Origin of the sequence: Micromonospora sp. NPDC092111 (genome assembly GCF_044755745.1) — a bacterium.
Taxonomy (GTDB): Bacteria; Actinomycetota; Actinomycetes; order Mycobacteriales; family Micromonosporaceae; genus Micromonospora.
In genome coordinates this window covers 230,687-288,357 of sequence record NZ_JBIVRQ010000008.1, presented here as the reverse complement: position 1 = coordinate 288,357, position 57,671 = coordinate 230,687, and the positions used below count along the sequence as shown (strand labels likewise).

The window sequence follows — 57,671 nt, the reverse complement described above, 5'->3', positions numbered from 1 at the left end:
GTGTTCTGACCCGTAACCCTGGGCCCCGGCGCGTACGCGCCGGGGCCCTCGATGTGGAGGTGACATGGGGCAAAACCCCGATGACATGTTTGGCGACGAGAACACACCGGCCTACACCATCGGTCAGGCCGCGGAGATGCTCGACACCACACAGGACTTCCTGCGTCGCCTGGACGAGGCGAAATTGATCAACCCGCACCGCTCTGCCGGCGGGCACCGCCGCTACTCCCGCTACCAGTTGCGTCTGGCCGCCCGGGCCCGCGAGATGGTGGATCAGGGCACCGCCCTGGAGGCCGCCTGCCGGATCATCATCTTGGAAGACCAGCTTGAGGAAGCCCTGCAGCAAAACGAGAAGCAGTAGCGTGGGCCGCGGCAGCAGACTGGCCGGCCCGCTCTCGGGTGAGATCGTCGGGCGATGATTGTACGCCACGGCTCGGACAGCGTCGGAGCTGGAAGACCTGACCCTGACCCTCGGTGAGGGGCCGGACGTCGACGCGATCACCGGCGGCCCTGTCCGGTGGCCGATGTGGCGGCAGCGGAGTGCCGGAACCGCTTGCCGGTGTTCACGCCGGCCTCGGTGCTCGCCGGGGTCCGGGCGGTGTTCGCGCTGCCGCTGCGGGTGGGCGGGATCCGGCTGGGTGTCCTGGACCTGTATCGGGGGCGCGCCGGTGACCTCGGGGCGGAGGAACAAGCCGGTGACCTCGGGGCGGAGGAACAAGAAGGTGATGCGCGGGCGGCGCGTCGCGGACCACCCCGTCGGGCGCGACCGGCGGAACCCCTGATGACGAGGTGACTGAGATGGCCGAGACCCAGCTAGCCGACGTATTCGTGGAGATGGCCGACACGCTCGTCGACGACTTCGACGTGATCGAGTTCCTGCACGTGCTCACCGAGAGGTGTGTCGAGCTGCTGGGTGTGTCGGCGGCCGGGCTGCTCCTGACCGACGAGCGGGACACGTTGCAGGTGGTCGCCGCATCGTCCGAACGCACCCGGCTGCTGGAGTTGTTCCAGCTTCAGACCGACCAGGGCCCTTGCGTGGACTGGGCCCGGATCCCGCTGGTGCGCCGCACCGGCTGGCTGAAGTAGGACCTACGACCGCCAGTTGCCAGACAGCTACGAGGAGGTCGACATGACGGACCAGACCGAGGAGCGTGAACGGCGCATCGTCGTCGGGGTCGACGGATCGCCGGGCTCACTGATCGCGCTGCGGTGGGCGGTGACCCAGGCGGAACTGAGCAACGCACGGGTCGACGTCGTGGCCGCGTGGCACGACCCGGCGGAGTACGCCTTCGCGTACGGGTGGTCAGCCGCGGTGTTCGAGGATGTGAGCATCGCGGCGATCACCGGAAAGATGCTCACCGAGGCGGTCGCGGACGTGGCCAGGGGCGGTGTGCCCGTCCAGTTCACCACTCACGTGGTGCGGGGGCATCCGGCTCAGGCGCTGCTGGATGCTGCGGACCGGGCGCAGTTGCTGGTGGTGGGCAGCCGGGGACACGGTGCCTTCGCCGGGATGCTGCTCGGCTCGGTCAGCCAGCACTGTGTACAGCACGCCCCGTGCCCGGTCGTGGTCGTCCCGTGGGCGGAGCGGACGTTCGACGAGGCTTGGAGCGACCCGGGGGAGTCCTGACCTCACGAGCGCCGTCGAGCCTGCCGCTTCGAGGCTCTCGTCGCAGCCGGGCCCGCGCCGTGCACCAGTGCGGCGCGGCATCCCGGCAACGCTGGCCGTCGAGCCGAGCCGCCGCGAGCGAAAGGGCGGCGATCACAGCCTGGCGGCGCCGTAGTCGATCCGGGCGGCCCGTCCGGGCGGCACCCCCATCTATGTGATATTGGACAAACTGTCCGCGAACAAGGCCCCCGCCATTCGTGCCTGAGCCAGGAGGAACAAGGTGGAGCTGTGCTTCACCCCGACCCAGACGTCCTGGGCCAACCCGATCGAGGCCCAGTTCGGGCCGCTGCGCACCTTCGTGATGACCAACTCCAACCACCCAACGACACCATGCAGACCCGCGAACTCCACGCCTACCTGCGCTGGCGCAACGCCAACGCCAGCCAGGCCGATGTCCTAGCCGCACAACGCCGCGCGCGCCCGCATCCGCAGCGAACGCCAGCAACGCAGGGGACGCCCACGACCCCAAGCTGCCTGATCACACCCGCGCGAACGTTCAGGGACAATGCTGTAGCCGTTGGAGGGTGCGCCTACTTTCGCACGCCGAAGCGGAGCATGGTGACGACGCCCGACTGGGTATTGCTGAGCGGTTCCAGGTCGATCCTGCCGAAGCCCGGAGGCGAGAAACGGACACCGTCGCCGAGCAGCAGCGGTAGGACATACACCAGGATCTCGTCGACGAGCCCGCTCTGCAGACACTGGGCGGCCACATCGGCACCGAGGATCTCCAGGTTCTTGCCGCCCGCGGCGCTGCGTGCCGTGGCAACGGCTTCCTCAAGTCCACAGGTGAGGAATGTGACGGCAGGGTCCGGCTCGGCGGGAGGAATGTGGGTGAGGACGAACTGTGCTCCCCCGTCGTAGGTGGAGTCCTGGTCGGCCATACGCTTGCCGACCTCGTAAGTACCCCGGCCGATGAGCATGGCGCCCGTGGCCGCCATGACATCCGGGACCGTATCCGCAGTCATGTACTCGAAGACCCAGTCCATCGCGTGACCAGGACCAGCGATGAAGCCGTCCAGCGACATCACCCTGTTCACGACCACCTTGCCAGTGATGGTGCCGATATCACTCATACGTTTCTCCCAGGATCTTGAAACTGAGGTCGGACCCTAGTTCGGCCCGGCGGGAAGGACAAGGACGAGAGTTGCATGCGCATCGCGGTGGCGCAACGCGAACAAACCGATACCCGGATGTGCTGGCCTGCAGTATCGCAAACCTGCTCGGGTACGGCGTGAACGACACCGCTGGTGAGGTCGCCCTCGGTCGCAAACTGAGTGACCAAACCCGGTGATCGTTTGCGGTCAGCGCACTACTGTAACTGGCGGGCACCTACGCGGAGCACCGGATCGACGGGTCCGCCGAACCGGCCGCCGAACTCGGGCTCCTGCCGCTGGCGTTGACACAGACCGCCGCTCTGGCGGGTCGGACCTGGACGATGGTCCTTGGGCTGGCCCAGGCGCTAACGTGCCGTATGCCAGTTATTGATCTGGACACGCCGCCGCGCAGCTCGCCGCCCCTGCGACGCCCGCACCCACGGTTTGTCATCGCCGCCGGCGTGATGCTGGGCCTTGGCTTTCTCACCGGCGAGCCGGCGGAACGACCCTTGCGGATTGATACGACGTCGCTTTGCGGTCCTCCTACGGTTGAAGCAGGCAACACGGCGACCCCAACGATCCGATGGCCGAGGGTCGAGCTCACCATCGATTCTCAGACCGGCCGTATCGTTTCAGTGCAATGCCACTCTCAATAGCTCGCTGCGACACTGAGCCTCATTGCGCACGAAGCCTTGGAGGAGACCGCCACGGCAGATTCCGGTCGACAGACCGTGAAACGTGGAGGGATCGAACGACCTGGGCCCTTCCACGTTCCGCTCGTCAGATGGAGTTCACCGTCGAGCGATATAGGTGATCGTCTCCGGGGGCGGGGGATTCACGGCGGCGCCGTGTTCACCGTCGTCATCGCCCTGTGGCTGTGCAGCTCACTGTGGTGCCTCACCCACGTTGCCTTCCCCGGCTGGTAGCCCGTCTAATGGCCTGAACGGGCTGCGGCAAGCCTGTCGATCAGCAGGTCGGCACCAGTTCCTGGAGCTCGGCCAACGTCATGGCACGCCCACGGGCCAGGGCGGAGGCCAGCTCCGAGGCGCTGAGCCCCGTCCGGACCGCCTCGGCGTGCGCGGGCGCGTCCACGGGATCCATCCGCGCGGGGAAGTATCCGACCGGCTCGCCCCACGCTTCGACGAACCCCAGCAGCACCGCGCCCGTGTCGGCGCGGCCGGCGTGCGCCAGCGCCCCGGCCAGCGTGTGCAGCGAGACCAGGATGCTGGTCAGCTCGTAGCGCGGGTCGGCGAGCATGACGATCTCGCGCAGCGCGTCGATCGCCACCTCCGGCTCGTCGAGGTCCATGCTGACCTTGCTGCCCAGCCAACCCGCGGAGATCGCCGCCCAGGAGTGGCCGGACTGGCGGGCGAGGCGATAGGCCTTGGCGAGTTCGGCCCGGGCCCGTGGCAGGTCGCCGCAGACCCGGCTGATGTGCCCGCGCACCATCAGCGACTCGGCCTGGGCATACGGTGTGCCCAACGCCTCGGCGAGGCGTACCCCCTCGTCGGCCGGCGCGATCGCCGCCGCGCTGTGGCCGCTCAGCGCGAGCAGGTACGCCATGTAGATGACGCTGTCGCTCAGCGCGTCATAGGAGCCGATCTCACGGGCGACCCGCACCGCCTCGGTCATCGGACCGGTCGCCTGTTCCAACTGCCCCTTGAGGTAGTACAGGCTCCCGACGGTGATCAGCGTGCGTACTCGGGCCAGTTGCACCTCGGGTTCGGGCAGGTCGAGCGGGCTCACGGCGGCCAGGGTCCGGCGCGACCAGCGCAGCCCTTCGTCGATCTGCCCGGTGCGGAACCAGAACCAGCCCAACGCGCCGCAGACGCGCAGCGCGGTGCCCGGCTCGCCGGCATCGAAGGCGGAACTCAGCGCGGCGCGGATGTTGTCGCGTTCCGCGGTGAAACGCCGTAACCAGGCGCCGCCGTCCGCGGTGGACAGCCGCCCGGCGCCGAGCTCAACCAGGTTGAGCAGCCAGGCGCGGTGCAACCGCACCGCGCTGTCGCGCTCCTCGCCGGCCAGCATGCGGGACGCGTATTCGCGGATGGTCTCCAGCAGGCGAAAACGGCGTGGGGTGACCGTGGTGTCGACGGCCACCAGCGACTTGCGCACCAGGCCGATCAGCGCGACGGTGGAATCGGCATCTGCGTCGATCACGCGGGCCGCGTCCAGGTCGAATCCGCCGTCGAAGACGCTCAGCCGGTGGAACAGGCGCCGCTCACCGGTCGACAGCAGCTCGTAGCTCCAGCCGATCGCGCTGTCCAGCGAGCGGTGTCGGCCGCTGGACGCATGCGGTCCGGCGTCCAGCAGCCGGAACCGGTCGTCCAGTTGGAATGCCACCTCCGACAGGGACAGCGCCCGGCACTGCGCGGCGGCCAGCTCGATGGCCAGCGGAATGCCGTCCAGCTCCCGGCAGATCCGCTCGGCCGCCACGCCGTCCTGTTCGCTCATCGGGCCGAGCGCTGCTGCGCGTTCCTTGAGCAGCGCCACCGCGTCCGCCACCGGCAGCGGCGGCACAGCCACCACATGCTCGCCCGATAGGTTCAGCGACTCCCGGCTGGTCACCATCACCTGCAACCGCGGGCAGCCGCTCAACAGCGCGGTCACCGTGTCCACGACGCCGCCCAGGACGTGCTCGGCGTTGTCGACGACCACCAGCATCCGGCGGCCGGCCAGGACGGCGGTGAGTTCGGCGACCGTGGCCGCGGGCATCCCGACGGCGTCGGCCACCGCGCCCGCGACCAGAGCCGGATCGCGCAGGCCGACCAGCTCGACCAGCCACGGGCCGTCCTGGTCGGCCCGCCGCCGGGCCACTTCCAGGGCCAGCCGGGTCTTGCCGATGCCGCCGGGGCCGGTGATGGTGACCAGCCGGTTGCCCGCCAGCGCCGCGTCGACCGCGCCGAGCTCGGCAGCGCGGCCGAGGAACGAGGAGAAGGCTGCGGGGAGGTTCGTCGTCCGGGGCGGTCTCGGGGTGAGCCGCGTCGCCGCTTGGGCGTCGCGGCGCACCGGCGGCTCCAGCGCGTCGTCATGGTCGAGGATCGCCGTTTCCAGACCGATCAGCCCGGGTCCGGGATCGAGGCCGATCTCGTCGGCGAGCGTGGCGCGGGCCCGCCGGATCGTGGCGAGCGCATCGGCCTGTCGTCCACAGCGATACAGCGCGATCGCCAGCAGTTCCCAGCCACGCTCGCGCAGCGGGTGCTCCAGCACCAGCGCCTCCAGATCTCCCAGGATGGCGGCGTGGCGGCCGAGGTCCAGCAGCGCGGTCAGGCGCAACTCCGTGGCCGACGAGCGCATCCCGTCCAGCCGGGCGATCTCCGGGAGGACGAAGGGCATCTGCGCCAGATCGGCGTACGCGGGTCCCCGCCACAGTGCGAGGCCACGTTCCAGCAGCGGTAACGCGTGGCCGGGGCGATGCTGGCGCATCAGCTCACCGCCCTGCGCGACCAGCAGCGAGAACTGCTCGGCGTCGAGTTGCTCCGGTGGCAGCCGGACGGCGTACCCGGGCCCTTCGCGCACCAGCACGCCGTTTGCCGCGCGGGGGACCCGACCTGGTTCCAGTGCCCGCCTCAGTTCGGCGATGTAGCCGTGCAGCGTGGCGCGGCTGGCCGGCCGCTCGCCATCCCAGACCAACCTCTGTAGGCGGTCGGTAGGCAGGACCCGGCCCCGGGCCGCGAGCAGTGCGGCCAGCACCATCCGCTGCCGCCGGCCGCCCAGCGCCGCTGTGTGCTCGCGGTGCTGGGCGGTGAGCGGCCCGAGCACCGATAACTGGACCTCGGCCACCATGAACCCCCGATTCGCCGTGCCTGACAGGCGCTGAGCCACCCGGCTGGGCCCGTGACCGTCCAGCCTATGGATAACGTCGGCGGGAATGCACCCACCGGCACAGACGCGAATCAGTCACACGATTCGCGGTGGCACTGTTCCCTGGTCGGTCGGTGACCGCAGGCGATAGGCCAGGATCGCCGGTTTCCGACAGCTCCGCATGACAACCGCCGGGCGGGGCGGGTGAGTGTGCATGTCCACATCGCGCCTGGCCGATCGTCTCCTTCCGGCACGTCGGAATTGATGGGCCTGGCGAACGTCATGGTCGTGGGTTCGAATGGAGTCGGACCATGATGCTGCGTGCCAATGGGAAACGTGAGACCCTCTGCCGCATGTCGGACAGCTTTCTTGTCGCCGCTCGCCTGCCGATCAGCCGTGAAGGGTTCGAGCGATGGCTCGACACCCCGACCGATCTCTCGGCCATCTCCAACCCCGACGCGATGTTCAACGGCTGGTACTGGGATGGGAAGGAGGTCACCGACGAGTGGAGGCACATCCCGAAGGAGACGACACCGCGGACGTATTTCGCCTCGCGGGTGGCGCAGGACGCTGCCCCGGGGCAGCTGACCGTGGCCGTGCATCGCAACGGAGCACTGGAGGTCTACCTTCTGCACTTCGGCTACCAGCGCTGGGATGTACACACAGCGCTGATGCTGCTGGCCGGCGCCGCTGAGTTCAAAGCGCCGGGGGAGGACCTCGTGTTGTTCTGGGCGGAGACCGGCGGCAACCTGTTCCAGCCCGAAGATGACGGCTGGCTCGCCGTGATGTCAGTCGGAGGTCAGGGAGGCCGGTTCGTTGCGCAAGCCGACCTGACCTCGGCCGTCGCCGGGCTGCGGCCGACCGAGCAGTTGTTCTTCGAGCTGGCGGAGCGGCTCAGCGAGGAAGAAGAGTCGCAGGACGGGGAGGCGGACAGCCCACTCCCAGCGGACGCCACCCGTGATCCATCGTTCGTCGACCAGGCATTCCTATGAGGTAAGCATCCGCGAAAGCAGAGCTACCGGTAGCAGCCGGACACGTTCTCCACCGCACCGTGGATTCTCGCCGAGGGCTGGAACATGCCACACCAGCTCCGGCCAACGGCCGTCTCAGCGGGCTCGGCCAGCGCGGACCGGGCTGCGATCGACGCCACGCGGCCGGCGCGCGGAGGGTGTCCGCTCGCCGGCCGCTGTCACCGGTTGCCCGGTCAGTGCTTGGCGGCAGCCTCCCCTACCCGGATGCTCAGCAGCGTCTGCTCGACGGCGGGGATGCCCTCGACGAACTTCAGCGGCGGAGCGGGGCGGGGTTCGGACAGTTGCTCCCAGTCGCCGTAGGCGGCGATGTTGACGCTGGCGGCCTCAAGCCGTTCGCGCAGCTTGCCCGACCGGTAGTCGATGTGATAATTGAGGCACCGTTCGATGATGTCGGCCCGGGGTTCGGCCCAGTCGCAGGGCATCAGGGCCGGATCCTGTCCGGTCTGCGGTCGCAGCACGCCCTCGGGATGCAGCACGCACTTGCCGGAGCTCTGCACCGACTGGCAGTAGTTGTTGCGTGCCTGTAGGAACGGCATCGTCACCTGGTAGGCGCCGACGTCGGACGGGATGCGGTCCTGGCCGGACAGGTGCAGGCCGATCAGGACGTCCTGCTGCATCGACCGCGCGAAACCGAGCCTGGTGTAGGCCTGTAGCAGCTTGAACCGGACGTTGAGCTGCTCGGTCAGGTCGTGCAGCGGCTTGCCCGGCGTGGTGATCTCGTCGATCACGCTGGCGTAGTACTGGCCCGCCTTGCCGTACAGCCAGTCGCGGACCTTCTGCTTCAGGAACGCCTCCTCCGGCTGGGAGTACACCGCCGACTGCTCGAACTGGGACTTGTAGGTCGACGTCCACTTGGCGGCCATCGCGGCGTCCGACTTGACGGTCCACGTCCGGGACGGGTCGTTCGGCGTGTACTGCTCGATCTTGCCGTAGGAGAACGTCTTGGCCCACTGCCTGGGCAGCACGGCGTGGCCGTCCCACTGTTGCAGCACCTCGAAGACGATCTCCAGATCGGCGTTGCGGGAGTAGGGCCGCTCACCGTCGGGATCGCTGGGACCGGTGACGTTGACCCACTGGGTCCAGTAACACATGACCACCGGCGCGTCCGCCCGCCCGGCCTGTGCCACCCACGCCTCCTGTAGGTCCAGGCTACGCACGTTGGATGGCCGGGTCCGGGTGACGGTGCCGCCGCACTGCGCCACCGCCGCCGGCTCGGTCGCCGGCTTGGCCACGGCCTGGTTCGGCGCGCCGAACATCGAATAACCGGTCCGGCCCGCGTACTGGGCCTCGCTTAGCTGGTGCAGGCGGTCCACGATCTGGAACCCGGTCTGGCGGTAGTTGTCGATCAGCTTGCCGAACATCGGGTTGAGCCGCTGCGCGCTGCCCTTGGGCTGCGGGCGGCTGAACGTCCGCACCGCGTTCTGGATCGTCTCCCCGGAGGTGAGCACCTTGTCGGTCACGCCGTTGATGGAACGGGCGTGCTCGGGGTTCTGTGCCAGCAGCAGTTGGTAGCCCTGCCCGGCCTGCATCCAGTACTCGATCGCCGGCACCCCGGTGACCGCACCGCTCAGCCCGAGATTGCGGCGCGCGTAGTCGTTGAGGTACGCGACCGACCCGTGATGGCCGTACAGATTCAACACCGTCATCGGATCCGTGGTGTCGACCGGTGCGGCCAGCGGCACCCGCGTGCTGCGGTCCGTCGCCGCGAACTGTAGGTTCAACGCCTGGTCCCGATACTCCTGCCAGGTCATCTCCCGGCCCATGGCAGTGCGGTAGCCGACCCAGTCGTTGATCGTCTCAGCGACGGCGAGCTGCTCACCCTCCTGCTCGCGCACGTACAGGGCCTGGCCCCAGAAGTCGACCTTCCGGGTCAATGCGGCCAGGTCCCGGGTCACCTGCGCCAGTTGGGCCTGGGTCGCCTGCACCAGGTCGATCACCACGCCGAACTGCTCGTTCATCTGGACGAACATCTCCGACATGGCCAGCTCGATCCGGTCGAACCGGTCGTGCATCTGCTCGGTCAGGTCACTGACCTGCTGGCGCAGCGCCCTGACCTCGTCCATGATCTGCTGATCCATCGTCGGCTGCCCGACGCCGAACAGCGGCAGCAGCGTCTGGACGGCGCCCAGGACGTTGGCGGCCAGCCCGATGCCGCTCATCGACGTCAGCGCCGCGGTGAGGCCCTTGCTGGCCAGCGCCGGCAGGAACTCGTTGATGGCGGTGGCGATCTGCACGGCCGCCCGGCCTGTCCGCTCCACGACCATGCCGGCCTTCGGGTCGGCGAACGACACCAGGGTCGACAGCAGTTGCACGGCTGCGGCAGCCCCGTCGATCCACTGCTGGCGCTGGGCGGCCTCGGCCTTGCGCGCGGCCAACTCCACGTCGGTGGCGTTGGCGCCGTGCACCGGGAAGAGCAGTTGCAGCGCAGCGACCGACGCGTTCGCCTGCCCGGCCCGCTCGTTGACCGCCGCCAGCAGCGTCTTGAGCATCTCCCGGGCCTGGGCCAGATACAGGTCACTGTTCTGGGCCCGGTCCAGCAGCGCCTGGGTGTTGACGAACGTCGCCAGCAGCGGGTCGGCCAGCAACTGGTCCTGGCTCGCCGTGGCGCTCACGTTGTACTGCGTGCCGAAGTGCGCGTTCCACGCCTGGGCGAAGGTCGCGTCGATGACGCCCCGGCCGGCCACCTCACCCCACACCCGGTCCTGCACCGCGTAGACCTGGCTGAAGAATGAGTTCTGGAACTGCGCGGCCGTCACCTCGTCGACCATCTGGCCGTAGGCGCTTAACTGCTTGCCCACCGTCTGTTCCATCAGCTCCCGCACGATGGGCGCGGCGATCTGCCCGCCGGGAGCCAGCGCGCTCATCTCCAGCAGCTTGACCATGAACTCGTACAACGGCCGCTCCAGATCCTGGGCGCCCATGTTGGTGTTGTAGTAGCTGCGCATCAACACGACATGGTCGACGAGCTGCTTCTGGGTCGCGCCGGGGTTCCGCTGCCGGTAGCCGACCATCTCCGCGGACAGCCACATGTCGCGCAGGCCCTGCTTGCCGTGCGCCCGCGAGCGCATGTACGCCGAGAACAGGCCGCGGCGCATCGTGTCGGAGTCGACCGTGACCACGCCGCCGTCAGCGCGCGCCGGCCGTGACGGCACGGCCAGCAGACCCGCCGCGGTGATCAGCACCGCCAGCACGGCGACGATCGCCCGCCGCCCGCGGCCGGTGTTCCCGCCGCCCGGGGACAGCTTCAGCCCGAGGCTCTGCACCGTGGTCATGACGGGGTCGCCACCGATCCGAGCAGGGTCTCCGACGAGAACTCGTTCTCCCTGGTCGACAGGTAGAACTTGAAGAACGTGTTGCTGGGCAGATTCGTGATGGTGTGGCTGTACCGGCCCGTGCCCGCCTGCGGCGGCAGATACACCGTCCTGGCCTCCGGCACCCACCCGTAGCCGCCCCCGCGGCGTAGCTTGTATTCCATCCAGTCATAGGTCACCACGTGCGCAGTCTCGGCCATCGAGTTGTCGGTGAACGTCACCGTGATCTGCGTCTGGCTGTTGACAATTGCCGCGACGAACACCGGATCGGTCGGCGCGGGCGGCTTGATGAAGTACGTGGTCCGCTTGAGTTCGGTGGCAGCAGGCACCGGCGAGGTGCCGTCCGGCACGTTCACCGCCAGGACCGTGATGGTGTGCTCGCCGTTGCTCGTCGGGGCGGTCGCCGCCAGATCGAAGCCCACGTATGCCTGGCGGTCGGGACGCCAGCCTCGCGACAGCTCGGCGGCGCGAACCACGCCGTCGACCTTGAGCTGCACGAGGACCGGTCCGCCGTTGATGTCGGACGCCCAGCCCGTCACCCTGATGCGGCCGTCTGCGTTCTCCTGGTAGTCCACGATGCCGGTGGCGGGCTGGTCGCTTCCGGCCGGTGGTTCGGGATCGGTGGGGTCCTGTGGAGAGCAAGCCGGCGGAGGGACCGGCACCTCACAGCCGGGCAGGGCGAACGCCTTGCCCGGGAGGACGATTGCCAGCCCGCAGGCCAGCGTCAAACCGGCGAGATTCGCCGTGATACGTCTCATCGGCACAGCCAACGTGAACCCAATGGGATTTCTCTGGGACCGAACGCGTCCGGGTTCGGTCAGACGGACGCAGCAGCACACCTCGGCTGGGGTGGCCTGCCGCCACAGCGTGGTGTGCGGGGTGGACTTCCGCGCGCTGATCGGCGGCCCCGGCTGCTGCTCGTCGACGAGCCGACCGGGAACCCGCACTCGACGACCGGCCCGCAGATCCTCTGCTGCTTGACCATCGGGACCGGCGCGCATGACGATCCTGCTCGCCGCCACGTGCGAGCCGCCGCCCGGTACGACCGGCTGATCCGGCGCATCGACGGGCGGTCGTAGGGGACGTCGACTCACCGCGCCGGCGAGGACCCGGCCGACAACGACGACCGCGGCACCTGGCTGCGGTCGTAGCGCGGCGGCTTCTAGCCGTACCCCGTCGCAGTCGGTCTCATCGCATCACTACGAGCCTTGCAATGCCGACTCCGCCTCGGACAGTTCTGCGGCAGGCCGATAAGTTGGGGATGCTGCCCGGTTTACTTCTCGAAGGGATCACCGCGATGGCAAAGGTCATCTCCACTCTGTTCATCTCGGCCGATGGCGTGGCCGAGATCGACCCCGACTGGCATCTCCCGTACTTCGACGAGCACATGGGCCGCGCCGTCGGTGAGGATTACGACACCGCCGACGTGCTGCTCATCGGCCGGGAGACGTACGACAGCTTCGCCGGAGCATGGCCGGACCGCGAGGCGGCGGGTGGGGACGACGCGCCGTTCGCCAAGCAGCTCGGGGATGTTCGCAAGGTGGTCGTCTCGCGTCAGCCGCTGGAGTTCTCTTGGCGCAATTCGGAGCTGGTCGAGGGTGATCTCCTCGATGCTGTCGCCTCGCTCAAGGCCGATGGCCGAGTCCGAGGCATCCTCATCCCGGGGTCGATCTCCGTGGTGCGGCAGTTGCTTGCCGTGGGGCTGGTCGATGAGCTGCGCCTGCTGGTGCATCCGGTGGCGGCGCGTAAGGGCCGCCGGCTGTTCGACGACGGCGACACGCCGTACCACTTGACGATGATGGCGACGGAGGTGTTCCCGACGGGCGTGATCCGGGTGATCTACGCGCCGACCGCGGCACCCAGCAGGGTCGGCTACGACGAGGCCAAGGAACAGGTACCCGCAGGGAAATAGCAGCCTTCGCGGGAAGGATCGCCCATCGGCGTCACCTCCCTTGGTGAGCGATGATTATGCGTTCAGTTGGTTGACTCTCCGCGCCTATGGGGGTCGAAGCTGGCTGGTTCGGGCTGCCGCAGCGATCACGCTGAGGTTGCCGGCCAGCGTGAGCGCGAGGACGGTGGCCGCCAGTGGTTTGGCGATCTGGTTGGCCAGCGGGTACATGTAGTCGGCGGTGAGCAGTACGTTGGCGCTGCCCGGGTCCGGGATCATGCTCAGCACGTTGTCCAGGGTGTTCACCCCGCAGGCGACGAGGGCGGGCAGGCCGAGCAGCAGGATCAGCCGCCGGACCGGCCGTGGGGTTCGGGCGATCCGGTGACGGAGGGTGCTGGTTAGCCGAGACAGCCCCCGTCAGGAGTCGTACCGGAAGCGTGCCGGCGTACCGCCCTCCGGGCAGACCTGGCGGGGCGTCTGCGCACACTCGACCCAGTGGTCGCCGCCCGGGGGTACCTGGTAGGTCCGGGGTCCGGGCGCCGCAGTCGTGACAAAGCTCCGGCCCCGATTGGTCACCTCGACCCGCTTCCGTTTCCCAGCGACCACCAGGTCGAGTTCGAGAGTCCACTCCACCGTGCCGGCGGTGAACGCGGTCAGATCGAACACCTCGGTCTCGCCCTTGGCGAGGGTGAACCCGAACAGTGGCCGGCGCCCCTCAACCAGGGTGCGGTAGCGGGCGGCCGGCTGGGCGGCGTCCAGGTCCATCTCGACGTCCCGTGGTTCGGCGGCCCCCTGCTGGCCGCCGCAGCGCAGTTGCACACCGGCCGGATCCGGAGTGTGGCTGCGCCGGATCACCCGGGCCCTCAGGTTGTCGATCAGCACCCCCTGGTCGCTGGCGCCCTGCACGACGACGCGCACCCGGCTCAGCTTGTGATCGACCGCGCCGAGGGCGCGCGCCCAGTCGATCAGCGTCGAACAGCCCACCGGCGGATCATCGGAGGGCCGGGCGTCCTTCGGCAGCACCATGGCGAACTCAGCGGTACCCCAACTGTCCACGGTGGCCGGATTCGCCACGACGTACACCGCGACGACCTGCGGGTCCAGATGGTCAGCCCACCTGGGCACATAGATGCTCGCGGTGGCGCCGAGGAGGGCGGCCACCGCCGTACCCAGCACGAACCACCAGGCCCGATGTAACGATCCCAGCATCCGACGCAGCCGCGGCACCGGCTCAACGCCGCCCGGCTTGTCCCGGCCCCCTGCCGGACGCCCGCCCCGGACTCCCCGCCTCCGGTCCGGACCGCTGGTGCCGCGCCGCCGTCTCGGTTTGCCGCCGCTCACGACCCGGACCCCTGCCACGAACCCACCAGCTTGCCGTCCGGGACCGACCACACGTGGCCGTACTCCGGACCAGCCAACAGCCAGCCGCCGTCCTCGGTGAACTCCAACTCGGCGGGGTCCACGGCCGGTTTAGCACCGGGGTCCACGGCCGGCACCTTCCAGTGCCCCACCTCCTGGGGAGGGCCCGGATCCCAGAGCACCACTTCGCCGTCCAGGGTCAGAAACGCCACGTGCCGAGCCTGCCGGTCCACGGCACTGGACAGGGTGTTACCACAGGCGCAGGGCCGCCACTGGAATGTCCGCTCGTCCGGTATCCAGACCAGGAAACCTTCTCGACCGGCGATCACCACCCGCTTTCCGCCGTCGACCACGGTCAGCCCCGAAACGTACCAGATGACACCCGGATCACTCGGGACCTCGATGCTCGGCGGAAGCGGCGAGACGATCTCACGGCGACTGACCAGATCGTAGAGCCAGTAGCGACTGTTGGCCCTTTCATCGAACAATTCGACCGCCAGATGGCCGCTGTCGGCCGAGAAGCGCAACTTGCCGGCGCCCGGCTGGGGTTCGCCCGCCGGTCGCCTCACCTCCTCGGGCAGGATCAGCGCCGTGGGGGCCTTCGTGGTGAAGTCGTAGAGGACCACCGAGTCCGGTAGTCCGACCGCGAGGTATCGCCCGTCAGGAGAGAAGTCCATGCTGATCCGGGCGCCTTCGGCACCGGTGGCGAACCGGTCGAACTCGGCACCGTCGGCGGTAGAGACGACCACCACCCAGTCGCCGGCCAGCCGGGCCTGATACTTACCGTCCCGGGTGAGCGGGGCGCCGGCGAGTCTCCGACGGGCCAGGTCGAACTCAGGACCGGGCCGCGCCGCACTACTGACCGTCGGCTCGACGATCTGATCGTTGCCGTCCAGCCGGGTCGGCTCCGGTTCGGTGGTGCAACCGACGAGCAGCAGACTGACCAGTCCGGCGAACACGGCCCGCGTCGGCCAGGTTCTCGGCGACGCCCGGCAAACCGACGGTGCCGCGCGCGGGCGATGACACCGGCCCGCCGGCCCGCCAGCCCGCTCGGACAGCCGGAACGGCTGGCACACGTCGCACACCGCCGCCGATCGCCACCGCACCAGTGCGCCTCCAGTGATCCACTATGGCCACTCGGTCTGCTCGGGCATTCTATGCCTTGGCGGCGATTCGCCTGGATGACGGAATACCGACAGTTCGCTGATCGATAGTGTTGATAGTCCAATGCGGCGGCCTCGGCTCAGGCGCAGGCATGCCTATGGGCAGAACGATCGCCGGCTGCGGGCCGACTGCCGGATTTCGGTCTCGCGGCGGGACCTGTGGCTCGTCCTCGACGCAGATGCTCGTCCAATGTGAACCGGACGGATGTGCTGCGATGGGTTCAGTTGAGCGGCCGAGCACCACCTCGGCCCGGCCAACTCCCGCACCACCGCACCGACCTGGCCGATCAACCGGGATGTCCGACGCTGGTAACGCTCCAGAACTCCCGGAAGCTGCTCCCGGAACGTCTGACAGCAACCACGCGTCGCGCATGCCAGACGGCGCAGCGCCGTCCCCGACAACCAAGATCCGCAAGACAGAATCTAGGGCGGGGATGGTCTGTCGGCCTCGTTCGCCACCCATGATGGTGGCAGGTTCGGCCGGACGTATCGACCGAGGTCGTCCGGGCGAACCTGGCACCTTCCGTGGTCAGCCCGCTTCCGAGCCTCGATCGGCGACGATGGGCGGCATGGCTCGGCGGATGAAACTGAAGACGTGTAAACACCTGCCCGGGGAGGCAAGGTGACTCAGCGCTCGCAGCACCAGCGGGGCCGGTGTCCCGTCTGCAAACGCCTCGTAGCCCTCACCGCTGACGGAGGAGTTGCGCGGCACAACGGCACCATTCGTGCCTACGCCCCGCCCGAGGAGTGCCCCGGGGGCGGACAGCGAGCGGAAGCCACGGGGCCATGAGCAACGGCGCGGCCCTGCGGTAGATGCCCTGTCAATCCGGACAGGTGCCACGAGCAGGTACTCGAACGCTTGTTTCGGCACGCTCCGGATCAGCCAGGCTGGTGGTGAGTGAGGTGACGGCCCAGAGCGGCAACCGGGCCGGACGATGTGGCTATGCATCGACGAATCTGACTAACCGTCAGCCGGCACCGCCGACCCGCACAGAATTCCTGAAGACACCAGAATTCCCGGGGGCACCCCGCAGTGACCAGGTCCGTAGGCTCACCGGCATGACGAAGACGCAGACGCACACACTCGCCGCACCCGGCGTCGACCTGGTCTACGACGTCCGTGGCCCACTTCCCCCTGCCGGGGGAGCCCCCGCGTTGTTCATGATCGGCCAGCCGATGACGGCAGGGGGTTTCGACTCGCTCGCCGCCCACTTCACGGACCGCACGGTCATCACCTACGACCCGCGCGGTCTGGGCCGCAGCGTCCGTAGGGACGGCCGGTCCGACCATACGCCGCAGCAGCAGGCGGCCGACCTGCACCTGCTGATCGAGGCGCTCGGCGCCGGGCCGGTCGACGTGTTCGCCAGCAGCGGCGGTGCGGTGACCGCGCTCGAACTGGTCGCGGCCCACCCCGGCGACGTCGGCACGCTGGTGGCGCACGAGCCGCCGATCAACGCGGTGCTGCCCGACGCCGCAGCCGCCGAGCGCGCCCGGACCGGCTTCCATGAGGCGTACCAGGCGAAGGGCGCCGGCGCGGGGATGGCCGCATTCATCGCGATGACGTCCTGGCAGGGCGAGTTCACCGAGGACTACTTCGCCCAGCCCGCACCCGACCCGGCGGTGTTCGGCATGTCGAGCGACGACGACGGCACCCGCGACGATCCGCTGCTGTCGAAGAACTCGTGGGCGATCAGCGACTACCGCCCCGACGCGGACGCGCTCACCGCGGCACCGACCCGGATCGTGATCGCGGTCGGCGAGGAGTCCGCGGGCACATACACCGCGCGTACGGCCATCGGCACCGCGGCCCTGCTCGGCCAGGACGCCACGGTGTTCCCGAGCCACCATGGCGGCTTCCTCGGTGGCGAGTTCGGTTACCCGGGCAAACCCGAAGAGTTCGCCGCGAGGCTGCGCGAGGTGCTGGCCGCCGGCTGACCGCCGGGTCCGCGCGGCCGGCGTCCGCACCCCTCCGGCCGCGTCGATCTCGTCGGCCGCCTGTTGGCCGGCCGTCTGCTCTCCTCGTACGCTGATCCGGCCGCGCCGCGCACGTCGCTGCGGCACCGCGCCGAACCTGACGGTCGGCCGGCTCACGGCCCTCGTCGTCTTTGCCCAGACTGTTCCGCCATGGGCGCGGTCACCTGCCGGCGGGTTGCAGACCGTTGACGAACGCGGCGACCTCGGCCCGCTGCTCCTCGGTCATCGGGTCCTTCGGGATCGTGATCGCCTGGATCCTGCCGAACATGACGTACCAGACCTCGGGGGTCTCGATGACCCGGCCGAGGCCGGCCCACCGGAACCGCGACTCGGCGAGCGGGTAGGTCAGGGTGACCCACTCGTCGTCCAGCGTCATGTGGAACCCGTCCCTGATGACGTTGGACTGCATACGCATCGACCAGGCCACCGTGATCGGTGCGATCGCGAACCCGAACAGCAGTCCGAGGACCAGGGCGACATAGGCCAGCGGCGCCGACGGTTTCAGCGCCACCAGGGCGAGGCCGATGACGATCAGCACTCCGCTCAGGATCCGGATGGGTCTCAGCTGCGGACGGAGGACGAACTGGAGGGTGCGGCGGAGCTGTTCCTCGTCGTAGGGGACCCACACGGAGATCTGCATCGCCGTATCCTAGATCCGGCAACCTGCCGGGCACCGCCCCGTGGGCGCACGGGGTGGCGCGGCGTCGCGTCCTACTCGGACGGGTCCCAGGCGATGAGCCGGTCGACGTGACGTCGGTCGCCGTCGAACGTCAGGGAGGCCATCGAAATACGGCCGTAGAAGAGCAGGACCAGCTCACCGGCGGTGCCTTGCAGGGAGGCGTCGGCCTTGTCCGGATCCTCGCCGGCGGCGGCGCCGGCCGGTGCGATGCGGATGTTCCGTGCGCTGGACCTGGTGGGGTGATTCGCAGTCGCCGCAGAACTGCGGTGCCGTCGCCCGGCACCAGGTCAAGCTGCCGCGTCGATGCGGCCAACCAGGCCAGCAGGGCCCCGCGCTCCCGAGGCGCAGCCGGGCCTCTCGACGCGGACCTGGCCGAGGCGGCAGGCCCCGCGGCGACGGTGGCGGCCCAGGAGCGGCATCCCTCGCCCACATGCTGCACCAGGTCCGGACAGTGATTTTCACCGCCGACCCGGCGGGTGCCGCGGCACCGGTCGGGAGTTCCCGGATGACACGGTGTCCTGCCCCGGTCGGGCGAGACTCAGCAGGCAGGAGCACCGATCACGGACGTCGGCATCATCGGACGACCCGGCCGGAGGCCTGCGGGAGTAGTCGCTCACCGAGGGCAGCGGCCAGCGAGGTCGACAGGATCTCGTATGCCGGGTCCCGGCGCAGCCACAGCAGCTTGGCTCGGCTCCCGTCGCTCATGGCGAGTCGGAGCGCATCGCTTGTGCTGCCCCTGACCAGCCGCGCGGTGGCCACCGCGTCGAAGTGAATGACCTTGTTGGTGGGATGCTCGGCCAGCAGCGTGGCGAGATCGAACGAGTCCAAGGCGGACTCCGGCAGTGGTGTGCCGACCGTCGGCCCGAGGCCATGCGCCTTCGACTCGGCCCAGCTCAGCCGACGCCGGATCAAGCCGACCGGCGAGAGCCACAGTTCGCCGTGGACCCAGTCGAGCCAGCCGGTCGTGCAGCTCCTACTCACGCATCGCGCCAAGTCAGCCATGACGGAGATGGTAGGTGGTCCAAGATCCCTCGAGTATCGGAGATCGCGCGGGGTGGCAGTGGTCTTCCGCCGGCTTCAGCCCGCCGGGCACCGGGCGCCGGGGGTGGGCAGCGCCAGGTCGATGAGGTAGCGGTCCACCGTCGCGATCGTGCACTCGTTGCGCAGGTACGTGCCGTGGCCCCAGCCCTCGTACGTGACCAGACGTCCGTGCCGGCCCAGTTGCCGGGCGACGTTGGTGGCCCAGGCGTAGCCGGTGCGGGGGTCGTGTCGGGCATTGAGCAGCAGCAGCGGGGTGCGGGTGTGTACGCGCAGGTGGTGCGGCGGGTTCCGGACCGGGGACCGCCATCCCAGGCAGGACTGCACGGCGAGCAGGCCCGCGCCGTACCGGACGTCCGGCGCGATGGACCCGGCTACCCGGACCAGGCCGGCGTACTCGGTGTGGTCGCGCACCGTCGCGGGCCAGTCCGCGCAGAGGGCCGCGACGGCGAGCGGGAGATTCAGCTCGGGCGGTGCCGCGCCGGCGTCCATGTCCCGCACGGCCACGGCAAACTGCGGCCAGCGCGGACCGGCGAGCATGCCGAGGGCTACGGCGGTAACGTCGAAGGCGGTCCGGGGCGCGTACTCGCCACGGTCCGCGCGGGCCAGCACCCCGGCCCAGACCGACCGCACGTCCCGGTCGCGAAGCACACACTCAGCCGACCTGTCACACCAGGAGACGAACTCGTCGAAAGCGTCCTGCAGCGCGGCGGCCTGGGTCCCCACGAAGGATCGCACGTCGAGGCTGTGGTCGAACACGCCCTCCAGCACGATGGCTCGCACCCGGTCGGGGTACTGCTCGGCGTACTGCTGGCCGAGCAGCGTGCCGTACGAACTGCCGTGGAAGTTCAGCCGCCGTTCTCCCAGCGCGCGCCGCAGCGCCTCCAGGTCGTGCACGGTGCTGAGGGTGTCGGCGTGGTCGAACACGGGGCTGGTCGGGCGGCACCGGGTCCACAACGCCCGGTTGTACGCCACCACAGCGTCGAAGTCGGCCTGGCTGGCCAACGGGATGGGCGGCCTGCGCAGGGCCGGGTCTGGCGTACAGACCGCGGCGGCGGTGCGCGCCACCGTACGCGGGTCGAAGCTGACCAGGTCGAACCGGTCGAGCAACTCGTCGCTGAACCGGTCTCCCCTGCGGATGCGCTCCACCCCTGAGTCCCCGGGGCCGCCCGGCCCGAACACCAGCGTGCCCACCCGCTGGTCCGCCACCCGCGCGGGCCGGCGCGCGACGGCGAGCTCGAACGTTGGACCGGCCGGCCGTGCCCAGTCCACTGGCAGGCGGAGCCGGGCGCACCGCACTCCTGGGTCGAGCGGGACGTTCGGCAGGTCGTCGGGGCACTCGCCCCAGGCGAGACCTGGCCGGGTGGGATCGGCGCGTGCCGACGCGGGTAGCCCGGCAAGGACGGCGAGCACGGCGACGACGACGGCGACGGTACGGCGGGACACGGAACCTCCTGGGTGCTGGCTGCCCCTCCACCCTGGACCCGCACCGCGGCCGAGCCATATGCGGAAGCACCCGGACCTGGCCCCCAGGTCTTCACCCCGATCCACCCTGAGAGGGCGACCCGTCGATCTCTTCGGCGATGAACGGGGTGCAGCATCCTGCCGGAGCTGGGCAGCGTGTCGCAGGGTGGGCACGAGCATGCCCTCCATCAGGGCCCGCCGACCGCAATCGGCTTGTTCGACGAGGGTGCCCGCAGCGACCATGGTCGGCATGGTGGGGGACCGGGAGTGAGATCACCGCTTCAGGGCGGGCTGCCGCTGATGGATGCGGTGGTGGGCGCCGTGGTGGAGGTCGCCTGTGACGAGTCCGGATTCTCGGGGACCAACCTGCTGCGGTCGACCAGCCCGGTGATCACGCACGCGAGTGTCGACCTGGGCGTGGGCGAGGCCATCGGACTGGTCACCACGTTGCGGTCCGGGTTCCGGTTCTCCCCGCGTGAGCTCAAGTCCGGGCAGTTCCTTCGCCGCTCGGGCGCGGGTGAAGCGCTGGCGTGGTTCTTGACGGCGTTGCGGGGTCGCGCGCACGTGCACCTGATCGACAAGGAGTTCTTCCTGGTCACCCGGATCGTCGACCTGCTGTTGACCGAGCCGTCGTACGCGGCCGGCACCCGGCTGACCGGCGACCACCGTCCGGCCGCTCTCGCCCTGTACCGCGCCAGACACTCGGCCGGAGCCGACTGGGGTGCCTTCCTGGCCGCCTTCGTCGATCTCGTCCGACTCAAACGGCGGCATCCGGTCCGCCGGACCGTGGAGCGGTTCTTCGAGGCCCGGGAGGCGCTGCTGCGACACGAACTCGGCGCGCCGGCCGTTGCTGTCCTCGACGGGCTCCACCCGACCCAGGTGTGGGCCGTTCTGACCAGGATCGACAACGACGACCGATCGATCCCTCCACCGCTGGAACCGTTGCTGCCGGCGCTGGCGGAAACGGTCCTGTCCTGGAGTGGCGGTCGACGGCAGGTGCTGGTGACCCACGACGAGCAGAGCGCCCTCACCGCCGACCGGTTGACCCGCCTCCAGCAGGCGCTGGCCAACGACGGCGGACCATCGGCCGCGGACGTTGACCTGGCGGGGGCATTGCCCTACGGCGTATCGCCGCTGGCTGGGCTGGTGATGGTCGATTCCCGGGACGACCCGCGCGTGCAGGTCGCGGACCTCCTCGCGGGGGTGGCCCGGCGGTTGCCGGGGATCGTCGACGACGCACTACTGGGGCCGTTGCTCTCCCCGACCTCGCTGCGCGATCACGATCAGCAAGGGTGAAGACCGGGGTGTCGGCGAGGTCGTGCGACCGCACCCCTGTTGTCAACCTGGTGGCAGCACCGTTCTCCGTTAGGTCCACACACCCCCGCCGCGCGGCGTACGAAAAATGTCGGTGGAACGTGTCGGATGGAGGCAGCGGCGTTCGTAGCAGGGGTGTGAGCCGGCCCGAGGACCACCCGACGACAGGAGACGATCCGATGGCGCAGTACCTGCTCTCCGTGCTCGACGACACGACCGAGTCCGCCACTGCGGCGGAGATGGCCGCGATCAGCGCGTTCAACGAGCAGCTCAGGGCCGGGGGCCACTGGGTCTTCGCCGGTGGCCTCGCGTCGCCCGGTACGGCCACCGTCGTCGACGGCCGGGACGGGGAGGCGATGTTCACCGACGGGCCTTTCGTGGAGTCGAAGGAGTACGTCGGCGGCTTCTGGATCATCGAGGCCCCTCACCTCGACGTGGCGCTCCGGCTCGCCGCCCTGGGGTCGAGGCACTGTAACCGGAGGGTCGAGCTCCGGCCGTTCCTGGGCGCGTGACCGACGTCGGGGAGGTGATCACCCCTGTCCACCGTGCGGAGTGGGCCCGGTTGGTGGCGACCCTGGCCAGGCGCTTCGGCGACCACGACGTCGCCGAGGAGATGGCCGCCGAGGCGTTCGCGACCGCCGTCGAGCGCTGGCCGGTCGACGGGGTTCCTCCGAGTCCCGGCGGGTGGCTCACCACCACCGCCCACCGTAAGGCCATCGACCGGATCCGGCGCGAGGTCAGGCGCGAGGACAAGCACCGGGAGGCGCTGATGCTGTCCGACACCCCGGAGCCGCTCGGCGCCATCGACGACGACCGGCTCCGCCTCGTCTTCACCTGCTGCCACCCCGCTCTCGCCATGGAGGTACGGGTTGCCCTGGCCCTGCGGATGGTCGGCGGGCTCACCGTGCCCGAGATCGCCCGCGCGTGCGCGCCTCGCCTCCGGCCAGGCACCGGGGCGTTACCAGATCCTCGCCGCGATCAACGCCGTCCACACCCACGTCCGCGACGTCCGGGACACCGACTGGTCGCAGGTCGTCGCACTCTACGACCGACTGGTCCGCCTCGACCCCTCGCCGATCGTGCGGCTCAACCGGGCGATCGCGGTCGCCGAGCTCGACGGCCCGCAGGTCGCCCTGACCGAGGTGGACGGTCTGCCGCTGGAGGGCTACCACGCCTTCCACGCCACCCGCGCCGAACTGCTGCGTCGGCTGGGCCGCAGCGGGGAGTCGCGGGCCGCGTACGACCGGGCCATCGGCCTGGCCGGCAACACCGCGCAGACGGCGTACCTCATCCGTCGCCGCGACCGGCTGGTCGGCCCCTGAACCGCACCACCCCGGTCCGCCCAGCCCGCACACCCCGAGCAGCGGCCAGGCGACGACGTCGCCGGCCAGCCACCCCGGCGTACTAGGGTGCGAGGGTGACGAGCACTCCCCGGGAAGCGGAAGCGCGTCTCGGTCCGATCGGCGCGCTGCTCTGTCGACTGACGTTCCTGGCCATCTGCCTGCCCGGCCCGGTCCTGCTCGCCGTCGCCGTGGCGCTGGACCCACCGTGGTCGTCTGCGGACTTCTGGGGCCTGCTCGCCGGTGGCGTACTGGTGACGATCGTCGGTGTCGGTTCCGGCGTCTTCGGCCTGCGGCTGGTCACCCGCTCGCGCGGCGACGCGCGTCGGCTCTCCGTCGCTGGTGTCGCCGCGACCGCGGAGATCCTCGCGGTGGCGAACCACCTGGGCGGGGAGGATCCTGGGCTGGAACTCCGCCTGCGGATCAGCGGACCCGGGTTCGCCACGTTCGAGGCAGACACGATCCGCGCCGACGACCCGGGGCTCGTGCCCGGCGCGTTGCTGGCCGCCGTCGTGGACCCTGTCGATCGTCTCTTCTCGATCACGGCGTAGTTCTCATCCTGACGGAGCCACCGGTTGCCCCGCCCCTTCAGGCGGGTGGCTTGGACGTTGCGACGTTGCGGAACCGCTCGTGCGCCGACTGCCGGCTGATGCCGAGCGCGTTGTCGATCTCGGCCCAGGAGAGTCCGGCCTCCCGCGCTGCCACCACGGCGCGTTCGATGAGCTGCCGTTGCCAGCGTTCCACCTCGGCGAGGACACCGAGTGCCTGCAACGGCCAGGTGGTGGCCAGCGGCGACGTTGTCCCGGAGGGTGTCGGAGCAGCTCAGCAGCCAGCCGGGCGGTGTGGTGGCCAGGAGTGGCCCGATGTGTCCGGCCCACTCGGAGGTGGCCGACCATCGTCCTAATGAACGGACTCCGCGTCACGATGGGCCCGGACCCCCGCACGACCAGCCTGATCGAGGCGGTCCGGGGGTCGGTCGTGTCCCGTCAGCCGGCCTGACCCCCGGCGGCGGTCCGTCGAGGCCACCCTCACCGGCCTGCGGGCGCCGGTCCAGGGCGCCAGGTAAGTCAAGACTTACCTTGCCGACAGAACTCCTGACAATGGGAGGGCATGGGAACTCACGAGCAGGTGGCAGCCGAACAGGTCACGATCACGGCCTGTTATGCCCGACTGGATGCCGAGGCGGCCATGGCCCGGGCGGCGTTCTCCGGCACGCCCACCGCTCTTCTGTGCCGGCGACTTCGTGATCTCGCCGCGGCCGAGGACGGCCTGGTGTTCGGGCGAATCGACCACGCCGACGGGACGGTGCTGCACATCGGGCGGCGCGGCCTGCGGGTGGACGGCGAGCCGCTGCTGATCGACTGGCGGGCACCGGCCGCCGCGCCGTTCTACGCCGCCACCGCAGCCCGGCCGATGGGGCTGCGCCGCAGGCGGCACCTCCGGCTGGCCGGACGGCGGCTGTCCGGGGTGACCGACGAGATCCTGGACGGCTCGCCGCCGACGGACGCGGACGTGCCAGGCGATGGACCCCTCGCGGAGGCGTTGAGCGCGCCGCGCGCCGGGCGGATGCGCGACGCGGTGACCACCCTGCAGGCCGAGCAGGACGCGGTGGTGCGGTCGCCGTACCGTGGGGTCACCGTGGTGCAGGGCGGGCCGGGCACCGGGAAGACGGTGGTGGCGCTGCACCGCGCCGCGTACGTGTTGTTCGCCTTTCCGGTGGCCGGTCGTGGCGTGCTGGTGGTCGGGCCGGACGCCCGGTTCCTGGACTACATCTCGCAGGTGCTGCCGTCGCTCGGCGAGAACGACGTGCGGCTGGTGACCCGGTCGGAGGTCGCCGGACCGGCTCCGGGCTTGCCGGACCCACCCGCCGTGGCGCTCCTCAAGGGCCGGGGCGAGATGGCCGCCGGGTTGGCCGCCTGGGTGGAGCGCCGACGGCCGGTCGCCGGGCCGGTCACGCTGCCGGCCGGCGCGGAGTGGATCAAACTCGGCGGCGCGGCGGTGGCCGAGGCGCTCGCGGCGGCGCGCGGCCTGCCGCACAACCCCGGGCGGCGCGTCTTCCGCGACCACCTGGTGGCCGAGCTGGCCCGGGAGCAGGAGCGGCAGACGGCGTCGCGGCTGGCGCGGTTCGACGCGGAGGTGGCTGCGGCGACCGGCCTCGACCTGGACGAGGCGGTGGCCGCCGACCTGCGGTCGCTGGGGCTGGAGGACGCGCCCCGGGCGGTCGACCCGGAGCCTGCGGATCCGGCCGCGCTGCGGGCCGACCCGCGGCTGCACGCGGCGGTCGACGCGATCTGGCCGCCGCTCACCGCGGCCGAGGTGGTCGCCGGGCTGCTCGCCGACCCCACGGCCCACCTGCCGGCCGATTTCGCCGCGCTGCGCCGCAGCCCCGGCACGCCGTGGCGAACGGCCGACCGGGTCCTGCTCGACGAGGCCGCCGAACTGGTCGACGGACCACCGGCGGAGGCGTACGGGCACGTGGTGGTGGACGAGGCGCAGGAACTCACCGAGATGGACTGGCGGGCGGTGCTCCGCCGGGCGCCGGCCCGCTCGATGACCGTGGTCGGCGACTTCGCGCAGGCCGGTCCGGGGTCGACGGTGACCGGCTGGCGGCAGGCCGTCGGGGACCGCTTCGAGCTGTCCACGCTGACCGTCAACTACCGCACCACCGCGGAGATCCTGGCGTTCAGCCGCGACCTGCTGGCCGAGATCGCGCCGGAGCAGCCGCCGAGCCGGTCGCTGCGGCACGGCGCGCAGCCGCGTACCCGGAACCTGCCCGCCGAGTTCACGGCCGGGCCGGGCACCGTGATCTGCGCGGACGAGGCGGTCGCCGAGCTGGCCGCGACCGGGGCGCACGTGGTGCCGGTGTCGGCGGTCCGTGGCTTGGAGTTCGACGAGGTGCTGGTGGTCGACCCCGACCGGATCGTCGCGGCCCGGCCGAGTGGCCGCCGCGACCTCTACGTGGCGCTCACCCGCGCCACGCACCGGCTCACCGTGCTGGTGGCGGTCGACGCGGGCCGTACCGGCGAGGCCGTCCACACCCGCGACCGGCCCGGGAGACCAGCATGAAGGGTGCCGCCGCCGACCCCGCGCGGTGATCCCTCGCAGCCGGTCAACCGCTGGTCAGGCACCTGTCGACGAGCCGAAGAGCAGGTCGAGGTGGGCATCCAGCGCGGCCAACGCCTGCTCGGTGGTGTACTGCCCACCGAGCAGATAGACGCCGAGCCCTTCCATCAGCGCCAGCAGCCCGGCCGCGGCGGCGGCGGCGTCTCGAACCGGCAGGAGGCCGGCGATGAACCCGGTGAGCTGCACGGTGTCCTCGCGCAGGCTGGGCGCGGCCGCCGGACGCACCGCGATGTAGGCGAGGAACGCCAACGCCACCCGCCCGTCGTCACGGGTCCGCTCGTCGAGCGGCAACAGCGCAGCGATCATCGTACGCAGCAGCAGCCGAGGGGACGGGTTCTCGCCCAGTCGCGCCAGCGCCTCGGTGACCCGGATCTGGTTGCGCTCGCGGACCACGGCCAACGCGAACGCCATCATCTCGTCCTTGGTGCGGAAGTAGTGCTGGACCATCCCGGCGGACACGCCGGCCTCGGCAGCCACGTGACGGAGGCTGACGGCCTCCAGGCCGTGCTCGGCGGCGACCCGCATCAACGCGTCCGCGATGAGGGTACGTCGCTCCTGGTGATCGACCTTCTTGGGCATGACTTCGATCGTTTCACAGTGGGTGGCCTGGACCCGCCGCCAGCGGCCGGCAGCTACCGGCTGACGTCCCCGGTCGCCGGGGTGCCCCGTGCGCTGCGCAGGAGGCCGTCGGGGTCGTCGGCGTACAGCCGCACCTCGTCCATCGGCTCGGACCGCCCCTCGGGCAGGTCGAAGGTCCTCGGCCGGCGCAGCAGGACGTCGACGCTCGTCTGGCTGCCGACCGGGATGCACAGCACGCGGCGGTCCCCCTCCCGCTCGACCTGCACCGATTTGCTGGAGGGCAGCGACCGGTAGCGTTTGCGCAGGGCCTCGACATCCGTCCACGGGATCCGGATGTCGATGCCCGAACCCAGCCGGACCCGCAGAACCGTGTCACCCACGACGTGCGGGTGGATGCGCATGCTCGCGTAGAGGCCGGCCATCCAGAGCAGCCCCCAGATGCCGACGGCGAGCACGATCCAGCGGACGGGCCCCCACGGCACCACGTTGGTGACGATCATGTCGAGGATCGGGATCTCCACGATCGACAGGCCGATGAAGATGCCGAGGATCGGCTTGACCACGCCCAGGTAGCCGAACGGCTCATCGCCCGGCGCCAACGGCAGCGCCTCGCGCCGCGCCCACACGTACAGGCTGCGCCACATCGCGGCCTCCATCGCGGCCACCCGGCCCACCAGCGGGCCCACCCTCGCCCCGGTCGGGGCCTTCCTGTCGGCCATGGTCCTCCTCGGGTTGGCGAGCCAGCGGTCAGTGGACGGTGACGATCCCGGCGCCGCCGTCCACGGTGACGAGCTGACCGGTGGAGATCGTCCGGGTGGCATCGGGCACGCAGATGACGGCGGGGATGCCGTACTCCCGGGCCACGGTGGGGCCGTGCGCCATGATCGCGCCGGTCTCGGTGATCAGCGCCGACGCGGTGAGGAACAGCGGGGTCCAGCCGGGGTCGGTGGTCGCGGCGACCAGAACCTCGCCGGGTTCGAGGTGGGCGGTGCCCGGGTCGTGGACGACCCGGGCGGGGCCGGTCACCCGGCCCGCCGAGGCACCCACGCCGGCGAGCGTGCCGTCGACCGCGGGCGCGGCCGGCAGTACGGTCTCGATGTCGGTGCCGTCGGAGAGCAGCGCCACCGGCACCGCCCTGCGGCGCAGCTCCCTGCGGTGTACCGCCAGGCGGGAGGCGACCGCCGCCCGGTGATCGATGCTCTGGTGCACGGCGGTGTGCGCCTCGTCGAGGGTCAGGAACATGATGTCGTCGGGCTGCTCCAGCAGCCCGGCGGCGTGCAGCTCGGCGCCGATGAGCAGCAGTTGCCGGCGCTTCTCCCGCAGTGGGTACAGCCCGGCGAACTTGCCGGCCTCGCGCAGGCCCGCCAACGACCGGGCCCGGCGCAGCAGGAACCCGGCTATCGTGCCGCGTACCGGCCGCCGACGGCGGGCCCGCCGGACCAGTTCCGCCAGGGCGGTCTCAGCCGCGGCGGCGGCCCGTCGGAAGCGCTGGTCAGGCCCCTGCCGCGGATCGGTGACCCGCAGGTAGTTGGCGATCGCCGCGAAGACCGGTGCCGGATCCTCCGCCCAGCGCGGTACGCCGAGGTCGACCTCGGCGACGCCGCGATGACCGTAGGCGTCCAGGAAGCCGTCCATCCCGACGTCGGGCAGCGTCCCGCGCAGATAGCGCGCGGCCAACTCGTGCGGCGGGGTGTCGAGGAGGAGCTGACGGTGTGCGCCCGTGCCCTGAGCGAGCCGCCAGAGCGCCAGGTCCATCTCGATGGTGACGTTGTGCGGCATCCCGCCCAGCACGGCGTGGATCTCGTCTGGGTTCGCGACGCCCCTGAGCAACGAAGCCGGCAACGCGGCGGCGAGCATCCCGGTGACGATCGGCCACATGATCGCGTCGGCGCCGTCCTCGGCGTCCGCCTGCACGAAGCGGAGCCGGTCGGCGGCGGTCCGCAGGTCGACGGGGGCGGCCGACCCCACTCTCATCTCCTCGATCGCCTGGAACATTCGGATCCGCGCCGCGTCGGGACGGGCCAGCGCGCGCAGGATCCCGATCACCGCGCGGCCGGCCGTCCGCAGCGACGCGGCCCCCGGTGCCGCGCCGCGTCCGGTGCTGGTCTTGGTCGGCGCGAACCGCGGATCCGCCAGGACGTGCCGCATCACCGTCTGTGCCCGCGGGCCGAAGTCGACCGCCATGAGCTTCACCAGCCGCTTGCGGGACGACCTGTTCCGCGCCAGTTCGGTCAGGTCACCGTAGAGGCGACCGCCGATGTCGACGATCTCGACCCGGACGCCGAGCGAGGCGAGCATCGCCGCGACCTGTGCTCGCAGGGTCGCCATGCCCATCGGGGTGACCGGTTGCCGCATCCCCTGGACATGGCCGAACTCGAGGTAGACCCGGGGGAGGGGCTTTCCGGTTTCCGGAGGGAGGGGGAACAGGCTGGTGATCGGCCGCGATTGCAGCAACCAGAGCACGCCGGCTGCGTCGAACGCCCACTCCGCGTCCTGCGGGCAGTCGAAGTGACCCTGCAGCCGTTCACCCGTTGCCCTCAGCTCCGCGAGCTGTGCGGATGTCAGGCATCCCGCGTCGGCTCGGGTCGTACCGTCGAGGACATAGTGGTCCACCGTCGCCGCGCCGTCGACCACCGTGGTGCCGAGACCCGGCGCGGCGTCGACCACCAGCTCGCCGCGGCGGCCGGTCAGCGGGTTCGCGGTGAACAACACCCCCGCCACCACCGGGGCGACCATGCGTTGCACGACGACGGCCATCCGCACCGTCTGGTGGTCGATCTGGCGGGCGTCGCGGTAGGCGGTCGCGCGGACGGTGTGCAGCGAGTCCCAGCATTTCCCGATCGCGGCGATCAGCTCGGCGGTGCCCGTGACGTTCAGGATGGTGTCCTGCTGCCCGGCGAAACTTGCCTCGGGCAGGTCCTCCGCGGTGGCACTGGAGCGCACCGCCACCGGGCCCGCCCCGAGCCGTTCGTACGCGGCGACGATCTCCGCCTGCGGAATGGTGCCGAGCCGGTGAGCCTCGGCGGTGACGCAGAACCCGTCGGGGACCCGCTCACCGCGCCGGATCAGCTCGCCCAGCCCGGCCGCCTTGCCGCCGACCAGGTCGACCAGGTCGGCGGTGGCCTCGGACAACGCGATCACGTACACGGGGGCCTTCTCTCGTTGCAATGCATCTGCATTGCAACTCACGGTACCCGTTTGGCGATGCGACTGCAATGTCACGATCGAGGTGGCCGGCGCCGCTGACGGTCGCCCGACGGGTCGGCCGGTCGATGCCGGTCCGGAGGTTCGGTCGCCGCATCGGCCAGGGCGGCGCCGGCAGTCATCGCCGGAGGTCGATGCCGGCTATCCTGGCTCCGACTCTTCGAAGCGTGTCGCGATGCCGGGGAGGGTGTGGTGTGGGGGAGACCGGTCGGGAGGCGCTGCTCTCGTTCGTCGACGAGCTGAGGCGGCTGCGGCAGCTCGCCGGCGGACCGTCGCTGAACACCCTGGTGGCGGTCGCCGCCCGGCGGGGCCAGCCGCTGGCCCGCTCCACCCTCAGCGACAAGCTCAACGCCAAGTCGCTGCCGGACTGGGACTTCGTCGCCGCGTACCTGGGCGCCTGCGCCGCGTACGCGCAACAGAGCGGTGCCCGGCTGCCCGCCGAGCTGGCCGACCCGGCCCGGTGGGAGACGGCGTACTGGCGGATGCTGCGCGCGGCGGACGTGGCGCTGGCCGGCGACCGGCTCGGCGCCGCCGCCCGCGCCGCGCTGGGCCGGCAGGCCCGAGCGGGGTCCGGGCAGCCGGCCCCGGGGCAGGGCGAGCGGGACCGGGAGCCGCTCGTGCCCCGACAGCTACCGGCGGCGGTACGGCACTTCGCCGGGCGGTCGGCGCAGCTCGCCACCCTGACCGCGCTGCTCGCCGAGCCGGCTGGCCCGCCGGGCACCGTGCCGATCTCGACCATCGGCGGTACGGCGGGGGTGGGCAAGACGGCCCTCGCCGTGCACTGGGCCCACCAGGTGGCCGACCGGTTCCCGGACGGGCAGCTCTACGTCAACCTGCGCGGCTTCGACCCCGAGGCGCCCGCGCTGAGCCCGGCCGAGGCGGTGGCCGGGTTCCTGGAGGCCCTCGCGGTGCCCCCGGAGCGAATCCCGGTGGGACTGGCGGCGCAGGCCGCGCTGTACCGCAGCCTGCTGGTCGGCCGGCGGATCCTCGTGGTCCTGGACAATGCCCGCGACGCCGACCAGGTGCGCCCGCTGCTGCCCAGCTCGCCGGGGTGCCTGGTCCTGGTGACCAGCCGCAACCAGCTACCGGGACTGGCCACCACCGAGGGCGCCCGCCCGCTGTTCCTGGGCCTGTTGTCCCCGGCGGAGGGTCGCGGGCTGCTGTCCCGCCGGCTGGGCGCGGACCGGGTCGCGGCCGAGCCGGACGCGGTGGACCGGATCGTCGCCGCGGCGGCCGGACTGCCGCTCGCCCTGGCCATCGTGGCCGCGCGGGCCGCCACCTACCCGGACTTCGAACTCGCCAGGCTCGCCGACGAGCTGACGGCCACCCGGGGCGCCCTCGACGCGTTCGACGGCGGGGAGGCCAGCACCGACGTACGGGCCGTCCTGTCCTGGTCGTACCGTGGTCTGGACCCGGCGGCCGCCGACCTGTTCCGCCTGCTCGGGACGCACCCCGGCCCCGACGTGTCCGTCCCGGCCGCCGCCAGCCTGGCGGCCGTCGAGCCGGCCGAGGTGCGCCGGCCGCTGGCCGACCTGACCCGGGCCAACCTGCTCGCCGAGCACACCCCCGGCCGGTACGCCCTGCACGACCTGCTCCGCGCGTACGCCGCCGAACAGGCCGTGGCCACCGACTCCGCCCCGCACCGGCGGGACGCGCTGCACCGGCTGCTCGACCACTACCTGCACACCGCCTGCGCCGCGGACCTGCTGCTACACCGGCACCGCGACGACATCGACCTGCCGGCGGCGCACCCCGGGACGACGATTGCCGTGCCGCGCGACCGCGACGCGGCGTGGGCGTGGCTCGCCGCCGAACACCGGGCGCTGCTCGCCGCGATCGCCCTGGCCGCCGACGGCGGGCTGCCGACCCACGCCTGGCAGCTCGCGTGGAGCGTCAACACCTACCTCGACCGGGTGGGGGCCTGGCAGGACCAGTCCCGCGTACAGGAGTTGGCGCTGCGCGCCGCCACGGCGGCCGGCGACCGGGACGGCCAGGCCCGCGCCCACCGCAACCGGGCCGTCGCCTGCCTGCGCCTCGGCGGGTACGACGAGGCCCGTGACCATCTGGAGCGGTCCCTGCGCCTGTACGCCGAACTCGGCGACCGGGTCGGCGGCGGACGCACCGAGCTGAACCTCGGCATCCTGGCGGAGCGTCAGGGCGACCACCGACGGGCCCTCGACCACGCGCAACGGGCGCACCACCTGTTCGAGACGGCCGGTCACGCCCAGGGGCAGGCCAACGCGCTCAACAACATCGGCTGGTACCACATCCAACTCGGCGACTACCCGCGCGCGCTCGACTACTGCGGCCGGGCCCTGGCGCGGCAACAGCGGACCGGGAATCGGTACTGGGAGGCCCACGCGTGGGACAGCCTCGGCTACGCGCACCACCACCTCGGCCGGCACCGCGACGCCATCGACTGCTACACCCACGCCCTCGCGCTGTGGCGGGAGGCCGGCGAGCGCTACTACGAGGCGACCACGCTGACCCACCTCGGCGACAGCCACGACGTCACGGGCGAGCCCCGGCCCGCCCGTGACGCCTGGCGGCGGGCCCTCGACGTGCTCGACCGGCTCGGCCACCCGGACGCCGCCCAGGTCCGGACCCGGCTCGGCGGCTCGCCATCCGCCCCACAATAGTGCCCCGAATTCCACTGTCCGGACGATTCCGGGACAGCCGGAACGGACGCGGAAGCAATTGCCACAGGTGGCGGACGCTGCGCCTCCGGTCACGTCCGGAATGCGTCCGGAATGGGGGGGTCGAAAATGCCTGTCGTCTCGGCGTCTGCGCAGGTGAAATGCCGTTATGGCTGCACTGTCTGGGCCTCCGCGTCAACAGCCTCGATCGCACTTCACGAATGGTTCGCAAATTCGTCGGAACCATTGTCGGGCCGGGCGTCGGTTGGTGAACCTGGTGTCCCGCGGTTCTCAGTCGACCGAAAGGACACCCGTGATCCCCACCAGAATTGGACGCCTCCGCGCGGCGGCGGCGGCCAGCGCGGCGCTGGCGCTGGCCGTCACGTCGGTCGGGGCGCCGCCCGCGCAGGCCGCGCAGGCCGCGGCGTCGCAGGTCGTAGGCTTCACCGTCGGCCAGGACGGCCGCTTCTACCTGGCGTCGTCCGGCGGCCTCAGTCCGTTCGGCAGCACGGTGGTCGCCCCGCCCGGGGCCGACGTCAGCGCCGTCCGACAGGCCGACGGGAACGCGGCCGTGTTCACCGTCGGCACGCAGGGCGGCCTCGTCTCCGCCGTCACCAGCTCGGCGACCTCCAACATCACCGTCTACCGCGACGGCGCGAGCAACCTCGCCACCCCCGGAACGCAGTTGAACGCGCTCGCCGCCCCGGACGGCTACGTGTACGTCTTCTTCGTCGGCAACGACGGCGCCGTCTACAGCGCCTCGTACAACCGGGTGGTACGCCCCGGCGTCGGCCCGCAGCGCGTCTCGCCCCCCGGCGTCGCCCCGTCGGGCGCGGTGATCGCCGGGGTGTGGCAGTCCAGCGGGCCGGGCGCGTTCTTCGTCGGGGACGACGGCGGGCTGCGCTACCTCTCGCGGACGGGCACCGGCACCTGGCAGACCTCGTCCGTCGGCCCGCCCGGCGTCGCGGCTGCCGGCAGTGGGGTGGCGGCGCTGACCAGCGGCGGCGTGCAGGCGTACTACGCCGGGCTGGACGGCCGGCTCTGGCAGATCAGTCCTGCGGGCGGCGGGCTGCCCGACCCGTGGAACCGGCTGGCCGTCTCGGCGGCGGGCGTGGTGCCCGTCGGTGCCCGCCTCGCCGCGACGCGCGCCAGCGGCGGCCCGACGGGCGTGTTCTTCGCGGGCGCCGACGGCGCCGTCCGGGTGGTGACCAACCTGACCAGCGGGTGGCAGGAGTCGGTCACCACCGGCCCCGGCGTCGCCAAGCCGGGCGGACCGGTGTCGGCGCTCGCCTACGGGGACTACCTGATCACGGGTTGGTGCGGCAACGACCTGTGGTGGTGGCTGCACTGGTGGTGGCGTCGCCCGCCGTCGCCCCCGCCGCCGTGGTGGGGCGAGACGACCTCGTTCCCGCTCGGCTACCCGATCGAGTACGGCGCCAACATCTCGCTGACCCTGTACCGGTAGGCGGTCGAGGACCGGCCGACCGGCGGCGGGCGGCCGGCAAGGGTGCGCCCGTCGCCGGCGGGAACCCGGCGGCGAAGACGGGCAGAGGTCCCTCCCTGGCGGGGCCTCTGTCTGCTGTCACCGCTGGTCGGGTAGCCGGATTCGGGCCGACGGCCCGGATGCCGCCGAGAGTCTTCGCGGCAGCGGTCCGGTTCGATCGTAAATCCGACTTGGAAAGCGGCGAAAGGCCACATATCAGCCGGCCGAGGTCAACGGAGTCGATGAGGTTCGATTACCCTCAGCAAGGTGATGGTCAACCATGGCAACGAGCCATGGCCGGTCCGCATCCGTGGCCACCACGGGGAGGTCCTGGGTGCCGGGATGGCATTGGACGACCGCCACATATTGACCTGTGCCCACGTCGTCGGCGCGGCGACCGAGACGGATCTCGCTGGCGCCGCACCGCCCTGGCCGGTCGACGTCGACCTCGTCGGCCAACCGGGCACCCCGACGGTGCCGGCCCGGGTGGTGCCCGGCTGCTGGGCCCCGCCCACCGACGACGGGCGCGGCGACGTCGCGCTGCTCAAGCTGGCGGCACCACTGCCGCACGGTCCGTTCGCGCCCCTGCGCCGCCTGCGACCCTGGGGCCGCCGGGTCGTCGTGTGCGGCTTCCCCGAGGCGCTGGAGCACGGCGCGTTCGTCAGGGCGCGGCTCGCCGGCCCGGCCGGCGCGGGACGGGAACGGGTCCAGATGGACCCGGTGACCATCGGTCCCCAGGTCAGCCCCGGCTTCAGCGGCGCGGCGGTGGTTGACGAGATCACCGGCCACGTCGTCGGGATGGTGGTCAGCACGTACCGCGACGGCGACGGCAACGGGGCCGGTGTCGCCGGCACCGGCCTGTCCTGGATGATCCCGGTCGAGACGATCCTGCACTACCTTCCCCGGGTGCGCGACCACGTGTCCGGGGAGCCCTCGGTCGACGTCGGCTTCCTGCTGCCCCACCACACCCCGGCGGACCCGTCGACCGCCCGCCGGATCGCGGACTTCTTCGGTCAACGGGTGCCCGCCAACGTGCTGGTCATCGTCACCGTCCATCCGCAGTCCGGCACCGCTGCGGCGGTGCGTCAGGCCGCCGTACTCTCCAACCGGGAGCTTCGACCGTCCGGTGACCGGGCCGGCGAACCGGACGAGGCGCCCGCCGTGCCGCCGGTGGGCAGCATCGACCTGGCCGTCGACACCGCCGGCAAGAGCACCGGGGAGGTGTCCCGGCGGATCGCCGACTGGACCGGCGGGGCCGACGACGCGAGCCTCGACCGGGCCGCCGAGACCCCGCCGCGCGCCCTGATCATCAACAACATCGACGAGGCCACCGAGCCCGAGACGCTGCTCGCCGAGGTGGTGCTGCCGCTGGTCGACCAGGCCCCCGCGCGGGACCTGCGGATGCTGTTGACCTTCCGCAGCGAGTCGGTCCCGCTCCGCATCGCCCTGCTGGCGAGTCGGATCGCCACCCTCCAGAGCACCGAGGACGCCGCCCGCCGCGCGTACCGGGCGGTCGCCCCGCTGGTCGCCGACCCGCCGCAGGTGCCGGCGCGGGCGACCCGGCTGCGGGTACGACTCACCGCGCTGCGGGCCGCGACCGCCACCGCCGGCCCCGAATCGCTGGCCGCCCGGCTCGCCTCGACCGAACGGGCCACCGACCGGGCGTCGCGCGAGGCCGAATCGGTCCGCCAACAGCTCGTCGCGCTGGAGGAGCGCTGGTCCGAGCTGCGGGGCCGGCTGGACGGGTTCCTCGCCATGGCGGTACGCCACGGCCTCTCGGAGGACTCCGCGTTGAGCCCGTTCCACCGCCGCGCGTACCAGTTGCTCACCGCCGGCCGGTGCGACCTGCTGGCCGCCGACGCGGCGGTGCGGCGGTACACCAACGCGGTCCTGCACCGGGTCGAGGCCCAGCGTGAGAGGGGGGTGGGTTGACGCGTTGCACCCGGACGGTGAACTGCGCCGGCACCGTCGACGAGACCGGTTACTGTGACCGCTGCGGTCTGTCCCCGGCCGGGTCACCGATCTCCGCGACCAGCACGGGCGGGCCGGCGGCGGCGACGTCCCGATCGGCCCACCTGGATAGCTGGACGGTGGCCAGTCTCGTCTCGCTCCCGGTGCTGAGCTTCTCTCCCGACGGTGCGGCGACCCCACCACTACGGGTGCCGGACGAGGCACGTTTCTGCGGCCGGGGCCACCCGGTCGGCCGGAGCCGGGCCGGCCGGCCCGGCCTGGACGAGGGGTTCTGCCCCCACTGCCGGACCCCGTTCAGCTTCCTACCCGGCCTGCGCCCCGGCGATGTCGTCGCCGACCGGTACGAGGTGGTCCGCTGCCTGGCCCGGGGCGGCCAGGGCTGGATCTACCTGGCCCGGGACGCCCACCAGGACCACATCGAGGTCGCGCTGAAGGGCGTGCTGCACGCCAACGACGAGAAGGCCCTCGCCGCCGCGGTCCAGGAACGGCAGTTCCTCAACTCGCTGGATCACCCGAACATCGTCCGGAGCATCGACTTCGCCACCCACGACGACCCGGTCGCCGGCCCGACCGGGTACATCGTGATGGACTACCTCGACGGCATGTCGCTGCGCCGGTTGTTGGCGGCGGCGAAGGACACCCGGCAGCCGGACGTCTCGCTGCCGCTGGACCACATCCTCGCCTACGGCCACGAGATCCTCGCCGCACTGGACTACCTGCACCGGCGCGGACTGCTCTACACCGACATGAAGCCCGACAACGTGATGCGCACCGCGGACCGGATCAAGGTGATCGACCTGGGCGGGGTCCGCCGGGACGACGGCGGGGCCAGCGGACTCGTCGGCTCCCCCGACTTCCTGGTCAGCCTGGAGGAACTCCAGACCAGGGGAGCGACGAGGCGCTCCGACCTGTTCGCGCTCGGCCGGACGCTGGCAGAGCTGTTCGCGCACCGTACGCCCGGACCGGACGGTGCCGGCGCGGCCCGGGACGCCCTCGGCGTCGAGTCGTTCCGGCGGCTCGTCGCCCGTGCCACCCACCCGGACTGGACCCAGCGGTTCGCCTCGGCCGGCGAGATGTCCGAGCAGCTCCTGGGCGTGCTACGGGAGATCCTGGCCGGCCGGCCGGACCGACGGCAGGCCGAGCCGGTGTCGCTCTTCCAGCCGTCCGCCCGACTGCTCGACGCGGGCCTCGGGCTGGTCCTGCCGCTGCACATCTGGACCGGTGAGCACGACGGCACGGTGTTGGACGACGGCCGACCCGCCGCGCCCGTGGTGGCTCTCGGCCTGCCGGTGCCCCGGCCCGACCCGGACGATCCGGCCGCCGACGAACTGGGCACGGTCGAGGCGCCGGACGCCCAGAGCCTGCTGAACAAGCTCGCCACCGTCGGCCAGACGTCGGTGGAGATCGAACTCAGCCGCTGCCGGGCACACCTCGAACTGGCCGATCCCCACTCCGCCGCCCGCGCGGTGACCGCCGCCGCGACGATCCTCGGCACCCGGGCCGGCGCGGACTGGCGGATCGCCTGGCACCAGGCGCTGCTCGCCCTCACCGACGACCGGATCGACGAGGCCGGACGACAGTTCGACGCGGTCTACGGCGACATCCCGGGAGAGATCGCCCCGAAGCTCGCGCTGGGCTACTGCGCCGAGCGCGGTGGCGACGGCGCGACGGCGGCCCGCTACTACGCGGCGGTCTGGCGGCGGGACCCGTTCCAGGCCAGCGCCGCCTTCGGACTGGCCCGGCTCCGGCTGGCCGCGGCCGACCGGGCCGGGGCCGTCGCCAGCCTCGACGAGGTCCCCGCGCTGTCCCGACACCACGACGCCGCCCGGATCGCCGCGGTCCGGGTGCTGTCGTCCCGGCTGACGGCCGGGCTGCCCACCGCCGACGACCTGAACCAGGCCGTCAGCCGGCTGGCCACCCTGCACCTCGACGGCGGCGAGCCGCAGGGCGAGTCGCGCGACCGGCTGACGGCGGCGATCCGGGAGGTGGCCCTCGACCTGGTCCGGTCCGGGAACGCCGCCGGCCTGGCCCGGGGCCCGGTGTTGGGTGAGCCGCCGACGCCGCGCACCGTCCGCGAGTTGCTGGGGAGGTCATACCGGGCCCTCGCCCAGCAGGCGCACCACGTCGAGGACCACGACGTGCTGATCGACCGGGCGAACGCGGTCCGACCCCGCACCCGATGGTGACCGAACCGACCTGGACGGAGCGTGAAGCGGTGGACGCCGGCATGGAGTTCAGCCTGGAGGTCAACCAGAACCGGTACCTGCCAGCGGGCGGCAGGGAACTGCACGCCATCGTGTCGGTGACCGGGCGACCGACGGCGGACGGAGCGGGCCGGCGATCCCCGTCCGCGCCGCCCCGGTTGGCCGAGGTGCTGGTGATCGACTGTTCCGGGTCGATGGCGGATCCACCGACCAAGATCGCGGCGGCCCGGCGGGCCACCGCCGCGGCCATCGACGTGCTGCCCGACGGCGTCCGGTTCGCCGTGGTCGAGGGGACCGCGTGGGGCAGGACGGTCTACCCGCCCGAACCCGGGCTGGCGACCGCCTCGGCGGACACCCGGAAGCAGGCGAAGGCCGTGGTCGCCCTGCTCAGCGCCGGTGGCGGGACGGCGATGGGTAGCTGGCTGGCCGCGGCCCGGGACCTGCTGCCGGCCGACCCGGCGGCGATCTGCCACGTGCTGCTGCTCACCGACGGCATCAACCAGCACGAGACCCAGGAGGAGCTGGACCGGGTCCTGCGGAGCTGCGCCGGCCGGTTCGTCTGTGACGCCCGGGGCATCGGCGACGGGTGGCGTCCCCGGGACCTGCTCCGGATCGCCGCCGCGCTGCGCGGGACCGCCGAGGCGGTGCGCCAGCCGGCCGAGTTGGAGGCGGGCTTCCGGGAAACCATCCGGGCCGCCATGGCCAAGCTGCTGCCGGACGTGCGGATCCGGCTGAGGACCGTGCCGCACGCGCGGGTGGTCTTCTTCAAACAGGCCCGGCCCACCATCATGGACCTCACCGAGTACGCCGACCGGATCGACGACCGGACGGTGGAGTTCGCCACCGGCTCATGGGGCGCGGAACGCCGGGAGTTCCACCTCCGCCTGGACGTGACGGCGCCGGACGCCACCCTGGAGGAGGACCGGCTCGCCGCCCGGGTCGACCTGGTGGTCGACGGGGAACTGCGGGCCGCCCCCGCCACCGTCCTGGTGAACTGGACCGACGACCTGATCAAGTCGGCCCGACTCGACCCCAGCGTGGTCCAGGTGACCGGGCAGGAGGAGCTGCGACAGGCCATCAACGCGGGCTGCGACGCGTACGACCGGGGCGACCGGATCGGGGCCCACGCCCAGTGGGCCCGGGCGGTCGAGTTGGCCGTCGCGGCGCGGGACGAGGCCGCGCTGGAGCAACTGCGATACCTGGTGGACGTCGAGCCCGACGGGCTGGTCCGGCTCAAACAGAATCTCAGCCGGACCGACGTGATCGTCAGCTCCGTCATGTCGAGCCACACCTGGTACGACGGCCAACCTCCCGCGCCGGTGCCGCACCAACCGGTCGGCGCGGACCGGCTGTGCGGTGGCTGTGGCTGGTCGTCGCCGACCGAGGCGGTCTACTGCGAGCGCTGCAACGCCGAGTTGGGTGCCACCGGTGCGGCCGGGCGGGCGGAGACGTGACGGCGGGCGGAGACGTGCCGGCGGCCGGCGCGGACGGGCGGCGGTCGCGGCGCGTCAGCACCACCCGCCGTACCCTGCTGCGGCTGCGGACGGCGCTGCTCGCCGTCACCGCCCTCGCCCTGGTCGCCTGCCTGGCGGTCTTCCTCGGTGTCGCCCGCACGGCCGACGCGGCCGACGCCCGGTCGGTGCCGGCGATCCTCGCCGTCTACGACGCGCAGACCGCGCTGCGCCGGGCGCACACCGCGGCGGTGCGCAACCTCGCCGACGGTGGTCAGGTCCTCGGTGGGCCGGGGGTGGAGTACCAGCGCCAGATCGCCGGCGCCGGCCAGTACCTGACCCTGGTGGCCGAGAGTAACGCGGCCGGCGACGACGGCACCCGGGACATCCAGACCATCGAGGCGCTGCTGGTGACGTACACCGGCCTGATCGAGCAGGCCGACGCGCGGTACCGGGACGCCGGCCTGCGGGCGCTCGGGGTCGCCGCGCTGCGGGACGCGGCGAGCCTGCTGAACGACATCCTCGGCCTGCTCGACAAGTTGCGGGACAAGCAACTGAAGGTGCTGGACGGGCAGGTGGACACCGGCTGGTCGAACCGGCTGACCTCGATCGCCTGGCTGCTGCCGCTGATCGCCCTCGGCACGCTGCTGGTGCTGGCCCAGGTGTACCTGTCCCGCCGGTTCCGGCGGGTGCTGAACCTCCCCCTTCTGCTGGCCACCGTGGCCACGGTGGCGATGGTGCCGCTCACCTCGCTGAGCCTGCGGTCGGCGGCGGAGCTGGATCAGGCCCGGCAGGGCGTCCGGTCCGTCGAGGTCAGCCGGCAACGGCAGCTCGACGAGGTACGCGCGCAGGCCGCCCACCGGCTCGCCGCCGAGGTGCGCAGGGAGTGCCCGGACGCGTGCGCCGCAGCCCGCAGGGCGATCGTCGCGGACGCTCAGGACGACCCGCCGTCGCCGTCGCCGTCCCCGCCGCCGACACCTGACCCGGCGGACGACACCACGGCCGCCGCCGCCAGCGCGGCGGACAGCCGCTCCGTCGAGTTCGTCCTGCCCCTGTTGGCGCTCGGCATCGCGGTGCTGGTCCTCGCGGGATTCCAGCCCCGCCTGGCGGAATACGGATACCGGTCGACATGACTCACCACGGACGTACGTTGCGAACGGCGCTGGCGCTGGTCACGGTGCTGCTGGCCGGCACCGGCCTGAGCGGGTGCCCGGCCGCCGAGCCGGCCGGGCGGGTGACCGTGCTCGGCTCCTGGACCGGTCGGGAGGCGGACGCCTTCCGGGCGGTCCTGGACGGGTTCGAGGCCGCGACCGGCATGCAGGCCGACTACCAGGGACACCGGGACGTCAGCCAGGTGCTCCAGGCGGGGATCGAGCGGGGCAGCCCCCTCGACGTCGCGGTCCTGCCCCGCCTCAACGACCTGCAACGGTACGTCAACGAGGGCGCCCTGCGACCGCTGGACGGGATCGAGGGGCTCGACGGTGACCCGGGCGCCGGCCGGCAGTTGATCCGCCTCGCCGGCAAGGCCGAGTCGGACGGCAGCGCGGTCGGCGACCAACACGTCTACGCGGTCGCCATCGCCACCCACCTCAAGAGCGTGTTCTGGTACGACCCGACCCGACTGCCCGAGGTCGGCCAGCAGCCCCCCAGGACCTGGACCGAACTGCTCGGCCAGGGCCGGGGCATCGGGGCCGGCGGGCGGATGCCGTGGTGCCTGGGGATGAGTTCCCCGCCGGTCTCCGGCTGGCCCGGCACCGACTGGATCGAGGACATCCTGCTGCACCAGTCCGGGCAGCAGGCGTACGAGCGGTGGACCCGGGGCGAGTTGCCCTGGCAGTCGGAGCCGGTCCGGAACGCCTGGCGCGCCTGGGGTGAGCTGCTGGCGACCTCGCCCGGGCAGACGGCACGGGCGGGCCTGTTCACCACCTGGGAGGAGGCCGCGACGGGCCTGTTCAGCTCGCCCGGGTGTCACCTGGACCATCAGGGCTCCTTCGTGGTCCGCAACTACCGGATCCGGCTGGGCGGACCCTCCCCGGGACGTTTCGACTTCTTCCCCACGCCGCCGATCGGGTCGGCGGACACCTCCTCGCTCCAGGAGGTCTCCGACGACATCGCGGCCATGTTCCAGGACACCGCGCCGGCCCGGAAGCTGATGGCGTACCTGGCCTCGGAGCAGGCGCAGGCGATCTGGCACCGGTCCAGCGAGGAGTTGTACTTCAGCCGGCGGGGGCGCTCGGCCACCTACGCGGACCCGGTCCTCGGCAGGGTCGCGGCCCGACTCGGCAGCGGGACGCTGTGCCGGGACGGGTCGGATCTGCTGCCGGCGGCGATGGCCACGGCCTTCGAACGGGCGGTGCTGGTCTACCTGCAACAGCCCGACCGGCTGGACGGGCTGCTGGCCGAACTCGACGCCCTCCGGCGGGCGGTGTCCCGCGCCGAGTGGATGGACCTGGGATGCGACCCGGCAGCCCGCCAGACCGAGTGACAGGGGACGTGAGCGATGACCGAACTACGGCGATTCGACCTCGACGGCGGCGGCTCGGTGGTGGTCGAGGTCGACGGCAAGCCCGGCGTGACGCCCGCGGCCAACGCGGGAAAGGTGGTCCGGGAGGCGCGGGCGACGTTCGACCGGGCCCTCGAAGAGGTACGCGACGCCGCCTCCGCCGCGCTGGGCCAGTTCCAGTCGATGGCCCATCGACCGGACGAGGTCGAGATCACCTTCGGGGTGCAGTTGACCGCGGAGGCCGGCGCGGTGATCGCGCGCACCGGCGTTCAGGGGCAGCTCACGGTCACGGTGCGCTGGCGGCGGTCCCCGGACGCACCCCCACCCGATGCCCGGTAGCCGGCGCCACGGTCGCGGCCCGGCGTGGTGGCCCCGGCCGGCGGGTGGCACCGCCGGAGTGGACGCGTCGGCGGGTGGCACCGCGCCCCACCGGCCGGCCGCGCTCTCGCCCGGACGGGCTGAGCGCGGCCGGACCGGGCCTCAGCGGCCCTGGAGCGTGCGGACGTTGTCGCCGAAGGTCCAGCCCTTCGACCCGTCCCAGTTCACCGACCAGGTCATCAGGCCCTTCAGGCCGCCCCGGTAGGTGTTCCACGCCTGGGCCACCGAGGACGGGGCGAGGTAGCCACCCCCGGCGCCGGGCTGCGCGGGCAGCCCGGGCACCTGCTTGTCGTACGGGACCCGGATGGTGGTGCCCTGGACGACCAGGCCGGCGTTGAGGCAGTCGGTCTGGGCGGTGAAGCCCTGCACCGTCCCGGCGGCGTACGAGTCACCGGCGCAGCCGTACATGCTGCCGTTGTAGTACTGCATGTTCAGCCACCAGAGTCGGCCGTTGTCGGCGTACTTCTTGACGATCGGCAGGTACGCGCCCCAGATGGACCCGTAGGTGACGCTGCCGCCGGTGACGTACGCGGTCTCCGGGGCCATGGTGAGGCCGAAGCCCGCCGGCATCTGGGCCAGCACCCCGTCGATGATGCGGACCAGGTTCGCCTGGGAGGTGGACAGCCGGGTGATGTCACCGCTGCCGGTGAGCCCGGTCTCGATGTCGATGTCGATGCCGTCGAAGTTGAAGCGCTTCAGGATCGGTACCACGGTGGCGACGAACCGGTCGGCGACGGCCGCCGAGCCGAGGTCGATGCCGGCGGTCGCCCCGCCGATCGACAGCAGGATGGTCAGGCCGGCCGCCTTGGCCTGGCACATCTCGGCCGGGGTGGGCACCTTGACGGTGGCGTCCATGCCGTCCTCCCACAGCACCGTGCCGTCGGAGCGGATCACCGGGAAGGCGGCGGTGACCACGTTGTAGCCGTGCCCGGGGATCCGTGCGTCGGTGATCGGGATCCAGCCCAGCGGCGGGTGGACGCCGTTGGCCGCGCCGTCCCAGTTCTCCCAGTACCCCTGGAGCACCTTGCCCGCCGGCCTCGACCGCAGCGCGCAGGTGCCGCCGGGCGGTGGCGTGCCGGTCGCCGTGGGCGTCGGCGTCGGTGACGAGGTGGCGGTGGGGGTGGGGGTGGGCGTCGGGGTACGGGTGGGCGTGGGCGACGGCGTGCCGCCGCCGTCGCACCCGCCGAGGTCCCGCCAGAGCGACGGTGCGGCGACCGGGTTCCAGCCGGCGCCCGCCGGCGGGGTGTGGGTCACCAGCGCCTCGTACAGGTGGCCGGCGTAGGTCACCCGCGTCCCGGCCGGGTAGTTGGTGCCCTCCGTCCATGCCGGCGCGGTGCAGGCCACCAGGGCGGCGCCGGTGGTCGCCGCCGCGAAGCCGTTCGTGGCGGGCAGCGCGGCGGCGAGCAGCGCCGCGCCGGCCAGCAGGGCGGTCGCCCCACGTCGAAGTCGCATGACATACCTCCTCATCAATGGCCGGAGGCTAGCAGTTAAGTTTGTTAAATGTGAACGAGTCGCCGACGTCCGGATCAGACAGGATTGCTGTCAGTACTTAGTTAATGGCATTTATCGTGGCGTTGATGCATCCTGGGTGGGGCCGCCGGGCGGTGGCGCCCAGGAGAGGACGGCGGCGACATGGACGCCAGACGCACCACCGTGCGCGACATGCGCCGCGCCAACCGTTCGGTGCTGCTCACCCGGATCTGGCTGGACGGCCCGCTGAGTCGGCACGAGCTGGGCCAGGTCACCGCGCTGAGCCTGGCCAGCGTCAGCAACCTGGTCGGCGAGATGATCGACGAAGGGCTGGTCGAGGAGGCCGGCTCGGTCGAGTCCGACGGCGGTCGCCCCCGGGTGCTGCTGCGCGTCGCCCCCGGCTACGGCTACCTGGTCGGGGCCGACGTCGGCGAGACCCGCGTCCAGGTCGAACTCTTCGACCTGGCGATGACCGCGCTGGCCAAGGCCGAGTATCCGATCGCCCCCGCCGAGCCCGATCCCGACGGCGTGGTGGCCCACCTCCTGCACGGCCTCGGCGCGGTGGTCGACCGGGCCGGCGTCGACCCGGCCACCGTGCTCGGCTTCGGCGTCGCCGTCTCCGGCACCGTGGAGCGCACCGCCGACGCGGTCGTGCACGCCCAGACCCTCGGCTGGGACGGGGTCCCGCTCGGCGCCATGCTGCGCGCCGGCACCGACATCCCGGTGCACATCGACAACGGCGCCAAGACCCTCGGCCAGGCCGAGATGTGGTTCGGCGCCGGCCGGGGCGCCCGGCACGCCGTCATCGCCCTGGTCGGCTCGGGCGTCGGCGCCTGCGTGGTGGCCGACGGCGTGGGCTACCGGGGCGCGCACAGCAGCGCCGGCGAGTGGGGCCACACCACGGTCGTGTACGGCGGCCGGCGCTGTCGCTGCGGCAACCAGGGCTGCCTGGAGGCGTACGTCGGGGCGGAGGGGGTGCTGGACCGGTTCCGCCAGGCCAACCGGGGCCGGCCGGCGGCCGGTGGCGACGAGGAGACCGCCTTCGGCGAACTGCTGCGCTCCTCGAACCGGACGGCAGGCCGGGTGCTCGACGAGACGGTCGGCTACCTCGGCGCGGGGGTGGCCACGCTGGTCAACCTCTTCAACCCGGAACGGGTGGTGCTCGGCGGGTGGGCCGGGCTCGCGCTGGGGGAGCGGTTCCTGCCGGAGATCCGCGAGGCCACCGGGCGGCACGCGCTGCGCCAGCCGTACGCGCAGACCTCGATCGAGCTGTGCCAGCTCGGACCGGACGCGGTCGCGCTGGGCGCGGCCACCCTGCCGATGGCCCGGCTGCTGCGCGACGGCGGCGTGCCCCGGACGGCCGGCACCCCGATGCCGCCCGGGTCGCCCCGGCGCCCGGCCCGCCGCCCCCGGTCCCGCGTGCGCTGACCCCGCCCGGCTACCGCGGCGGGCGACCACCGGGCCGGCCCGGTGGCCGGTGCCGCCAGCCCCGGCGCACGGTGCCACCGGGCCGGCGCCCCGAGGGTCGCCGGCCCGGTGCGGCTCACGCCGGTAGGGTCCACTTCTGGTTGGCCGCGCCGGTGCACGACCAGACCTGCACCTTCGTGCCGTCGGCCGAGGTGTTGCCGGTGACGTCCAGGCACTTGTTCGCCTGCGGGTTCACCAGGTCCCGTCCGGCCGTCCAGGTCCACTGCTGCGCGGCGCTGCCGTTGCAGGTCCACAACTGCACCTTCGTGCCGTCGGCGGTGCCCCCGCCGGCGACGTCCAGGCACTTGCCCAGGGCGCGCAGCGTGCCGTCGGCCGCCCGGCTCCACTGCTGGTTGGGCCCGCCGGAGCAGGTCCAGAGCTGAGCCAGGGCGCCGTCGGCGGTGCTGCCGTCGGTGACGTCCAGGCACTTGCCGCCCAGGCCGGTGACCGCGCCGGTCGGGGTGCCGCCGCCGGACTGCGAGCCGGACCAGGTGAAGGTGGCGGTGGTGCGGGCCGGCAGCGAGTAGGTGAACGACTGGTTGCCCCAGACCACCTTGACCGACTGGGCGGAACCGCCGCCGTTGTGGGCGAGCAGCGCCTTGCCGCCGTCCGGGTTGCGCCAGGCGACGTTGGACACGGTGCCGTTGGCGGTGGAGGCGATCCGGGACGCGCCGGTCCGGACGAACTTGGTCAGGTGCCCGGTGGTGTAGTACTCGACGGTGTAGTCGACCTGGCCGGCGCGGGCCCCGCCCTCCTGCACGGTGATCAGGCCGGTGCAGGTGCCGCAGCCCCCGTTGTGCGGCCCGCCGTTCTGGTTGACCGCGAGGCTCCACTTGACCACGCTGCGGCTCCAGTTCCGGGCGTAGTTCACGATGTCGGCCATGTCCTCGTTGTGCTGGTTGCCGACCCAGGTGCCGCCGGAGTGCTCGGTGCTGAACTGCGGCACCGCCGGGTACTGGCCCTGCACCTGGCTGCCCACCGACGGGTCACCGAAGTAGCCGTGCCAGGCGATGCCGCCGAAGAGCGGGTCGGTACGCACCGCGGCGTCGCCCAGCAGCCCGGCGCCGATGGTGCCGTAGTCGCCGTAGTTCCAGTCGTGCACCAGCACCTTGGTGGTGATCCCGGCGGCCCGGAACGCCGGGTAGACGAAGTTCTTGGTCAGCTCGACCAGCCCGGAGGAGTTCCAGCTCATCCCGGGGTAGTCCATCGCGGTCGGGTTGCCGGACTGGCAGCAGTTCGGCTCGTTCTGCACCGACAGGTAGTCGACCTTGACGCCGCGCGCCGCGTACGCCTGGATGGTCTTGACGAAGTACTGGGCGTAGGTGGCGTAGTACTCGTACTTCAGCCAGCCCATCTGGTCCATCCGGCCGTTGTCCTTCATCCAGCCGGGCGCGCTCCACGGCACCACCATCACCCGCAGCGACGGGTTGAGCTGGCGCGCCTGCGCGGTCAGTAGCTCGACGTTGGTGTTGTAGCCGTTGGCCCCGAAGCCGTTCAGGTCGCAGCAGGTGTCGTCGAGCGAGACGTTGCCGGGTCGGGACAGGTCGGACGCGCCGATCGGGTTGCGGACGAAGGACAGCCCGATGCCGTCGGTGGGGCTGAACAGCTTGCGCATCACCTCGTCCCGGGTGGCGGCGCTGACCGGGCCACCGCGCAGCAGGTACGCCGTGGTGTCGGTGATCGACGCGCCAGCCCCCTCGAACTGCTGGTAGCGGGTGTTCTCGTCGACGGTGATGGTGTGCGTCGCCGACCCGCTGGACGCGGCGAAGGCGACCGGGGTCTGCGGTTGCAGGCCCCGGGTGACGGTGCGTCCGCCGGCGTCGGAGGTGGTGGTGAGCCAGACGTTGACGCTCTCCCCGGCGGCGCTGGCCGGCGGCGGCGCGAGGGTGAGCGCGCCGGCCACCAGGCAGAGCGCGAGGGTCCCGGCCCGCGCGGCGCGGGCCGGCGAGCGCAGGAGGTGCGGCGGGGTGGGGGACACGGAGTGCTCCCTTCGGTGGGGGACGGCGCGCGGCGGCGCACCCGTGCGGGAGCGTGGACGGTCCGCCGGCACCGGGGACGATGGCGGGTCGGGCGGTCGGGGGGCCGCGCCGGGTCGCCTGGGCCGCCGTCGTCCGGCAAACAGCGAACGAATCGACAACCATGACTGAGCCAACACCGTTCCACTGCTTGTGTCAAGAAATGAAGAAAGTCGCCCGGTCGCCGGTCAGGGCGGGCAGCACCGTGCCCCGACGGCGCGCGGGCGACGTCGGGGCACGGTGCCGGGCAGGCCGTGGTGCCACGCTGGCGCGGGGCGGCGTCGGGCCGCCACCGCGCGCCAGCGGTGGGTCAGGAGGTCGGGTTCCAGCCGTCCGGGCCGGCGAGGTACCGCTGCGCGGTGTACGTCGGCGCCTGGGCGTCGGTGAGCTGCGGTCGGTCGGCGGTGACCGTCGAGCCGGGCCCGCCGTTGCGGTACTCGAAGAACCGGGCGTCCTTCCACGAGAAGCCGGACATGTCGGTCCAGGGAGAGTTCTTGACGTGTGCGCCGAGGACGCTGTCGCGGAACACCACCTGGCCGATCGCGTTGACGTCCCCGCTCGGGTGCCAGGGCCGGCCGAGGTGCACGCTCTGCGCCGCCGCCGAGTCGGTGGTCAGCGTGCAGCCGGTGAAGAGCAGCCCGTACGGGTTGCTGATCATGGTGGCGGCGGCGGTGACGTACCCGTTGTTGCTCGACGAGCCGCGGCTGAGCGACCGGATCTCGCAGCGGTCGAAGACGCCGGTGCCCCGGCCGAAGATGAAGTCGACGTCGCCCTCGACGTAGCAGTTGCGGAAGTACGCCCGGCCGATCGCGTCGGTGCTGGCGCTGTTGTGGTAGAGCGTGTCCTGGTTGCCGAGGAACCGCACGTTGTCGAAGACCAGTCGGTCGGCCCGGGTGAGCACGGCCACCGCCTGCTCGGCGCTGTAGTCGTGCGTCGCCTCGTCGAAGCTGTTGGCGAAGGTGAGGTGCCGGGCGGTGAAGTCGTGGCCGTCGATGGTCACCGACGCGCTGCCCGAGGTGCCGTAGGTGCCGCCGCCGGGCTTCGGGGTGCCCGAGGCGTTGTCGTAGGTGATCACCACGTCCCGGGCGTTGCCGGTCGACCCGACGAACGAGACGTACGGCTTGCTGGCCGGCACCGACACCAGCTCCCGGTAGGTGCCCGGCTTGATGGTGATGGTGTACCGGCTGGAGTTGCCCGCCGGCACCGCGTCCACCGCCGCCTGCACGCTGGTGAAGTTGCCGCTGCCGTCCCGGGCCACCACGGAGGAGCGGGCGACCGGTGGAGCGCTGGTCGGCGGGGTCGTCGTGGGGGTCGCCGTCGGGGGCGTGGTGGGGGCGGCGGTCGGGGTGGGGGTGGTGGTGCCGCCGCTGGTCACGGTGACGTCGTCGTACCGGGCGGTGGCGTAGCCGGTCTGCACGCCGATCCGGCCGGTCGCGGCGACCGTGCTGGTGCCGGTGGCGACCAACGCACCGTCGACCCAGCCGCGCACCGTCGATCCGGCGACCTCGATCCGCAGGGTGTACCAGTTACCGGCGGCCACCGGCCGGGACGCCGCGCCCAGCGTGGTGGCGGTGCCGCTGCGCACCGCCTCCAGCCGTACCTGGTCGCCGGGGAGCAGGGCCAGCCGGTAGTAGCTGGTGGAGCTGCTGGCCCGGGCGAGTAGGGCGACCGTGCCGTCGGCGGGCAGGGTGAGCGGCTTGACCCGGGCCTGCACGGTGTAGTCGGCCCAGGCCGTGTTGCCGGCGAAGAGCCGGGCGTTGTCGGTGTCGCCCTTGGCCTGCTGCAACGCGGCGCTGCCGTCGGTGACCACCGACCAGGTGCCGCCGGACTTCGACCAGCCGGCGGTGTCACCGTCGGAGAAGTCGTCGCTGAACAGGGTGGCGGCGAACGCGACCTGCGCGCCGCCGAACTGGGTGAGGGCGAGCAGTGCGGTGGTGAGTGTCGCGGTGGCGACGGCGAGCAGGGACCGTCGGCGGTTTCGGCGCATGGCGGATGAACCTCCGGGGACGGGGAAGGAGGCCGGAAACGGTGCGTGAAAGCGCTTTCCTGGCGCACGTTAGCCCCGTCCACGCATGACTGTCAATGCGTTCCCGGCCCCGCTCCATTGCCGCCCGTACGGTCAGCGCTGGCCGCGTACCCGCCGCACGGTGTCCCGGTACCACAGCGCGCTGCGCTTGGGGGTGCGCTCCTGGGTGGCGTAGTCGACCCGGACGATGCCGAACCGCTTGTCGTAGCCGTACGCCCACTCGAAGTTGTCCAGCAGCGACCAGGCGAAGTACCCGCGCACATCCGCCCCGGCCAGCCGCGCCCGGGCCACCGCCCGCAGGTGCTCGGCCAGGTACGCCACCCGGTCGTCGTCGGCCACGAAACCGTCGGCGTCGGGCTGGTCGTCGAACGCCGCGCCGTTCTCGGTGACCATCAGCGGCACCCCCGGGTAGTCCCGGCTCAACCGCACCAGCAGCTCGGTGAAGGAGTCCGGCACGATCTCCCAGTCCATCGCCGTACGCGGCAGGTCCCGCTGGACCACCCGCTGCACCGGCAGGCCGTCGTCGTCCCGGTCGCGGCCCTGCTCGTCCACCCCGGAGAAGACCTGGCCGAAGTAGTAGTTCACGCCGAGCACGTCGAACGGGGAGGCGATCACCGCCAGGTCACCCTCCTCGACCGGCACCCGCACCCCCGCGTGCGCCAGGTCGTCCAGCACGTCCTGCGGGTAGCGGCCGTGGACCAGCGGGTCGAGGTAGAACCGGGTGCCCATCCCGTCGGCGGCCCGGGCCGCGTTCCGGTCGGCCGGGCTGTCGCTGGCCGGATCGGCCGCCGCCAGGTTGACCGTGACGCCCAGCTCCAGCGGGCCGCTCGCCGCCGCCCGCAGCCGGCGTACCGCCAGTCCGTGGCCGAGCAGCAGGTGGTGCACGGCGGCGATGGCGTCGCCCAGGTCGCGGCGGCCCGGCGCGTGCTTGCCGTACGCGTAACCGAGCATCGCCGAGCACCACGGCTCGTTCAGCGTGGTCCACGTCCGCACCCGGTCGCCCAGGGCGTCGAAGACCAGCTCCGCGTAGTCGGCGAACCGGTACGCGGTGTCCCGGGCCGGCCAGCCGCCGGCGTCCTCCAGCTCCTGCGGCAGGTCCCAGTGGTAGAGCGTCACCCACGGGTCGATCCCCCGGCCGAGCAGCTCGTCGACCAGCCGGTCGTAGAAGGCCAGGCCGGCCGGATTGGCCGGTCCGCGCCCACCCGGCTGCACCCGGGGCCAGGCCACCGAGAAACGGTAGGTGTCCAGCCCGAGGTCCGCGATCAACCCCACGTCCTGCGGCATCCGGTGGTAGTGGTCGCAGGCCACCTCACCGGTGTCCCCGTTCGCCACCGCCCCCGGCACCCGGCAGAAGGTGTCCCAGATGGACGGGGTACGACCATCCTCGGCCACCGCGCCCTCGATCTGGTACGACGAGGTGGCCACCCCCCACCGGAACGTCGGCGGGAGGCTGTCGATCGGGTCGGCCTGCCCGGTCTCCGTCGGGATGGTGAGGTCGGTGTCCATGGTTCTCCTCGCGGTCGCGGGTGGTACGGGAACGGGTGCCCGGCTGGTGGCCGGGCCGGTCGGGCGGTGACGGTTCACCGGGGGACCGCCTCGGCGGCGGGATGCAGCCAACAGGCGACGGTGCGCCCCGGACCGTCGTCGCCGGCCGGCGGGCCGAGCGGCGGCAGCCGTTCCGCGCAGGGCGCGAACGCCCGGGGGCAGCGCGGGTGGAAGGCGCACCCGGTCGGCATCGCCCTGAGGTCCGGCGGCGAGCCGGGAATGCCGGTCAGCTCCCGGCGGGGCCCACGCAGCGCCGGGAAGGAGTGCAGCAGCCCGTCGGTGTACGGGTGCAGCGCCCGCTGGTAGAGCTGCGCCGCGGGCGCCTCCTCGACGATCCGGCCGCCGTACATGATGGCGATCCGGTCGGAGAACTCGACCAGCAGCGACACGTCGTGGGTGATGAACAGCACCGCGAAGCCGAGCCGTTCGCGCAGCTCGGCGAGCTGGCCGAGGATCTGGCGCTGCATCACCACGTCGAGCGCGGTGGTCGGCTCGTCCATGATGACGACCTGCGGCTCCAAGGCCAGCGCCATGGCGATCATGACCCGCTGCCGCATCCCGCCGGAGAGCTGGTGCGGATAGCTGTCCAGCCGGTCGGCGGAGATGCCGACCAGCCGCAGCAGGTCCCGGGCCCGGGCCGCCCGGCCCGCCCGGGTGCTGCCCGGCTCGTGCGCCCGGATCACGTCGAGTAGCTGGGTGGAGACCTTGTGCACCGGGTTGAGCGAGTTCATCGCGCCCTGGAACACGATCGAGGTCTCGGCCCAGCGGAACGCCCGCAACCCGGCGGGGGAGAGCGACAGCACGTCCACCGGCGGGCCGTCGACCGGGTGGTAGAGCACCTCGCCGCCGCTGACCACCCCGGGCGGGGGCAGCAACCGGGTCAGCCCGTACGCCAGGGTCGACTTGCCGCTGCCGCTCTCGCCGGCCAACCCCAGCACCTCCCCCCGGTGCAGGGTGAGGTCCACGTCGCGGACGGCGTGCACCGCCTCGTCGCCGAGGCCGTAGTCGACCCGGAGCTTCCTGATCTCCAGCACCGGCGTGCTCATCGGCCGGCCTCCTCTCCGCTCGCGGTGACCGGTGCCGGGCGCCGGACGGGCGACGGGTCGGCCGGGGGACGGGTCAGCACCGGGGTGAAGCCGACCCGCATCCGCACCAGGTGCCCGTCGGCGGTGCGGATCCGGGTCCGGCCGCCGCTGCGCAGCCGTGGGCTGACGAACTCGTCGATGCCGAAGTTGATCAGGGCGAGGGCGGTGCCGAGCAGCGCGATGGCGAGCCCGGCCGGCACGAACCACCACCAGGCCCCCTGGGCCAGGGCCTGCTGGCTCTGCGCCCAGAACAGGATGGTGCCCCAGTTCCACGACGACACCGACGAGATGCCGATGAAGGCCAGGGTGATCTCCGACATGACCGCGAACACGACCGTGCCGACGAAGCCGGAGGCGATGATCGCGGTCAGGTTCGGCAGGATCTCGAAGACGATGATCCGCCAGGTGCTCTCGCCGGTGGCCCGGGCCGCCTCCACGTAGTCGCGCCGACGCAGCGACAGCGTCTGCGCCCGCAGCACCCGTGCCCCCCAGGCCCACGAGGTGAGCCCGATGACCAGCGCCACGACCAGGTCACCGGCGTCGGTGACGGTGGACGTGACGATGATGATCAACGGCAGCGCGGGGATCACCAGGAACACGTTGGACAGCGCCGAGAGACCGTCGTCGTAGGCCCCGCCCAGGTAACCGGCGGTCACCCCGACCAGCACGGACAGCACGGTGGCCACCACCCCGGCGGTCAGCCCGACCAGCATCACCCCCCGGGTGCCGACCAGGATCTGGCTGAACACGTCCTGGCCGAGGTGGGTGGTGCCGAACCAGTGCTGCGCCGACGGCGGCTGGAGCAGCTCGCCGCTGCGGGCGTCCGGGTCGTACGGGGCGATCCACGGCCCGATCACCGCGAGCAGCGCGTACCCGGCGACCAGGACCAGCCCGGTCGCGGCCTTGCCCCCGGTGACGAAGCGCCACCGGCGGCGGCGCGGGGCCGACGGCTGGGCCATCGCCCCCTGCTTCGGGATGACCTGCTCGATGCTGGAGGTGGGAATGCTCATCGCCTCAGCCCTCCTTGCGGGTACGCGGGTCGAGCGCCAGGTACGCCAGGTCGGCGAGCAGGTTCGCCACCAGCACCGAGAGCGTGATGACCAGGAAGATGCCCTGCATCAGCGGGTAGTCCTTGGCGCTGACCGCCCGGAACAGCAGGAAGCCCAGGCCCGGGTAGGAGAAGACGATCTCCACCAGCAGGGTGCCGCCGACGATGAAGCCCAGCGACAGCGCGAACCCGGCCACGTTGGGCAGCAGCGCGTTGCGGGCCGCGTAGCTCAGCGCCACCCGGCGCTCCGGCAGGCCCTTGGCGTGCGCCACGGTGATGTAGTCCTCGGCGGCGACGGTGACCATCATGTTGCGCATGCTGAGGATCCAGCCGCTCATCGACGAGATCAGGATGGTCGCGGCGGGCAGCAGGCTGTGCTGCACGGCGCTGCCCAGGAAGATGCTGTCCAGGGCCGGCACCAGGCCCGGCTCGTAGCCGCCGGAGGAGGGGAAGAAACTGCCCGGCCCGGCCAGCACGGCGATCGCCACCAGGCCCAGCCAGAAGTACGGCACCGAGGACAGGAAGGTGGTGGCCGGCAGCAGCCCGTCCCACCAGGAGCCGCGCCGCCAGCCGGCCAGCACGCCCAACCCGGTGCCGAGGGCGAAACTGATCAGGGTGGTGATCCCGACCAGGGCCAGCGTCCACGGCAGCGCGTCGCCGATCACCTCCGACACCGGCGCCGGGAACGCGGTGAACGACAGCCCCAGGTCGCCGTGGAACAGTTGGGCCCAGTAGTCGACGTACTGCTCCCAGAGGCTGTCGCCGGAGTCGAGGCCGAACAGCACGTACAGCGATCTGATCGCGTCGCTGCTGAGCTGGCCCTGATAGCGGGAGATCAGCGACCGGACCGGGTCACCGGGGATCATCCGGGGGATGAAGAAGTTGATGGTCAGCGCGGCCCACGCGGTGAACAGGTAGAAGGCCAGTCGGCGCAGCAGGTACGTCACGAGGCCACCGCCGGGTCGTAGAGCCAGCAGGCCGCCCAGTGACCGGGCCGGTCGTCGACGTCGAGACGGGGCGGCAGGTCGGTGGCGCACCGGGGCATCGCCACCGGGCAGCGCGGATGGAACCGGCAGCCGGCCGGTGGTCGGACCAGGCTCGGTGGCTCCCCGTCGCCCCGTTCCCCGGCGTCGTCGCGCTCCCCGCCGGTGATCCGGTCCGGGTCGGGCGCCGAGCCGATCAACAGCCGGGTGTACGGGTGCGCGGGCTGCTGGGTGACGGTCTCGCTGTCGCCGCCCTCGACCAGCCGTCCGGCGTACATCACCAGGGTCTCGTCGGCGAAGTAGCGGGCCGAGGCGATGTCGTGGGTGATGTAGAGGATGGCCAGGTCGAGCCGTTCCTTGAGGTCGCGCAGCAGGTTGAGCACGCCGAGCCGGATGGAGACGTCGAGCATCGACACCGGCTCGTCGGCGAGCAGCACGTCCGGGTCGGCGCCGAGCGCGCGGGCGATGGCCACCCGCTGCCGCTGCCCGCCCGACAGCTCGTGCGGGAACTTGTCCAGGTAGCGCTCGGCGGGGGTGAGGGACACCCGGTCGAGCAGGCCGGCCAGCGCCGTGTCCAGGTCGGCGGGGGTGCGACCGCCGTTGCCGTGGATGCGCAGCGCGCGGGTCAGGTGGTAGCGGACGGTGTGCACCGGGTTCAGCGAGGCGAACGGGTCCTGGAAGATCAACTGCACCCGGCGGGCGTACGCCCGGAAGGGCCGCCCGCCGCGTACGGTGACCGGCTCGCCGTGCAGCCGGATCGTGCCGGCGGTGCGGGGGTAGAGCTGCGCCAGCAGCCGGGCGACGGTCGACTTGCCGGAGCCGGACTCGCCGACCAGGGCGGTGACCCGGCCCCGGCGCAGGGTGAGATCGACGTCGTCGACCGCGTGCACGGCCGGGGTGGTGCGGGACAGCAGGCCGCGCAGCCGCCTGCGCAGCGGGAAGTGCTTGGTCAGGCCGACCGCCTCCAGCACCTCCTCGCGGACGGCCGGGGCGTCCGTGGTGGGGGTCGTCATGCCGGGTTCCTGTCTGCTCGGGAGAGGGGGACACCCGCCGGTGGTCCGGGCGGCGGGAGCCGCCGCCCGGACCGCGACGGTCAGGAACCCGCCGGCCGTAGGTGCTGCACGACGTCGGCGGCGTTCGGCTGGGTGGGCTGCGCCGCGCCGTAGGGGTTGGCGTCGTCCGGCCAGCCGGTCCAGTTCTTCGAGCTGTAGGCGGCGCCGACGTTGTCCGCGCCGACCGGCACCATCGGCATCTGCTCCACGAAGACCTTCTGCAGGGTGGCCATCGCCGTCGTCCGCGCGGCGTCGTCGGTGGCGTTGGCGTACGCGGTCAGCGCGGCGGTGGCCTCGGGGTTGTTGAAGCGGCCGAAGTTGCCGGCCGGGGATGCCTTGCCCACCGGCCTGAGCAGCCGGCCGTCCATCACCGTCTGGTAGATGTCGTACGGGGTGGCGCCGCCGTTGGTCCACCGGAAGGTGGCGTCGAACTTGCCCTCCTCCAGGTTGCGGCTCCAGGCGTCCTGGTTGGCCTTGTCGACGGTGGCCGCGATGCCGATCTTCGACAGGTTGTCCTTCACGATCTCCAGGCTGGTCTGGTAGTCCGACCAGCCGGCGGGGTCGGTGAGGGTGAGGGTCACCGGCTTGCCGGCCGGGTCGAGCAGCGTGCTGCCGGAGTAGCGGAAGCCGGCACCGGTGAGCAGCGCCTTCGCCCCGTCCACGTCGACCTTGTGCTCCTGGCCCTTGAACTCGGCCGAGATGAAGGCGTCACCGGCCGGGCTGGGCAGCCCGGTCACGCTCTTGACCAGGGGGTGGAAGTAGCCCGCCTCGGCCTGCTGGAAGATGTCCTCCCGGTTGATCACCATGTTCATCGCCCGCCGCAGCGCCGGGTTGTCGAACGGCTTCTTGGTGGTGTTGATGTAGAGGCCGTGGATGCCGAGCACCGGCGGTGCCCACACCTTGTGGTTGGCCGGGTCCTTGCCGACGAAGACCGTCTGGACGTTCGGGATGAACACGAAGCTCCACTCCGACTCGCCGTTGGCCAGCGCGGTGGTCTGCGCGTTGTTGTCGGTGTACGAGGTGTAGCGCAGCTCCTTGACCTTCGGCAGCTCGCCCCAGTAGCCGCTGGAGCGCACCGTCAGGGTGGTGGTCTGCGGGGTGAACGACTTCAGCGTGTACGCGCCGCTGCCCACCGCGCCCTTGTTGATGTCGGTGGTCGGGTCCTTGTAGGTCGACCAGATGTGCTCCGGCACGATCGGCACCTGGGCCAGCACCTTCTGCTGGTTGACGAACTGTGGGCTGTCGAAGGTGAGTGTCACCTCGTTGCCGCTGCTGGCCACCGACTTGTACGGCGTGGCGAACAGGTTCAGACCCTCGTTGGCCTTGATCAGGTTGTAGGTGAAGGCGACATCGGCGGCGGTGACCGGCTTGCCGTCGGACCAGGTGGCATTGTCCCGGACGGTCACCTTCACCGAGGTGTAGTCGGCGGCCCACTCCGCCTTGGTGGCCAGCCAGGGCTTGAACGGCTCGGCCGGCTTGACCGGGTTCCACATCATCAGCGGCTCGTAGATCTGCCAGCGGTAGCCCAGCGAGTTGGCCGACGAGGTGCTCAGGAACGGGTTGTGGTTCTCGGTCTGCGGCCCGTTGGGCATGCCGACGTTGAGTACCGTCGCCCCGCCGCCCTTGCTGTCGCGGGCCCGGGTGTTGGCGGTCTCCGAGCAGCCGGCCAGGGTGACCGCGCCGGCCAGCGCGATGGCGACGAACTGTCGTCTTCTCATGGTGGTCTCCCTCGGTGCTCCCGTGCTCGGGAGCGGGGTGGTGGTGGGTGAAGGGTGTGCGGTGTCGCCGCCGGTCGGCGCGTGCGGTGCCGCCGGCGGGGTGTGGGTCGGACGGTGCCGGGTGGACGGTCAACCGGCGCGGGTGGATCCGCGCACGGTGAAGGTGGTGGGGATGACGGTGGGCGAGTCGGGCAGGGGTGTGCCGTCGAAGTGCGAGACGAGGGTGCGGGCCGCCGCCGCGCCCATCTGACGCAGCGGCTGGCGTACGGAGGTCAGCGGCGGGTGGGTGTGCCCGGCCAGCGGCAGGTCGTCGAAGCCGACGACCGCCACGTCCTGCGGGACCCGGCGGCCGGCGTCGCGTAGCGCCTGCAACGCCCCGGCGGCGGAGAGGTCGTTGTGGGCGAACACGGCGTCGAACGGCACGCCGGCGTCGAGCAGCCGGTCCACCGCCGCCCGCCCGCAGTCGAAGGTGAAGTCGCCCTCCACGACCAGGGGCGGGTCGATCGGCAGCCCGGCCTCGGCATAGCCGTCGGCGAAGCCGGCCAGCCGTTCCCGGGTGCAGCCGAAGCGGCGCTGGCCGGTGATGACCAGCGGGCGTCGTCGTC

At 71.9% G+C, this 57,671-nt stretch carries 42 protein-coding genes and 4 pseudogenes (1 of these 46 cut by a window edge); 21 read left to right on the top strand and 25 right to left on the bottom strand.

Annotated elements, in window-relative coordinates; translation table 11 throughout:
• Positions 1-64: 64 nt before the first annotated feature.
• The 4 genes and pseudogenes from ACIQG9_RS18620 to ACIQG9_RS18605 form a co-directional block, all read left to right on the top strand.
• Positions 65-361 carry a helix-turn-helix domain-containing protein gene (locus ACIQG9_RS18620; RefSeq protein ID WP_400403783.1) on the top strand — a complete coding sequence of 99 codons (297 nt, stop codon included), beginning with the start codon at positions 65-67 and terminating at the stop codon, positions 359-361.
• A 437-nt stretch (positions 362-798) separates the two neighbouring features.
• Positions 799-1,086, top strand: a complete 288-nt coding sequence (locus ACIQG9_RS18615) for a hypothetical protein (RefSeq protein ID WP_400403780.1) — start codon at positions 799-801, stop codon at positions 1,084-1,086.
• Between the two features lie 43 nt (positions 1,087-1,129).
• A complete protein-coding gene (locus ACIQG9_RS18610) occupies positions 1,130-1,627 on the top strand; it encodes a universal stress protein (protein WP_400403777.1) in 498 nt (165 codons plus the stop codon).
• A gap of 112 nt (positions 1,628-1,739) precedes the next feature.
• Positions 1,740-2,144: pseudogene (locus ACIQG9_RS18605) on the top strand (transposase); the annotation flags it as partial.
• Between the two features lie 52 nt (positions 2,145-2,196).
• On the opposite strand, the gene ACIQG9_RS18600 reads toward ACIQG9_RS18605, so the two are convergent.
• Together ACIQG9_RS18600 and ACIQG9_RS18595 are read right to left on the bottom strand one after the other, a co-directional pair.
• A complete protein-coding gene (locus ACIQG9_RS18600; protein WP_400403776.1) occupies positions 2,197-2,739 on the bottom strand; it encodes a dihydrofolate reductase family protein in 543 nt (180 codons plus the stop codon).
• Positions 2,740-3,726: 987 nt separating this feature from the next.
• Entirely contained in the window at positions 3,727-6,546 is a 2,820-nt protein-coding gene (locus ACIQG9_RS18595; RefSeq protein ID WP_400403773.1) for a BTAD domain-containing putative transcriptional regulator, read from the bottom strand.
• 329 nt (positions 6,547-6,875) lie between these two features.
• Between ACIQG9_RS18595 and ACIQG9_RS18590 the strand changes: the two genes are divergently transcribed.
• Positions 6,876-7,556: a hypothetical protein gene (locus tag ACIQG9_RS18590; RefSeq protein WP_400403771.1), complete on the top strand. Its 681-nt coding sequence runs from the start codon at positions 6,876-6,878 to the stop codon at positions 7,554-7,556.
• 212 nt (positions 7,557-7,768) lie between these two features.
• On the opposite strand, the gene ACIQG9_RS18585 is transcribed toward ACIQG9_RS18590, so the two are convergent.
• A complete protein-coding gene (locus ACIQG9_RS18585) occupies positions 7,769-10,867 on the bottom strand; it encodes a hypothetical protein (RefSeq protein WP_400403768.1) in 3,099 nt (1,032 codons plus the stop codon).
• Positions 10,864-11,664, bottom strand: coding sequence for an Ig-like domain-containing protein (locus tag ACIQG9_RS18580; protein ID WP_400403765.1), 801 nt, complete (start codon positions 11,662-11,664; stop codon positions 10,864-10,866). Before ACIQG9_RS18580 ends, ACIQG9_RS18585 begins: the two co-directional genes overlap by 4 nt.
• A gap of 539 nt (positions 11,665-12,203) precedes the next feature.
• Here ACIQG9_RS18580 and ACIQG9_RS18575 point away from each other — a divergent pair.
• On the top strand, positions 12,204-12,818 hold the full coding sequence (locus ACIQG9_RS18575) for a dihydrofolate reductase family protein (RefSeq protein ID WP_400403762.1): 615 nt from the start codon (positions 12,204-12,206) through the stop codon (positions 12,816-12,818).
• Positions 12,819-12,902: 84 nt separating this feature from the next.
• Here ACIQG9_RS18575 and ACIQG9_RS18570 read toward each other — a convergent pair whose 3' ends face one another.
• The 3 genes from ACIQG9_RS18570 to ACIQG9_RS18560 form a co-directional block, all read right to left on the bottom strand.
• On the bottom strand, positions 12,903-13,100 hold the full coding sequence (locus tag ACIQG9_RS18570; protein ID WP_400403760.1) for a hypothetical protein: 198 nt from the start codon (positions 13,098-13,100) through the stop codon (positions 12,903-12,905).
• Positions 13,101-13,211: 111 nt separating this feature from the next.
• Positions 13,212-14,003 carry a hypothetical protein gene (locus ACIQG9_RS18565; protein ID WP_400403757.1) on the bottom strand — a complete coding sequence of 264 codons (792 nt, stop codon included), beginning with the start codon at positions 14,001-14,003 and terminating at the stop codon, positions 13,212-13,214.
• Positions 14,004-14,131: 128 nt separating this feature from the next.
• Complete coding sequence (locus tag ACIQG9_RS18560; protein ID WP_400403754.1) at positions 14,132-15,112, bottom strand: WD40 repeat domain-containing protein; 981 nt, start codon at positions 15,110-15,112, stop codon at positions 14,132-14,134.
• 1,263 nt (positions 15,113-16,375) lie between these two features.
• Between ACIQG9_RS18560 and ACIQG9_RS18555 the strand changes: the two genes are divergently transcribed.
• Positions 16,376-17,251 carry an alpha/beta fold hydrolase gene (locus ACIQG9_RS18555; RefSeq protein ID WP_400403751.1) on the top strand — a complete coding sequence of 292 codons (876 nt, stop codon included), beginning with the start codon at positions 16,376-16,378 and terminating at the stop codon, positions 17,249-17,251.
• 199 nt (positions 17,252-17,450) lie between these two features.
• Here the strand turns inward: ACIQG9_RS18555 and ACIQG9_RS18550 are convergent, their stop codons facing one another.
• The 4 genes and pseudogenes from ACIQG9_RS18550 to ACIQG9_RS18535 form a co-directional block, all read right to left on the bottom strand.
• Entirely contained in the window at positions 17,451-17,930 is a 480-nt protein-coding gene (locus ACIQG9_RS18550; RefSeq protein WP_400403747.1) for a YcxB family protein, read from the bottom strand.
• 71 nt (positions 17,931-18,001) lie between these two features.
• Positions 18,002-18,229 (bottom strand): annotated as a pseudogene (locus ACIQG9_RS18545) (hypothetical protein); the annotation flags it as partial.
• Positions 18,230-18,542: 313 nt separating this feature from the next.
• Complete coding sequence (locus ACIQG9_RS18540; RefSeq protein ID WP_400403744.1) at positions 18,543-18,971, bottom strand: hypothetical protein; 429 nt, start codon at positions 18,969-18,971, stop codon at positions 18,543-18,545.
• A 75-nt stretch (positions 18,972-19,046) separates the two neighbouring features.
• On the bottom strand, positions 19,047-20,453 hold the full coding sequence (locus ACIQG9_RS18535) for an alpha/beta hydrolase (RefSeq protein ID WP_400403741.1): 1,407 nt from the start codon (positions 20,451-20,453) through the stop codon (positions 19,047-19,049).
• 285 nt (positions 20,454-20,738) lie between these two features.
• Here ACIQG9_RS18535 and ACIQG9_RS18530 point away from each other — a divergent pair, with 285 nt between their 5' ends.
• The 4 genes and pseudogenes from ACIQG9_RS18530 (at position 20,739) to ACIQG9_RS18515 (ending at position 23,676) form a co-directional block, all read left to right on the top strand.
• Complete coding sequence (locus ACIQG9_RS18530) at positions 20,739-21,767, top strand: hypothetical protein (RefSeq protein WP_400403738.1); 1,029 nt, start codon at positions 20,739-20,741, stop codon at positions 21,765-21,767.
• 197 nt (positions 21,768-21,964) lie between these two features.
• The gene (locus tag ACIQG9_RS18525) at positions 21,965-22,297 is read left to right on the top strand and encodes a YciI family protein (RefSeq protein ID WP_400403735.1); all 333 of its coding nucleotides are present in this window, start codon (positions 21,965-21,967) and stop codon (positions 22,295-22,297) included.
• Positions 22,294-23,107 (top strand): annotated as a pseudogene (locus ACIQG9_RS18520) (RNA polymerase sigma factor). The gene ACIQG9_RS18525 and the pseudogene ACIQG9_RS18520 overlap by 4 nt, the downstream one beginning before the upstream one ends.
• 95 nt (positions 23,108-23,202) lie before the next feature.
• The gene (locus ACIQG9_RS18515; RefSeq protein ID WP_400403733.1) at positions 23,203-23,676 is read left to right on the top strand and encodes a hypothetical protein; all 474 of its coding nucleotides are present in this window, start codon (positions 23,203-23,205) and stop codon (positions 23,674-23,676) included.
• 37 nt (positions 23,677-23,713) lie between these two features.
• Here the strand turns inward: ACIQG9_RS18515 and ACIQG9_RS18510 are convergent.
• Positions 23,714-24,179: pseudogene (locus ACIQG9_RS18510) on the bottom strand (hypothetical protein).
• A 56-nt stretch (positions 24,180-24,235) separates the two neighbouring features.
• Between ACIQG9_RS18510 and ACIQG9_RS18505 the strand changes: the two are divergent.
• A complete protein-coding gene (locus ACIQG9_RS18505; RefSeq protein ID WP_400403731.1) occupies positions 24,236-26,191 on the top strand; it encodes a HelD family protein in 1,956 nt (651 codons plus the stop codon).
• Positions 26,192-26,245: 54 nt separating this feature from the next.
• On the opposite strand, the gene ACIQG9_RS18500 is transcribed toward ACIQG9_RS18505, so the two are convergent.
• Genes ACIQG9_RS18500 through ACIQG9_RS18490 form a run of 3 tightly spaced genes read right to left on the bottom strand, consistent with a single transcriptional unit; the run spans position 26,246 to position 29,974 of the window.
• The gene (locus tag ACIQG9_RS18500; protein WP_400403728.1) at positions 26,246-26,827 is read right to left on the bottom strand and encodes a TetR/AcrR family transcriptional regulator; all 582 of its coding nucleotides are present in this window, start codon (positions 26,825-26,827) and stop codon (positions 26,246-26,248) included.
• A 53-nt stretch (positions 26,828-26,880) separates the two neighbouring features.
• Positions 26,881-27,546 (bottom strand): hypothetical protein, encoded by a 666-nt coding sequence (locus ACIQG9_RS18495; RefSeq protein ID WP_400403725.1) that lies wholly within the window; start codon positions 27,544-27,546, stop codon positions 26,881-26,883.
• A 28-nt stretch (positions 27,547-27,574) separates the two neighbouring features.
• On the bottom strand, positions 27,575-29,974 hold the full coding sequence (locus ACIQG9_RS18490) for a PEP/pyruvate-binding domain-containing protein (protein ID WP_400403723.1): 2,400 nt from the start codon (positions 29,972-29,974) through the stop codon (positions 27,575-27,577).
• A 251-nt stretch (positions 29,975-30,225) separates the two neighbouring features.
• Between ACIQG9_RS18490 and ACIQG9_RS18485 the strand changes: the two genes are divergently transcribed.
• From ACIQG9_RS18485 to ACIQG9_RS18450, 8 genes are all read left to right on the top strand, one after another.
• Positions 30,226-32,670: an ATP-binding protein gene (locus ACIQG9_RS18485; RefSeq protein ID WP_400403721.1), complete on the top strand. Its 2,445-nt coding sequence runs from the start codon at positions 30,226-30,228 to the stop codon at positions 32,668-32,670.
• Positions 32,671-32,980: 310 nt separating this feature from the next.
• Complete coding sequence (locus ACIQG9_RS18480; protein ID WP_400403718.1) at positions 32,981-34,132, top strand: hypothetical protein; 1,152 nt, start codon at positions 32,981-32,983, stop codon at positions 34,130-34,132.
• A gap of 360 nt (positions 34,133-34,492) precedes the next feature.
• Positions 34,493-36,082, top strand: coding sequence for a trypsin-like peptidase domain-containing protein (locus ACIQG9_RS18475; RefSeq protein WP_400403715.1), 1,590 nt, complete (start codon positions 34,493-34,495; stop codon positions 36,080-36,082).
• Positions 36,079-38,307 (top strand): tetratricopeptide repeat protein, encoded by a 2,229-nt coding sequence (locus tag ACIQG9_RS18470; RefSeq protein ID WP_400403713.1) that lies wholly within the window; start codon positions 36,079-36,081, stop codon positions 38,305-38,307. Before ACIQG9_RS18475 ends, ACIQG9_RS18470 begins: the two co-directional genes overlap by 4 nt.
• Positions 38,301-39,779 carry a VWA domain-containing protein gene (locus ACIQG9_RS18465; RefSeq protein WP_400403711.1) on the top strand — a complete coding sequence of 493 codons (1,479 nt, stop codon included), beginning with the start codon at positions 38,301-38,303 and terminating at the stop codon, positions 39,777-39,779. Before ACIQG9_RS18470 ends, ACIQG9_RS18465 begins: the two co-directional genes overlap by 7 nt.
• Positions 39,776-40,909, top strand: a complete 1,134-nt coding sequence (locus ACIQG9_RS18460; RefSeq protein WP_400403708.1) for a hypothetical protein — start codon at positions 39,776-39,778, stop codon at positions 40,907-40,909. Before ACIQG9_RS18465 ends, ACIQG9_RS18460 begins: the two co-directional genes overlap by 4 nt.
• 17 nt (positions 40,910-40,926) lie before the next feature.
• A complete protein-coding gene (locus tag ACIQG9_RS18455; RefSeq protein WP_400403706.1) occupies positions 40,927-42,261 on the top strand; it encodes an ABC transporter substrate-binding protein in 1,335 nt (444 codons plus the stop codon).
• Positions 42,262-42,276: 15 nt separating this feature from the next.
• Complete coding sequence (locus ACIQG9_RS18450; protein ID WP_400403703.1) at positions 42,277-42,618, top strand: CU044_2847 family protein; 342 nt, start codon at positions 42,277-42,279, stop codon at positions 42,616-42,618.
• A 141-nt stretch (positions 42,619-42,759) separates the two neighbouring features.
• Here the strand turns inward: ACIQG9_RS18450 and ACIQG9_RS18445 are convergent, their stop codons facing one another.
• Positions 42,760-44,109 (bottom strand): glycosyl hydrolase family 18 protein, encoded by a 1,350-nt coding sequence (locus ACIQG9_RS18445; protein WP_400403701.1) that lies wholly within the window; start codon positions 44,107-44,109, stop codon positions 42,760-42,762.
• Between the two features lie 180 nt (positions 44,110-44,289).
• On the opposite strand from ACIQG9_RS18445, the gene ACIQG9_RS18440 reads away from it, so the two are divergent.
• Positions 44,290-45,555, top strand: a complete 1,266-nt coding sequence (locus ACIQG9_RS18440; RefSeq protein ID WP_400403699.1) for an ROK family protein — start codon at positions 44,290-44,292, stop codon at positions 45,553-45,555.
• Between the two features lie 115 nt (positions 45,556-45,670).
• On the opposite strand, the gene ACIQG9_RS18435 is transcribed toward ACIQG9_RS18440, so the two are convergent.
• From ACIQG9_RS18435 to ACIQG9_RS18395, 9 genes are all read right to left on the bottom strand, one after another.
• Positions 45,671-47,572: a ricin-type beta-trefoil lectin domain protein gene (locus ACIQG9_RS18435; RefSeq protein ID WP_400403696.1), complete on the bottom strand. Its 1,902-nt coding sequence runs from the start codon at positions 47,570-47,572 to the stop codon at positions 45,671-45,673.
• A 347-nt stretch (positions 47,573-47,919) separates the two neighbouring features.
• The gene (locus ACIQG9_RS18430) at positions 47,920-49,596 is read right to left on the bottom strand and encodes a pectinesterase family protein (RefSeq protein WP_400403694.1); all 1,677 of its coding nucleotides are present in this window, start codon (positions 49,594-49,596) and stop codon (positions 47,920-47,922) included.
• A gap of 132 nt (positions 49,597-49,728) precedes the next feature.
• Positions 49,729-51,141 carry a GH1 family beta-glucosidase gene (locus tag ACIQG9_RS18425; protein WP_400403691.1) on the bottom strand — a complete coding sequence of 471 codons (1,413 nt, stop codon included), beginning with the start codon at positions 51,139-51,141 and terminating at the stop codon, positions 49,729-49,731.
• Positions 51,142-51,215: 74 nt separating this feature from the next.
• Positions 51,216-52,226, bottom strand: coding sequence for an ABC transporter ATP-binding protein (locus ACIQG9_RS18420; RefSeq protein ID WP_400403688.1), 1,011 nt, complete (start codon positions 52,224-52,226; stop codon positions 51,216-51,218).
• Positions 52,223-53,275, bottom strand: coding sequence for an ABC transporter permease (locus ACIQG9_RS18415; RefSeq protein ID WP_400403685.1), 1,053 nt, complete (start codon positions 53,273-53,275; stop codon positions 52,223-52,225). The genes ACIQG9_RS18420 and ACIQG9_RS18415 overlap by 4 nt, the downstream gene beginning before the upstream one ends.
• 4 nt (positions 53,276-53,279) lie before the next feature.
• A complete protein-coding gene (locus ACIQG9_RS18410; protein ID WP_400403683.1) occupies positions 53,280-54,260 on the bottom strand; it encodes an ABC transporter permease in 981 nt (326 codons plus the stop codon).
• A complete protein-coding gene (locus ACIQG9_RS18405; protein ID WP_400403681.1) occupies positions 54,257-55,309 on the bottom strand; it encodes an ABC transporter ATP-binding protein in 1,053 nt (350 codons plus the stop codon). Before ACIQG9_RS18405 ends, ACIQG9_RS18410 begins: the two co-directional genes overlap by 4 nt.
• An 80-nt stretch (positions 55,310-55,389) precedes the next feature.
• Positions 55,390-57,066 carry an ABC transporter substrate-binding protein gene (locus tag ACIQG9_RS18400; protein ID WP_400403678.1) on the bottom strand — a complete coding sequence of 559 codons (1,677 nt, stop codon included), beginning with the start codon at positions 57,064-57,066 and terminating at the stop codon, positions 55,390-55,392.
• A 129-nt stretch (positions 57,067-57,195) separates the two neighbouring features.
• Positions 57,196-57,671 carry the end of a LacI family DNA-binding transcriptional regulator gene (locus ACIQG9_RS18395; protein WP_400403675.1) on the bottom strand. Its footprint extends 526 nt past the window's final position, so 476 of the gene's 1,002 nt are visible here — the last part of the coding sequence; its start codon lies off the right edge, out of view; the stop codon is at positions 57,196-57,198.

What these genes read in the sequence shown, in the direction of transcription:
- ACIQG9_RS18445 (WP_400403701.1), bottom strand. Translation starts at nt 44,109, where the DNA reads ATGCGACTTCGACGTGGGGCGACCGCCCTGCTGGCCGGCGCGGCGCTG.
- ACIQG9_RS18575 (WP_400403762.1), top strand. Translation starts at nt 12,204, where the DNA reads ATGGCAAAGGTCATCTCCACTCTGTTCATCTCGGCCGATGGCGTGGCC.
- ACIQG9_RS18450 (WP_400403703.1), top strand. Translation starts at nt 42,277, where the DNA reads ATGACCGAACTACGGCGATTCGACCTCGACGGCGGCGGCTCGGTGGTG.
- ACIQG9_RS18475 (WP_400403715.1), top strand. Translation starts at nt 34,493, where the DNA reads ATGGCATTGGACGACCGCCACATATTGACCTGTGCCCACGTCGTCGGC.
- ACIQG9_RS18420 (WP_400403688.1), bottom strand. Translation starts at nt 52,226, where the DNA reads ATGAGCACGCCGGTGCTGGAGATCAGGAAGCTCCGGGTCGACTACGGC.
- ACIQG9_RS18405 (WP_400403681.1), bottom strand. Translation starts at nt 55,309, where the DNA reads ATGACGACCCCCACCACGGACGCCCCGGCCGTCCGCGAGGAGGTGCTG.
- ACIQG9_RS18590 (WP_400403771.1), top strand. Translation starts at nt 6,876, where the DNA reads ATGATGCTGCGTGCCAATGGGAAACGTGAGACCCTCTGCCGCATGTCG.
- ACIQG9_RS18600 (WP_400403776.1), bottom strand. Translation starts at nt 2,739, where the DNA reads ATGAGTGATATCGGCACCATCACTGGCAAGGTGGTCGTGAACAGGGTG.
- ACIQG9_RS18565 (WP_400403757.1), bottom strand. Translation starts at nt 14,003, where the DNA reads ATGCTGGGATCGTTACATCGGGCCTGGTGGTTCGTGCTGGGTACGGCG.
- ACIQG9_RS18580 (WP_400403765.1), bottom strand. Translation starts at nt 11,664, where the DNA reads ATGAGACGTATCACGGCGAATCTCGCCGGTTTGACGCTGGCCTGCGGG.
- ACIQG9_RS18425 (WP_400403691.1), bottom strand. Translation starts at nt 51,141, where the DNA reads ATGGACACCGACCTCACCATCCCGACGGAGACCGGGCAGGCCGACCCG.
- ACIQG9_RS18400 (WP_400403678.1), bottom strand. Translation starts at nt 57,066, where the DNA reads ATGAGAAGACGACAGTTCGTCGCCATCGCGCTGGCCGGCGCGGTCACC.
- ACIQG9_RS18585 (WP_400403768.1), bottom strand. Translation starts at nt 10,867, where the DNA reads ATGACCACGGTGCAGAGCCTCGGGCTGAAGCTGTCCCCGGGCGGCGGG.
- ACIQG9_RS18615 (WP_400403780.1), top strand. Translation starts at nt 799, where the DNA reads ATGGCCGAGACCCAGCTAGCCGACGTATTCGTGGAGATGGCCGACACG.
- ACIQG9_RS18595 (WP_400403773.1), bottom strand. Translation starts at nt 6,546, where the DNA reads ATGGTGGCCGAGGTCCAGTTATCGGTGCTCGGGCCGCTCACCGCCCAG.
- ACIQG9_RS18525 (WP_400403735.1), top strand. Translation starts at nt 21,965, where the DNA reads ATGGCGCAGTACCTGCTCTCCGTGCTCGACGACACGACCGAGTCCGCC.
- ACIQG9_RS18555 (WP_400403751.1), top strand. Translation starts at nt 16,376, where the DNA reads ATGACGAAGACGCAGACGCACACACTCGCCGCACCCGGCGTCGACCTG.
- ACIQG9_RS18430 (WP_400403694.1), bottom strand. Translation starts at nt 49,596, where the DNA reads ATGCGCCGAAACCGCCGACGGTCCCTGCTCGCCGTCGCCACCGCGACA.
- ACIQG9_RS18620 (WP_400403783.1), top strand. Translation starts at nt 65, where the DNA reads ATGGGGCAAAACCCCGATGACATGTTTGGCGACGAGAACACACCGGCC.
- ACIQG9_RS18610 (WP_400403777.1), top strand. Translation starts at nt 1,130, where the DNA reads ATGACGGACCAGACCGAGGAGCGTGAACGGCGCATCGTCGTCGGGGTC.
- ACIQG9_RS18500 (WP_400403728.1), bottom strand. Translation starts at nt 26,827, where the DNA reads ATGCCCAAGAAGGTCGATCACCAGGAGCGACGTACCCTCATCGCGGAC.
- ACIQG9_RS18550 (WP_400403747.1), bottom strand. Translation starts at nt 17,930, where the DNA reads ATGCAGATCTCCGTGTGGGTCCCCTACGACGAGGAACAGCTCCGCCGC.
- ACIQG9_RS18540 (WP_400403744.1), bottom strand. Translation starts at nt 18,971, where the DNA reads ATGGCTGACTTGGCGCGATGCGTGAGTAGGAGCTGCACGACCGGCTGG.
- ACIQG9_RS18495 (WP_400403725.1), bottom strand. Translation starts at nt 27,546, where the DNA reads ATGGCCGACAGGAAGGCCCCGACCGGGGCGAGGGTGGGCCCGCTGGTG.
- ACIQG9_RS18440 (WP_400403699.1), top strand. Translation starts at nt 44,290, where the DNA reads ATGGACGCCAGACGCACCACCGTGCGCGACATGCGCCGCGCCAACCGT.
- ACIQG9_RS18465 (WP_400403711.1), top strand. Translation starts at nt 38,301, where the DNA reads ATGGTGACCGAACCGACCTGGACGGAGCGTGAAGCGGTGGACGCCGGC.
- ACIQG9_RS18415 (WP_400403685.1), bottom strand. Translation starts at nt 53,275, where the DNA reads ATGAGCATTCCCACCTCCAGCATCGAGCAGGTCATCCCGAAGCAGGGG.
- ACIQG9_RS18505 (WP_400403731.1), top strand. Translation starts at nt 24,236, where the DNA reads ATGGGAACTCACGAGCAGGTGGCAGCCGAACAGGTCACGATCACGGCC.